Annotated in this window: 52 protein-coding genes (2 of these 52 only partly in view); 23 read left to right on the plus strand and 29 right to left on the minus strand. The window is 66.7% G+C overall.

Annotation, left to right across the window (positions count from 1 at the left end; all coding sequences use genetic code 11):
- The 10 genes from QX010_RS25140 to QX010_RS25185 form a co-directional block, all read right to left on the minus strand.
- Positions 1 to 169: the 5' portion of a nucleotidyltransferase family protein gene (locus QX010_RS25140; protein WP_315804232.1), read on the minus strand. Its footprint begins 146 nt before the window's first position; the window shows 169 of its 315 coding nt (coding positions 1-169); it begins with the start codon at positions 167 to 169; the stop codon falls past the left edge of the window.
- A gap of 50 nt (positions 170 to 219) precedes the next feature.
- Positions 220 to 996 (minus strand): RsiV family protein, encoded by a 777-nt coding sequence (locus QX010_RS25145; RefSeq protein WP_316182550.1) that lies wholly within the window; start codon positions 994 to 996, stop codon positions 220 to 222.
- A gap of 125 nt (positions 997 to 1,121) precedes the next feature.
- Positions 1,122 to 3,278, minus strand: coding sequence for a methylmalonyl-CoA mutase (scpA, locus tag QX010_RS25150; RefSeq protein WP_316182552.1), 2,157 nt, complete (start codon positions 3,276 to 3,278; stop codon positions 1,122 to 1,124).
- A 19-nt stretch (positions 3,279 to 3,297) separates the two neighbouring features.
- The gene (locus QX010_RS25155; RefSeq protein ID WP_316182554.1) at positions 3,298 to 3,762 is read right to left on the minus strand and encodes a GFA family protein; all 465 of its coding nucleotides are present in this window, start codon (positions 3,760 to 3,762) and stop codon (positions 3,298 to 3,300) included.
- A gap of 2 nt (positions 3,763 to 3,764) precedes the next feature.
- On the minus strand, positions 3,765 to 5,627 hold the full coding sequence (locus QX010_RS25160; protein ID WP_316182555.1) for a methylmalonyl-CoA mutase family protein: 1,863 nt from the start codon (positions 5,625 to 5,627) through the stop codon (positions 3,765 to 3,767).
- A 102-nt stretch (positions 5,628 to 5,729) separates the two neighbouring features.
- The gene (folK, locus tag QX010_RS25165) at positions 5,730 to 6,221 is read right to left on the minus strand and encodes a 2-amino-4-hydroxy-6-hydroxymethyldihydropteridine diphosphokinase (RefSeq protein WP_316182557.1); all 492 of its coding nucleotides are present in this window, start codon (positions 6,219 to 6,221) and stop codon (positions 5,730 to 5,732) included.
- 5 nt (positions 6,222 to 6,226) lie between these two features.
- The gene (gene folB / locus QX010_RS25170; protein ID WP_315804226.1) at positions 6,227 to 6,595 is read right to left on the minus strand and encodes a dihydroneopterin aldolase; all 369 of its coding nucleotides are present in this window, start codon (positions 6,593 to 6,595) and stop codon (positions 6,227 to 6,229) included.
- Positions 6,592 to 7,449 carry a dihydropteroate synthase gene (gene folP / locus QX010_RS25175; RefSeq protein ID WP_316182559.1) on the minus strand — a complete coding sequence of 286 codons (858 nt, stop codon included), beginning with the start codon at positions 7,447 to 7,449 and terminating at the stop codon, positions 6,592 to 6,594. The genes folB and folP overlap by 4 nt, the downstream gene beginning before the upstream one ends.
- A 75-nt stretch (positions 7,450 to 7,524) precedes the next feature.
- Positions 7,525 to 7,932, minus strand: coding sequence for a DUF4332 domain-containing protein (locus QX010_RS25180; protein WP_316182561.1), 408 nt, complete (start codon positions 7,930 to 7,932; stop codon positions 7,525 to 7,527).
- Positions 7,933 to 7,999: 67 nt separating this feature from the next.
- Positions 8,000 to 8,206, minus strand: coding sequence for a hypothetical protein (locus QX010_RS25185; RefSeq protein ID WP_316182563.1), 207 nt, complete (start codon positions 8,204 to 8,206; stop codon positions 8,000 to 8,002).
- Between the two features lie 333 nt (positions 8,207 to 8,539).
- Here QX010_RS25185 and QX010_RS25190 point away from each other — a divergent pair, with 333 nt between their 5' ends.
- Both QX010_RS25190 and QX010_RS25195 read left to right on the plus strand, forming a co-directional pair.
- Complete coding sequence (locus QX010_RS25190; protein WP_316182565.1) at positions 8,540 to 10,147, plus strand: helicase HerA-like domain-containing protein; 1,608 nt, start codon at positions 8,540 to 8,542, stop codon at positions 10,145 to 10,147.
- Positions 10,148 to 10,305: 158 nt separating this feature from the next.
- Complete coding sequence (locus tag QX010_RS25195; RefSeq protein WP_316182567.1) at positions 10,306 to 11,709, plus strand: M20/M25/M40 family metallo-hydrolase; 1,404 nt, start codon at positions 10,306 to 10,308, stop codon at positions 11,707 to 11,709.
- A 135-nt stretch (positions 11,710 to 11,844) separates the two neighbouring features.
- Here the strand turns inward: QX010_RS25195 and QX010_RS25200 are convergent, their stop codons facing one another.
- On the minus strand, positions 11,845 to 13,056 hold the full coding sequence (locus QX010_RS25200) for a GGDEF domain-containing protein (protein ID WP_316182569.1): 1,212 nt from the start codon (positions 13,054 to 13,056) through the stop codon (positions 11,845 to 11,847).
- A 145-nt stretch (positions 13,057 to 13,201) separates the two neighbouring features.
- A complete protein-coding gene (locus QX010_RS25205; RefSeq protein WP_316182570.1) occupies positions 13,202 to 14,296 on the minus strand; it encodes a trypsin-like peptidase domain-containing protein in 1,095 nt (364 codons plus the stop codon).
- Positions 14,297 to 14,518: 222 nt separating this feature from the next.
- On the opposite strand from QX010_RS25205, the gene groES reads away from it, so the two are divergent.
- The 5 genes from groES to QX010_RS25230 all read left to right on the plus strand — a co-directional run bounded on the left by groES (position 14,519) and on the right by QX010_RS25230 (position 18,327).
- Positions 14,519 to 14,833, plus strand: coding sequence for a co-chaperone GroES (groES, locus tag QX010_RS25210; RefSeq protein WP_316182572.1), 315 nt, complete (start codon positions 14,519 to 14,521; stop codon positions 14,831 to 14,833).
- A gap of 40 nt (positions 14,834 to 14,873) precedes the next feature.
- On the plus strand, positions 14,874 to 16,496 hold the full coding sequence (groL, locus tag QX010_RS25215; RefSeq protein ID WP_316182573.1) for a chaperonin GroEL: 1,623 nt from the start codon (positions 14,874 to 14,876) through the stop codon (positions 16,494 to 16,496).
- Between the two features lie 261 nt (positions 16,497 to 16,757).
- Positions 16,758 to 16,988, plus strand: a complete 231-nt coding sequence (locus QX010_RS25220; protein WP_315716108.1) for a hypothetical protein — start codon at positions 16,758 to 16,760, stop codon at positions 16,986 to 16,988.
- Between the two features lie 265 nt (positions 16,989 to 17,253).
- Positions 17,254 to 17,703, plus strand: a complete 450-nt coding sequence (locus tag QX010_RS25225) for an Hsp20 family protein (RefSeq protein ID WP_315804216.1) — start codon at positions 17,254 to 17,256, stop codon at positions 17,701 to 17,703.
- 90 nt (positions 17,704 to 17,793) lie between these two features.
- Complete coding sequence (locus QX010_RS25230; protein WP_316182574.1) at positions 17,794 to 18,327, plus strand: hypothetical protein; 534 nt, start codon at positions 17,794 to 17,796, stop codon at positions 18,325 to 18,327.
- 108 nt (positions 18,328 to 18,435) lie between these two features.
- Here the strand turns inward: QX010_RS25230 and QX010_RS25235 are convergent, their stop codons facing one another.
- Positions 18,436 to 19,215: a class II aldolase/adducin family protein gene (locus tag QX010_RS25235; protein WP_315804214.1), complete on the minus strand. Its 780-nt coding sequence runs from the start codon at positions 19,213 to 19,215 to the stop codon at positions 18,436 to 18,438.
- 105 nt (positions 19,216 to 19,320) lie between these two features.
- The gene (locus tag QX010_RS25240; protein ID WP_316182575.1) at positions 19,321 to 20,973 is read right to left on the minus strand and encodes a glycosyltransferase family 39 protein; all 1,653 of its coding nucleotides are present in this window, start codon (positions 20,971 to 20,973) and stop codon (positions 19,321 to 19,323) included.
- A gap of 441 nt (positions 20,974 to 21,414) precedes the next feature.
- On the opposite strand from QX010_RS25240, the gene QX010_RS25245 reads away from it, so the two are divergent.
- Complete coding sequence (locus QX010_RS25245; RefSeq protein ID WP_316182618.1) at positions 21,415 to 22,335, plus strand: hypothetical protein; 921 nt, start codon at positions 21,415 to 21,417, stop codon at positions 22,333 to 22,335.
- Positions 22,336 to 22,565: 230 nt separating this feature from the next.
- The gene (locus tag QX010_RS25250; protein ID WP_315716114.1) at positions 22,566 to 22,982 is read left to right on the plus strand and encodes a MucR family transcriptional regulator; all 417 of its coding nucleotides are present in this window, start codon (positions 22,566 to 22,568) and stop codon (positions 22,980 to 22,982) included.
- A gap of 9 nt (positions 22,983 to 22,991) precedes the next feature.
- On the opposite strand, the gene QX010_RS25255 is transcribed toward QX010_RS25250, so the two are convergent.
- Positions 22,992 to 23,417: a SufE family protein gene (locus tag QX010_RS25255; RefSeq protein WP_316182577.1), complete on the minus strand. Its 426-nt coding sequence runs from the start codon at positions 23,415 to 23,417 to the stop codon at positions 22,992 to 22,994.
- 74 nt (positions 23,418 to 23,491) lie between these two features.
- Positions 23,492 to 23,953: a DUF5330 domain-containing protein gene (locus QX010_RS25260; protein WP_315804211.1), complete on the minus strand. Its 462-nt coding sequence runs from the start codon at positions 23,951 to 23,953 to the stop codon at positions 23,492 to 23,494.
- A 452-nt stretch (positions 23,954 to 24,405) separates the two neighbouring features.
- On the opposite strand from QX010_RS25260, the gene QX010_RS25265 reads away from it, so the two are divergent.
- Genes QX010_RS25265 through QX010_RS25275 form a run of 3 tightly spaced genes read left to right on the plus strand, consistent with a single transcriptional unit; the run spans position 24,406 to position 27,255 of the window.
- On the plus strand, positions 24,406 to 26,169 hold the full coding sequence (locus QX010_RS25265; protein ID WP_315804210.1) for a PAS domain-containing sensor histidine kinase: 1,764 nt from the start codon (positions 24,406 to 24,408) through the stop codon (positions 26,167 to 26,169).
- Positions 26,162 to 26,854 carry a peptidoglycan-binding domain-containing protein gene (locus tag QX010_RS25270; RefSeq protein WP_316182579.1) on the plus strand — a complete coding sequence of 231 codons (693 nt, stop codon included), beginning with the start codon at positions 26,162 to 26,164 and terminating at the stop codon, positions 26,852 to 26,854. The genes QX010_RS25265 and QX010_RS25270 overlap by 8 nt, the downstream gene beginning before the upstream one ends.
- Positions 26,855 to 26,904: 50 nt before the next feature.
- On the plus strand, positions 26,905 to 27,255 hold the full coding sequence (locus QX010_RS25275) for a DUF1491 family protein (RefSeq protein WP_315804208.1): 351 nt from the start codon (positions 26,905 to 26,907) through the stop codon (positions 27,253 to 27,255).
- 31 nt (positions 27,256 to 27,286) lie between these two features.
- Here the strand turns inward: QX010_RS25275 and QX010_RS25280 are convergent, their stop codons facing one another.
- The gene (locus tag QX010_RS25280) at positions 27,287 to 28,240 is read right to left on the minus strand and encodes a DUF2336 domain-containing protein (protein ID WP_315804207.1); all 954 of its coding nucleotides are present in this window, start codon (positions 28,238 to 28,240) and stop codon (positions 27,287 to 27,289) included.
- A gap of 398 nt (positions 28,241 to 28,638) precedes the next feature.
- Between QX010_RS25280 and QX010_RS25285 the strand changes: the two genes are divergently transcribed.
- Both QX010_RS25285 and QX010_RS25290 read left to right on the plus strand, forming a co-directional pair.
- Positions 28,639 to 28,827, plus strand: a complete 189-nt coding sequence (locus QX010_RS25285; protein ID WP_315739858.1) for a hypothetical protein — start codon at positions 28,639 to 28,641, stop codon at positions 28,825 to 28,827.
- 19 nt (positions 28,828 to 28,846) lie between these two features.
- Positions 28,847 to 29,608 carry a hypothetical protein gene (locus tag QX010_RS25290; RefSeq protein WP_316182581.1) on the plus strand — a complete coding sequence of 254 codons (762 nt, stop codon included), beginning with the start codon at positions 28,847 to 28,849 and terminating at the stop codon, positions 29,606 to 29,608.
- Positions 29,609 to 29,635: 27 nt separating this feature from the next.
- Here the strand turns inward: QX010_RS25290 and QX010_RS25295 are convergent, their stop codons facing one another.
- The 5 genes from QX010_RS25295 to QX010_RS25315 all read right to left on the minus strand — a co-directional run bounded on the left by QX010_RS25295 (position 29,636) and on the right by QX010_RS25315 (position 35,314).
- The gene (locus QX010_RS25295) at positions 29,636 to 31,126 is read right to left on the minus strand and encodes an acetyl-CoA hydrolase/transferase family protein (protein ID WP_316182583.1); all 1,491 of its coding nucleotides are present in this window, start codon (positions 31,124 to 31,126) and stop codon (positions 29,636 to 29,638) included.
- Positions 31,127 to 31,234: 108 nt separating this feature from the next.
- Positions 31,235 to 31,738: a CYTH domain-containing protein gene (locus tag QX010_RS25300; RefSeq protein ID WP_316182585.1), complete on the minus strand. Its 504-nt coding sequence runs from the start codon at positions 31,736 to 31,738 to the stop codon at positions 31,235 to 31,237.
- 119 nt (positions 31,739 to 31,857) lie between these two features.
- Positions 31,858 to 32,442, minus strand: coding sequence for a DUF1254 domain-containing protein (locus QX010_RS25305; RefSeq protein WP_315804202.1), 585 nt, complete (start codon positions 32,440 to 32,442; stop codon positions 31,858 to 31,860).
- Positions 32,439 to 33,020, minus strand: coding sequence for a DUF1214 domain-containing protein (locus tag QX010_RS25310; RefSeq protein ID WP_316182587.1), 582 nt, complete (start codon positions 33,018 to 33,020; stop codon positions 32,439 to 32,441). The genes QX010_RS25305 and QX010_RS25310 overlap by 4 nt, the downstream gene beginning before the upstream one ends.
- A gap of 14 nt (positions 33,021 to 33,034) precedes the next feature.
- Positions 33,035 to 35,314, minus strand: a complete 2,280-nt coding sequence (locus QX010_RS25315; RefSeq protein WP_316182588.1) for a PBP1A family penicillin-binding protein — start codon at positions 35,312 to 35,314, stop codon at positions 33,035 to 33,037.
- Between the two features lie 342 nt (positions 35,315 to 35,656).
- On the opposite strand from QX010_RS25315, the gene QX010_RS25320 reads away from it, so the two are divergent.
- Complete coding sequence (locus QX010_RS25320; RefSeq protein WP_315739849.1) at positions 35,657 to 36,169, plus strand: YcgN family cysteine cluster protein; 513 nt, start codon at positions 35,657 to 35,659, stop codon at positions 36,167 to 36,169.
- Positions 36,170 to 36,337: 168 nt separating this feature from the next.
- Entirely contained in the window at positions 36,338 to 37,921 is a 1,584-nt protein-coding gene (locus tag QX010_RS25325; RefSeq protein WP_316182590.1) for an MDR family MFS transporter, read from the plus strand.
- A 181-nt stretch (positions 37,922 to 38,102) separates the two neighbouring features.
- On the opposite strand, the gene QX010_RS25330 is transcribed toward QX010_RS25325, so the two are convergent.
- The 4 genes from QX010_RS25330 to QX010_RS25345 form a co-directional block, all read right to left on the minus strand.
- Positions 38,103 to 39,836, minus strand: coding sequence for a cell envelope biogenesis protein TolA (locus QX010_RS25330; protein WP_316182591.1), 1,734 nt, complete (start codon positions 39,834 to 39,836; stop codon positions 38,103 to 38,105).
- A 12-nt stretch (positions 39,837 to 39,848) separates the two neighbouring features.
- Positions 39,849 to 41,966 (minus strand): OmpA family protein, encoded by a 2,118-nt coding sequence (locus QX010_RS25335; protein ID WP_316182593.1) that lies wholly within the window; start codon positions 41,964 to 41,966, stop codon positions 39,849 to 39,851.
- A 258-nt stretch (positions 41,967 to 42,224) separates the two neighbouring features.
- The gene (locus tag QX010_RS25340; protein ID WP_316182595.1) at positions 42,225 to 43,817 is read right to left on the minus strand and encodes an MBL fold metallo-hydrolase; all 1,593 of its coding nucleotides are present in this window, start codon (positions 43,815 to 43,817) and stop codon (positions 42,225 to 42,227) included.
- Between the two features lie 46 nt (positions 43,818 to 43,863).
- The gene (locus tag QX010_RS25345) at positions 43,864 to 45,396 is read right to left on the minus strand and encodes a thymidine phosphorylase family protein (protein WP_316182597.1); all 1,533 of its coding nucleotides are present in this window, start codon (positions 45,394 to 45,396) and stop codon (positions 43,864 to 43,866) included.
- Between the two features lie 390 nt (positions 45,397 to 45,786).
- Here QX010_RS25345 and QX010_RS25350 point away from each other — a divergent pair, with 390 nt between their 5' ends.
- Positions 45,787 to 45,951 (plus strand): Flp family type IVb pilin, encoded by a 165-nt coding sequence (locus QX010_RS25350; protein ID WP_315716136.1) that lies wholly within the window; start codon positions 45,787 to 45,789, stop codon positions 45,949 to 45,951.
- A gap of 192 nt (positions 45,952 to 46,143) precedes the next feature.
- Here QX010_RS25350 and QX010_RS25355 read toward each other — a convergent pair whose 3' ends face one another.
- The 3 genes from QX010_RS25355 to QX010_RS25365 form a co-directional block, all read right to left on the minus strand.
- Positions 46,144 to 47,640, minus strand: a complete 1,497-nt coding sequence (locus QX010_RS25355; RefSeq protein ID WP_315804193.1) for a porin — start codon at positions 47,638 to 47,640, stop codon at positions 46,144 to 46,146.
- A 405-nt stretch (positions 47,641 to 48,045) separates the two neighbouring features.
- A complete protein-coding gene (locus QX010_RS25360) occupies positions 48,046 to 49,047 on the minus strand; it encodes a LysR family transcriptional regulator (RefSeq protein WP_315804192.1) in 1,002 nt (333 codons plus the stop codon).
- 414 nt (positions 49,048 to 49,461) lie between these two features.
- Positions 49,462 to 50,436, minus strand: a complete 975-nt coding sequence (locus tag QX010_RS25365; RefSeq protein WP_315804191.1) for a Ku protein — start codon at positions 50,434 to 50,436, stop codon at positions 49,462 to 49,464.
- Positions 50,437 to 50,699: 263 nt separating this feature from the next.
- Here QX010_RS25365 and QX010_RS25370 point away from each other — a divergent pair, with 263 nt between their 5' ends.
- From QX010_RS25370 to ccmI, 6 genes are all read left to right on the plus strand, one after another.
- Positions 50,700 to 50,852, plus strand: coding sequence for a hypothetical protein (locus QX010_RS25370; protein ID WP_009027687.1), 153 nt, complete (start codon positions 50,700 to 50,702; stop codon positions 50,850 to 50,852).
- Between the two features lie 272 nt (positions 50,853 to 51,124).
- Positions 51,125 to 51,799, plus strand: a complete 675-nt coding sequence (locus QX010_RS25375; RefSeq protein ID WP_006614547.1) for a response regulator transcription factor — start codon at positions 51,125 to 51,127, stop codon at positions 51,797 to 51,799.
- 62 nt (positions 51,800 to 51,861) lie between these two features.
- Positions 51,862 to 53,238, plus strand: coding sequence for a sensor histidine kinase (locus QX010_RS25380; protein WP_316182603.1), 1,377 nt, complete (start codon positions 51,862 to 51,864; stop codon positions 53,236 to 53,238).
- Positions 53,239 to 53,348: 110 nt separating this feature from the next.
- Complete coding sequence (locus tag QX010_RS25385) at positions 53,349 to 54,815, plus strand: hypothetical protein (protein ID WP_315804189.1); 1,467 nt, start codon at positions 53,349 to 53,351, stop codon at positions 54,813 to 54,815.
- 106 nt (positions 54,816 to 54,921) lie between these two features.
- A complete protein-coding gene (locus QX010_RS25390; RefSeq protein ID WP_315804188.1) occupies positions 54,922 to 55,191 on the plus strand; it encodes a hypothetical protein in 270 nt (89 codons plus the stop codon).
- 138 nt (positions 55,192 to 55,329) lie between these two features.
- On the plus strand, positions 55,330 to 56,263 hold the 5' portion of the coding sequence (gene ccmI / locus QX010_RS25395; RefSeq protein WP_316182605.1) for a c-type cytochrome biogenesis protein CcmI. It continues 167 nt past the right edge of the window; only the first 934 of its 1,101 coding nucleotides appear in the window; its start codon is at positions 55,330 to 55,332; the stop codon falls past the right edge of the window.

Consider the following 56,263-nt stretch of genomic DNA (forward strand, 5'->3'; position numbering starts at 1 on the left):
GGGGCGTGGTTTCCACGAGAACGTCGAGGTCGCTGTCAGGACGGGAGTCGCCGCGCGCACGCGAACCGAACAGCGACAGTCGCGTGATGCCGGCCTTTCGCAGGGCCGGCGCAAGGGCCTGCAGCCGGCCGATGATCGTCATGAGGCGAATGTCAGCGACGTCGTTCATGAGAACAGTCTAGCATATCCAGCCATCGGCTGCACGGCCGCCGGTCGGCTTCACTGGTCTTCCGCATCCCCCTTCGGCCTGGCGCCGCCGAAGATCGCCTGGCCCTCCGGTGACAGATACGGCTTCAGCGTCTCCCACGGCACGAAGGCGACGTACTGGCCTTCGGCGTAGGGGCCGACCGCATAAGGCGGGTAGTGGAAGGTCAGGCCGGAGCTCTTTCCGGCCTCCGTGGAGGGAGCGAGCGTCACGGCGCCGATCTTCAGCAGCTTCGGCTCCAGCCCCTTGAACCATTCGGCGGTCGCCGTCTCCGTGGCGTCGCGCTTCTTTTTCTCGGCCTTCAGCGACGTGATCACCGCATTCAGCATCGCCTTCATCGTGGGGCCGTTGTCGGCGGTGTCGGTGAAGAACGGGCGGATGCTGATCGGCTTGGCCGCGGCCTTGTCCCAGAGGATGGTGTTGACGTCGCTGTTGGGATGCGCGGCGCGCGTGTCCATGTAGTCGTCCCGGAGGATGCTGACGTAGCGGTCGGCGACGACCGAGCGAATGGAATATCTGCGCTCGAACGACCACTTGCCGTCGCGGAATGTTTCCGGATCCTCCTTGCGCTCCTTGGCGGCGTCAGCGGCGTTCTTGTCGATCCACTTCTTGCCGTCGGCGAGGCAGTAGGCGGCGAGCGGCGCGTCCGCCCTGATCCGGGCATCGAGCGTCACGTTGGCCTCGACCGCCTTGGTGTTGATGCTGGCGTCCGGCTTGGGATCGGCGGCGAGGACCGGGGCGGCCAGGAACAGGCCAAGCAGCGCAGCGGCGCAAAGTGTCGAACGGGTCATGGCTATCAATATCCAGCGGATGAAGATGCGTATCGCCAGGGAATGCTGAGGTTCATCTGCAAAAACGTAGCGGCGCACGATCTGACGATCGTACGCCGGAGAGCTGCGCTCGCGGATTCGAAAAACTATTCCGCTGCCTGGCTGTGGCCGAGCCGCGCGTTGAGCTTGTGGATCAGTTCCTCCGCGGCGTCGGCGATCACGGTGCCCGGCGGGAAGATCGCTTCCGCGCCGGACTTGTACAGCGCGTCGTAATCCTGCGGCGGCACCACGCCGCCGACGATGATCATGATGTCCTCGCGGCCCTGCTTCTTGAGCGCGGCCTTGAGCTCCGGCACCGCGGTGAGATGCGCGGCGGCGAGCGACGACACGCCGAGAATGTGGACGTCGTTCTCGACGGCCTGCCGCGCCGCCTCGTCGGCGGTGGCGAACAGCGGCCCGATGTCGACGTCGAAGCCGATGTCGGCGAAAGCGGACGCGATCACCTTCTGGCCGCGGTCGTGGCCGTCCTGGCCGATCTTGGCGACGAGGATGCGCGGCCGGCGGCCTTCCGCCTCCTCGAACGCCTCGATCAGCGCCTGCAGCTTCTCGGCTTTGCCGGACATGGCGGCGATCTCCCGCTTGTAGACGCCGGTGATGGACTTGATCTCGGCGCGGTGGCGGCCGAACACCTTTTCCAGCGCGTCGGATATCTCGCCGACGGTCGCCTTGGCGCGCGCGGCGTCGATCGCGAGCGCCAGCAGGTTGCCGTTGCCGTCGCCGGCCGAGCGCGTCAGCGCCGCCAGCGCCGCGTCGACCTCGGCCTGCTTGCGCTCGGACTTCAGCCGCGACAGCTTGTCGATCTGCAGCCGGCGCACGGTGGAATTGTCGACCTTGAGAACGTCGAGCGGCGGCTCGTCGGTCGGCTTGTACTTGTTGACGCCGATGACGGACTGGCGGCCGGTGTCGATCCGCGCCTGGGTCTTGGCCGAGGCCTCCTCGATGCGCAGCTTCGGCACGCCGGCCTCGATCGCCTTGGCCATGCCGCCGAGCTCCTCGATCTCCTGGATGTGGCCCCAGGCCTTCGCGGCGAGATCGCGGGTGAGACGCTCGACGTAGTACGAGCCGCCCCAGGGATCGATGATCCGGGTGGTGCCGCTCTCCTGCTGCAGGAACAATTGCGTGTTGCGGGCGATGCGCGCGGAGAAGTCGGTGGGCAGCGCCAGCGCCTCGTCGAGCGCGTTGGTGTGCAGCGACTGGGTGTGGCCCTGCGTGGCGGCCATCGCTTCGACCGCGGTGCGCACCACGTTGTTGTAGACGTCCTGCGCGGTCAGCGACCAGCCCGAGGTCTGGCTGTGCGTGCGCAGCGACAGCGAGCGCGCGTCCTTCGGATTGAACGGCTTCAGGAGCTTGGCCCACAAAAGCCGCGCGGCGCGGAGCTTGGCGACCTCCATGAAGAAGTTCATGCCGATCGCCCAGAAAAACGACAGCCGCGGCGCGAAGCGGTCGACGTCGAGGCCGGCGGCGATGCCGGCGCGCAGATATTCGACGCCGTCGGCGAGCGTGTAGGCGAGCTCGAGGTCCTGCGTCGCGCCGGCCTCCTGCATGTGATAGCCGGAGATCGAGATCGAGTTGAACTTCGGCATCCGCTGCGAGGTGAAGGCGAAGATGTCGGAGATGATCCGCATCGAGGGCGAGGGCGGATAGATGTAGGTGTTGCGCACCATGAACTCTTTCAGAATGTCGTTCTGAATGGTGCCCGACAGCTTCTCCGGCGGCACGCCTTGTTCTTCGGCGGCGACGACGAACAGCGCGAGGATCGGCAGCACCGCGCCGTTCATGGTCATCGACACGCTCATCTGGTCGAGCGGAATGCCGGCGAACAAGGTGCGCATGTCGTAGATCGAGTCGATCGCGACGCCGGCCATGCCGACGTCGCCGCCGACGCGCGGATGATCGGAATCATAGCCGCGATGGGTGGCGAGATCGAACGCGACCGACAGGCCCTTCTGGCCGGCGGCGAGGTTGCGCCGGTAGAAGGCGTTGGAATCCTCCGCCGTGGAGAAGCCGGCATATTGCCGGACGGTCCAGGGTTGGTTGACATACATCGTGGGGTAGGGGCCGCGCAGATAGGGCGCGATGCCGGGCCAGGTGTCGAGGAAGTCGATGCCGGCGAGATCGGCCTCGCCATAGGCCGGTTTCACCGGGATGCCTTCCGGCGTCAGCCACGGCTCGGCGGCGCCCGCGGGCGCGGGGGAGGCGATGGGTTCGAACGCGATGGCGCTGAAATCAGGAATGCGGCTCATGGCCTCGTGTCCTCATCGCTTAATCATGATCCGGATGCTGATGGCTGACGATACCAGCCATCTTCTCCGGTCCGTAGTTCTGCTGCGTCGTCTGGCTCGGCAGGTTGGCGATCGCGACCACCCAGCCGAGCCGGGATTCCGAGCCATATTGCCGCGTCGGCACCACCCGGTCGGGCCGGTCAAAGGTCCCGGTCATGATCTCGATGCGCGGCCCGTCGATGCGGCGAAAGCTCAGGGGCGTGCCGCACTGGCTGCAGAAGTCGCGCATCGCGATCGAGGAGGAGTGGAACGCGGCCGGCTGGCCGCGGGTCCAGGCAAAGCTCTCATTGCTGATTTCGGCGAACGACGCGAACGGCGCGCCCGACGCCTTCTGGCACATCCGACAATGGCAGATGCTAACCTTGCTCGGCGCCGACATCAGCGCGTAGCGGATCGCGCCGCATTGGCAGCCGCCGGTGAGGACGGGTTTGCTCGCCTCGGTCATGCTCACTCCAGATGCGTATAGGCGTCTTCGAGCGTCTTCAGCGCGTCGCCGCCGGCGAACACGAAGCTGCCGATGCCGGCCTCGCGCAGCGCGGCTTCCTGCTCGCCGCCGCGGCCTGCCAGATAGATATGTCGTGCGCCCGCGGCCTGTAGGGCCTTGGCGACGGGAATCGCGGCCTCGGCATAGACCTTGTCGGACGAGCAGAGGCAGGCGATGGCGGCGCCGGAGGCGCGGTAGGCATCTGCGAGCGCGGCCGGATTCGCGCCACCCTGGCCGTCGATCGCGGCGATGCCGCCGGCCTCGAAGAAGCTGCGGGCGAAAGTGGCGCGTGCGGTGAAGTCGGCGGCGGTGCCGAGATTGGCGAGGAAGACCGAGGGGCGCTGTCCCCGGCTCTTCAGCAGGGCGTCCGAGCGATCACGCAGCCTCTCGAATCCATCTGCGAGACGGATGGGCGCGAGCGCCGGGAAGGTGAGCGCGGCCTTGGCTGTTGGTTGTGGCGCCAGCGGTGCGACGGCTTCGACCGCGACGGCGGCCTCGTTGAGATTTGGAAACTCGCTGGCGCCGGTCAGCACGTCGCGGCGCCTGGCGATGTTGGCGTTCCGCGCCGTCTTGACCGCGGCGACCTTGGACTGGATCAGCCCGGCCTGCAAAGCAGCCACGACGCCGCCGGCCTTCTCGATCTCCTGGAACAGGGCCCAGGCGGTGGTGGACAACTCGCTGGTCATCGCCTCGATCCCGCCGGCGCCGGCGGCCGGATCGGCGACGCGGGCGAGATTGCTTTCCTCCAGCAGCACCAGTTGCGTGTTGCGGGCGACACGGCGCGCGAACGCGTCGGGCAGTCCGAGCGCGGCCGTGTGCGGCAGCACCGTCACCGCGTTGGCGCCGCCGAGCCCGGCCGCGAACGTCGCGATGGTGGCGCGCAGCATGTTCACGTAAGGATCGCGCCGGGTGAGCATGCGCCACGCCGTCTCGCCCGAGATGAAGAGCGGCCTCGGTGCCAGCCCGCACGCCTCCTCGACGCGTGCCCACAGCCGGCGCAGGCTGCGGAATTTCGCCAGCGTGAGGAACTGATCGGTGTCGGCGGCGAGCCGGCCATAGATCATGCCGCGCGCGGTCTCGAGCGCGATGCCTTCGGCTTCGAGCGCCCGCAGATAGGCGACACCAGAGGCGAGCACGAAGGCGAGCTCCTGCGCCTCCGATCCGCCGGCGTCGTGCACGACGCGGCCGTCGGCGGCGAAGAACGGGCCTTTGAAGCCGGCCTCGTGCAGCTGCCTGACCAGCGCGCCCGAATTGCCGCCGAGCGTCGATGCGTCATGCGTGCTTGCGCCGCGAACAGCGGCGTCCCCGATCGGATCGAGGCCGAACCGGATGTCGCAGGCCGCGGCCGCAATGCCGCGCTGCTTGACGATATCGGCGACGAGCGAGGCGGGCGAGAGCGAGTCACCGAGCTGCAATTCGATTGCAATCGCAGCATCGAGATGCACGCCGTCGAGCGCGCGCGCCACCGCGTCGGCGTTGGCGGCGAGGCCAAAGCCATGCGCGGCATTCGAGCCGGCAAACACCAGCGACAAACCGGTCGCGCCGTTCTCGAGGTCGATCAGCGCCTGCGCATTGGCCTTGGCCGGATCGGGATGATCGATGCGCTGCATGATCTGCCATGGCGCCGATGGTGCACGGCCCGCGACCGGCGCGGCATGCTTGGCGCGCGGATAGATCGGCTGGATTTCGAGCCCGTCATAGGTCTTGCCGACCAGCTTCTCGAAGGCCGCACCCTTCAGCACGCCATCGACCAGCTTGCGCCAGTCCGCCTCGCCGGCCGGAGCGAAATCGGCCGCCAGTCGCAGATCGTCGGTCTCGGTCGTCATGTCGGCACGCGTCTCCCGGGGCGTCTGTTATCGCGATTGTTGTGGCGCAAAATGCCACGTCAGGGCGGCCAAGCCAAACGGTTGTTTGGCCGGAAATGTCAGCTATTCGGCTGACGGCAGCGGCCGTATTCCGTCGCGCGAAACGGCGAGCACGGCCTCGTCGACGCGGCGCCCGGCAATCCGTCGCGCCGGCACGATCTCGGACAACGGCACCAGCACGAAGCCGCGTTCGAACAGCCGGGGGTGCGGCAGCGTCAGATCCGGCGTGTCGATCGCGATGTCGTCATAGGCGATCAGATCCAGGTCGAGCGTCCGCGGACCCCAACGCGTCTCTTGCGCGCGATCGCGGCCGAACATGCGTTCGACCGCGTGCAGAGCGCTGAGCAGCCGCCGTGGGGGCATCGCGGTTGCGATCTCGATGCAGGCATTGATGAAGGGCGGCTGCTGCTCCTCGCCCCAAGGCGGCGTGGTGTAGTCGGACGACCGCGCAACGAGCGCAGCCGAGGCACGCGCGCAGATCTCCGGAATGGCGCGCCGGAACGTCGCCCTGACGTCGCCGACATTGCCGCCGAGAGCAACCAGCGCGCTTGCCATCGCCGTCACGGATGTCGCGAGCGCGTCAGCACCACGCCGACATCCTCGAAGATGGCGGCGATCGGCGCATGCGGCTTGTGCACGGTCACTTTGACGGCGCGGATGCGGGCGAAGGTCGACAGGATCGCATCGGCGACCGCGCCGGCCGCGCGTTCGAGCAGGCGGTAGTTGGTGTCCTTGAACGCCGCCGTCGCCGTCTCCACCACGTCGGAATAAGACACGGTGTCGGCGAGGCGGTCGCTGCGCGAGGAGTCCGACAGATCGGTGTAGAGTTCGAGGTCGATGACGAAGCGCTGGCCGACCTCGCTCTCATGCTCCATCACGCCATGACGCGCGTGGATGAGAACGCCCTTGATGAAGATCGTATCGGTCATCGCAGTGCCTCGATTGCCGCGGCCACGCGCACGGCCTGAACCGTCTCGGCGACGTCATGCGCCCGGATGATTGCAGCACCGCGCCGAGCCGCAATCAGATGCGCCGCGATCGAGCCGCCAAGCCGCTCCTGCGGCTCCGACGCCACCACGGTGCTGATGAAACGTTTTCGCGATGCGCCGACCAGCAGCGGCAGCCCGAAGCATGCGAATGCATCGAGCCGGGCCAGCGCCGTCATGCTCTGCTGCGGCGTCTTGCCGAAGCCGATACCGGGATCGAGCACGATGTTCCCAATGGGGATGCCGGCCTTGGCCGCGATGTCCAGCGAGCGCGTGAAGAAGCCCCGCATGTCTTCGATGATGTCGATCTCCGGATCGACTTCGGCGCGATTGTGCATCACCACGACCGGCGCGCCATGCGCGGCGACGACCGCTGCCATCGCGGGATCGCGCTGCAGGCCCCACACATCATTGGCGATTGCGGCACCATGGTCCAGCGCGTAACCTGCAACTTGAGATTTCATGCTGTCGATCGACACGGGCACGCCGAGTGCGACGATCGCAGGCAGGATCGGTCGCAGGCGCGCCAGTTCCTCCTCGGCCGTGACCGGCACCGCGCCCTTGTAGGGGCGGGTCGACTCGGCGCCGATGTCGATGATGTCGGCGCCGGCCGCGATCATGCGCTCGGCCTGCGCGATCGCCCGTTCCGGCGCATCGAAACGGCCGCCGTCCGAGAACGAATCCGGTGTGACGTTGAGAATGCCCATCACCGCCGGGAATGGACGCGAAAGCCACGTCCGCAGCAGCGGGTGGCTCGACGCGAGGTCCGGGGCGGAGTGCGGCGAAATGGCGCTCATGGGCGCCGCTTTGCGCGGTTGGCACCGTCAAGTCAAGGCGTCGCACTGCACAAGCGCGGTCAATCCAGAGGCCGATCAATAGCTGATCTTCGGCTCCAGCCGCCGCGCCTTTTCGATGAGCTGGCCGACCGACTTCTCCGACGGCAGGATGCGAACCAGCTTCCGCCGGGTGTTCACTTCCTTGATGTTCTGCGCCAGCCGGGCCGGATTGCGGTGCGCCAGCTCGCGCACGGTGGTCACGCCGGCTGCGCGGACGAGGCAGACCTTGGCCTTGCCCATGCCGGGAATGCGCATGTAATCGGCGGCGTTTGCCCAATCGAGCAGTTGCTGCTCGCTGATGCCGGTCTTGGCGGCCAGCGCCTTGCGCCCTTTCACGGTCCGGGCGGCTTCGAGAAATGCGTCGGTGGTCCGGATGCCCAAAGCTTTCAGCTTGGCGGCATAGAAGGTCGTCATGCCTTCGAGTTCGGTGATCGGATATGTCATGATACTCGGCGCGCGCGAAGGTGCTTCAGATGATCTGGCCCGGGCGGTCGGGCTTGGGGCAACCGGCTCAGGCCGGGTGTGCCTGTCGCGATCGTGCCAACTGATCGGCTTCGATTTGGTCGCGGCCGAACGCAAAAAGTTCACCGGCTGACGGCTGCTGCGCCTGCCGACGCCGTCCATTGCCGCTGAGGAGGTCCAGCTCGATGCCGATGATTTCAGCCACGACTTTACTGATGCCGGCCGTTCTGGCCAGCGGCTCAATCAACTCGTTCATGTGAACCCCGTCTCATCCGGTCCCCCACGACCGGACGTCCTCTCGCTGAATTCATCTTGATCGGACGATCCGTGAATTACAAGCGAGGAGCCGGCTTGGTGCGCGAATCGATTCGCGATCGACGATGAACTGTTGCAGCGATGCAAGACCGGATGTTGAATCTACGTACCAAACGTGCGCATCGCGCGGCACCAATGCTAAGAAAAGTGCGTGCCGTGCGAAGAGGTGAGGCACCCTGACGCTGGTTCCAGCTCGCGAAACTCAACTATGTTATCGTACGCGATGCTCCGCACCACGTGTGATGCGAAACATTCTCTCGAAAGATGGATCATCATGGCACCATCCGGAAAACCCCTGGCTGATACCGACGACAAGATCTTCGTGGGTGCCGGCGAGCAGCCGGCCTGGTTGACACTGGCGCTTGCCAATCGTCATGGACTGGTCACCGGCGCGACCGGCACCGGCAAGACGGTCTCGCTGCAGGTGATGGCCGAAGGTTTTGCCCGTGCCGGTGTTCCGGTCTTCGCCTCCGATATCAAAGGTGATCTCTCGGGCATTTCGCAAACCGGCGAAGCGAAGGACTTCATCCTCAAGCGCGCCACCGAGCTCGGCCTCACCTATCAACCCGATCAGTTCTCGACGGTATTTTGGGATGTGTTCGGCGAGCAGGGGCATCCGGTGCGCGCCACCGTCACCGAGATGGGACCGCTGCTGCTGGCGCGGATGCTCGACCTGAACGATGTCCAGGAAGGTGTGCTTAACGTCGCGTTCCGCGTGGCCGACGAGAACGGCCTCGCCCTGATCGACATGAAGGATCTGCGCGCGCTGCTCGACGCCATCATTCCGGAAGCCAAGAAGGGCGCGGATGCGGACGCCGACCCGCTGGCGCCGATCCGGAAGGCGGCGCAGTCGTTCGGCAATGTCACGCGCGCGACCGTCGGCACGATCCAGCGGCAGTTGCTCGTGCTCGAGAACCAGGGCGGCACGAAGTTCTTCGGCGAACCGGCGTTGACGCTCACCGACTTCATGAAGACCGACCGCGACGGCCGCGGCATGATCAACATCCTCGTCGCCGACAGGCTGCTGGAGAGCCCGCGACTCTACGCGACGTTCCTGCTCTGGATGCTGTCCGAGCTGTTCGAGGAACTGCCGGAGGTCGGCGACGTCGCCAAGCCGAAGCTGGTCTTCTTTTTCGACGAGGCGCATCTGTTGTTCAATGATGCGCCGAAGGCGCTGATGGACAAGATCGAGCAGGTGGTGCGGCTGATCCGGTCGAAGGGTGTCGGCGTCTACTTCGTCACGCAGAATCCGCTCGATGTTCCGGACCGGGTGCTCGGGCAATTGGGCAATCGCGTGCAGCACGCGCTGCGCGCCTTCACGCCGCGCGACCAGAAGGCGGTGGCCGCCGCCGCCGACACTTTCCGTCCCAACCCCAAGCTCGATACCGCGAAGGTGATCACGGAACTCGGCAAGGGCGAGGCGCTGGTGTCGTTCCTGGAGGGCAACGGCACACCGGCGATGGTGGAGCGCGTCCTGATCCGGCCGCCCTCGGCGCGGATCGGACCCGTGACGCCGGAGGAACGCAAGGCGGTCATCGCCGCGAGCCCGGTCAAGGGCAAATACGACACCGCGATCGACGCCGAGTCCGCCTACGAGCTGCTGCAGAAGCGGATCGCGGGAAACGCCGTGACGACGGCAGCCTCCTCCGGCGGCGTGCTCGGCAAGATCGGCGACATCGCCGCGACGATCTTCGGCACCAACGTCAAGCGCGGCCAGCTCTCGACCACGCAGGTGATCGCGCGCAACGTCGCCCGCTCGGTCTCCGACAAGGTGGTGGGCGGGATCGCGGCCGATCTCGGCAAGCAGGTCGGTGGCTCCTTGGGCAGTTCGATCGGCCGATCCCTCGTGCGTGGCGCGCTCGGTGGACTGCTGCGGCGTTGAGATGATGTCGTGTTTCCGGTCGGCGTGATGGCCTTGCCATGTCATCGGCCGACTTGGGACGCAGGCGGCATTCACTGCCTTTGCATGAGGCTGGCCCGGACCGCGCAACGGAGCTACAAGCGGGCCAATAGCCGTTACATGCGAAGGATCCGGTGGCCATGGCCAATGCGCAGCTTCAATCCGTTCTCGATCACATCGATGCCGACTTCGACAACAGCCTGGAACGGCTGTTTGCGCTGATCCGCATCAAGTCGATCTCGGCCGATCCGGCCTTTGCTGACGATTGCAGGGTGGCGGCCGATCACCTCGCCAAGGATCTTGCGACGCTCGGCTTTGCGACCGAGGTGCGCCCGACCGCCGGCCATCCGGCCGTGGTCGGCAAGAGCAACGGTCATGGCGCCGCCAAGCCGCATGTCCTGTTCTATGGTCATTACGACGTGCAGCCGGTCGATCCGCTCGACCTGTGGCACCGGCCGCCGTTCGAGCCTGTGGTCGCCGATCACGCCGACGGCCGCAAGATCATCGTCGCGCGCGGCGCCGAGGACGACAAGGGCCAACTGATGACCTTCGTCGAGGCCTGTCGCGCCTGGAAGAAGGTGACGGGGGCGCTGCCGCTCGACATCACCATGCTGATCGAAGGCGAGGAGGAGGTCGGCTCCAAGAACTTCGTGCCGTTCCTCGAGGCCAACAAGGACGAGTTCAAGGCCGATTTCGCGCTGGTCTGCGACACCGGCATGTGGGACCCGAACACGCCGGCGATCACCACCTCGTTGCGCGGCCTGCTCTATGAGGAGATCAAGATCAAGGCCGCCAATCGCGACCTGCATTCCGGCGTGTTCGGCGGCGGCGCGCGCAATCCGATCCGCGTGCTGACCGAAGTGCTTGGCGGCCTGTTCGACGCCGACGGCCGCATCACCATTCCCGGCTTCTATGATGGCGTGAAGGACGTTCCGCCTGAGGTGCTGGAGCAGTGGAAGAAGCTGAACCTGACGCCCGAGAGCTTTCTCAAGCCGATCGGCCTGTCGATTCCCGCCGGCGAGAAGGATCGTCTGCTGATCGAGCAGATCTCGTCGCGACCGACCTGCGACATCAACGGCATCTGGGGCGGCTATATCGGCGAGGGCTCCAAGACCGTGATCCCGTCGCTGGCGCATGCGAAGGTCTCGTTCCGCCTCGTCGAGGGCCAGGACCCGCTGAAGATCCGCAAGGCGTTCCGCGACTACGTCTCGGCGCGCATTCCCGGCGACTGCTCGGTCGAGTTCGGCGATCATTCGGCGGGCGCTGCGATCGCGCTCGACTGGACCATGAAGCCGCTGGCGGCTGCCAAGCAGGCGCTGACCGAGGAGTGGGGCAAGGAGACCATCCTGATGGGATCGGGCGCCTCGATCCCGATCGTCACCGATTTCAAGAGGACGCTCGGTCTCGATTCACTGCTGGTCGGCTTCGGCCTCGACGACGACAACATTCATTCGCCGAATGAGAAGTACGACCTGAAGAGCTACCACAAGGGCATCCGCTCCTGGGCCCGCATCCTCGCCGCGCTCGCGGAGATGCCACGGTAGGGCGACAGGGGCTCGCTGTCCGTCGCCCGCATGAGCGAAGCGCCATGCGGGGTCAACGCAGCAGGGTGTGAGAACCCGGATGTCGCTTCGCTCATCCGGGCCACGATGGCGCTGGTCCTTGTCCTGAGGCTGAGCTCACGCAGCGCTGGCGACCGAGCTCGCGGTCGGGTCGCTGCCGGCGATCTTGCGCAGCGCTGCGAGATTGGCCTCGGCGGAGGCCAGCCGCCAGCAGGACTTGCCGCTCGACTTCGCTTCATACAATGCGGCGTCCGCCGCGAACAGCAGGGCTTCCGGATCGGTGCCGTGCTCGGGCGCGACGGCAATGCCGATGCTGATGCCGATCTGGACATGCGCGCCGCCCGGCATGGCCATCGGCGCGGTCATCACCTCGATGATGCGCTCGCCGAGCGCCAGCGCGTGGTCGATCGCCGGATCACCGGCGAGCACGACGAATTCGTCGCCGCCGATCCGGGCGATGACGTCGTCGGGAGCGGCGGTCTGCCGCAGCGTCCGGCCGACGATCTTCAGCAGCTCATCGCCTGCGGCATGACCGAAGGTGTCGTTGACCGGCTTGAAGCCATCGAGGTCGAGATACAGGACGGCAAAGCTGCGATCGCCGCCGGCGTTGAGCCTGCTCTGCAGCGCATCGATCAGGCCGGCGCGATTGGACAGACCCGTGAGCGGATCGAGCCGCGCCCGCTCGTCGCTCTCGCGTTTGGCCTGCATCACCGCCACCAGCATCCTGTTGAGCCGGAACGCCGCGCCGGTCATGGCGAGGAAGTAGACCGGCATCTGCAGATACATCGCGAACAACAGCGGCTCATGCGACGTCGCGACGCCGGGGATCACGGGGCCGATGCTGAACAGGATCATCGTGCCGACGAGGCGCGGCGCGCTGAAATTGCGAAAGCAGATGCCGCCGACCATGGCGGCCGATGAGATGCAGGTCAGTGACGCGGCCACCCAGTCGCCGGACGCGAGGCTGATGCCGACGCCGAAGCCGACGCTGGCGCTCCAGGCGACCGACAACAGGATGTGGATGTCGGTCGGCGTCGCCAGCCGCTCGCGCGCGCGGCGGTAGGCGATCATCATCACGACCAGACGCGACAGGCAGACCGCGACCTCGAGCACGAACCAGGTGATGAACAGCGGGCTCGGCGTGCGCAGCGCAAGCGCAGCAGCAACGGCGACGGTGTTGATGGCGCCGCCGGCGAACACCGACCAGCAGCCGTAGAGCTCGCCGGTCAATGCGCCGCGGATATCTGATGACACCGGATATCCCGGGTCGGCCAGCCAGCGCGTCACGCGCCAGCGTGGCAAACTGAACGACAAACCATCACCCCGCATTTCAATACCTCCGCGGGGTTGCACTAACCGCGAGGGCACTTAACACGCGTTTATGGAGGTATCGGCGTCTCGCTGCATGCTTGATGCACGGTAAAAATTTACTCCACGTGGTATGCGCAGCTAACAGCGAACTGAAGTTGAATTCTCAGCCCGAGGTCCGCGCACGCGCGCGTTCTTCGGCGACCGGCGCGACCTCCACTGTCGCATTGCCGAGCGCGCGGTCGCGCTCGAACACGAGACGGACGCGCTGTCCGACCGGCGTGAGGCCGATTAGGTTGCGCACCTGCGTGGCGCTGCGCACCGGCATGTCGTTCGCCTTCACGATGATGTCGCCCTTGCGCAGCCCCGCGCGTTCGGCCGGCGAGCCCACGGTGACGTCGGCGACGCGCGCGCCTTGAATGCGGCCATCGGCCGGCGCGTCGAGGTCGAGCAGGGTCACGCCGATGCGGCCGCGATCGACGCGGCCGTTCGCGACGAGCTGCTCCATCACCCGTCGCGCCATGTTGATCGGCACCGCGAAGCCGATGCCGACATTGCCTCCGCCGGGCGAGATGATCGCGGTGTTGATACCGACCAGCTCGCCGCGCAGATTGATCAGCGCGCCGCCGGAATTGCCGGGATTGATCGCCGCGTCGGTCTGGATGAAATCCTCGTAGCCCTGCTTGCCCAGGCCCGTGCGTCCGAGCGCGCTGACGAGGCCCGAGGTGACCGTCTGGCCGAGGCCGAACGGGTTGCCGACCGCGATCACGAAGTCGCCGACCTCGAGCGCGTCGCTGTCGCCGAGTGCGATGGCCCTGAGCTCGATCGGGTCCCTGATCTGCAGCAGCGCGATGTCGGTGGCGGGATCGCGCCCGACCAGGCGGGCGGCGAATTTGCGGCCGTCCTTGGTGCGGATCTGCGCTGTCGTGACGTGTTCGACGACGTGGTTGGCCGTCATCACGTAGCCGCGCTGCGCATCGACGATGACGCCGGAGCCGGTCGCGCTGATCTGCTTCTCGACCTGCTTCGGCACGTCGAAGAACTCGCGGAACAGCGGGTCCTGGTAGAGCGGGTTGTCCTGGCGGACCTTGCCCTCGACCGAGATGTTGACGACGGCCGGCGTCACCTCCTTGACCAGCGGCGCGAGCGTCGGCACCCGGCCGAGCTTGAGATCGGGAGTTTGGGCCAAGGCAGGCCCGGTCATCAGGCAAAGCAGGATGGCAGGCGCCAGGACGGCCCGGAGAGAAGGCGGAAGCTGCATCGTGATCCCCAACAAGCGCGATCAGGATTTTTTGGCGACGACAGAGCTGGGAAGGCGGCCGGCCCGGTTCAAGAGCCGGGCTGGCAATCGTTCCCCGAGAGTGCCAAAAAATTTGCGTGACCCTCTTGAACGAAAAGTTCGGCTTTCCTAGGTCGTTGCTCGCCCGGGGGCCTGATGGGACCCGAGGCTTATGACATCGCTGATCTGTAAAGGAGGATGTGCATGCATTTCCGTCCATTGCACGACCGCGTGCTCGTGCGCCGCATCGATGCCGAGGAGAAGACCAAGGGCGGCATCATCATTCCCGACACCGCGAAGGAGAAGCCGCAGGAGGGCGAGATCGTTGCCGCGGGTCCGGGGGCGCGGAACGAGCAGGGGCAGCAGGTCGCCCTCGGCGTCAAGCCGGGAGACCGCGTGTTGTTCGCGAAGTGGTCGGGCACCGAGGTCAAGATCGACGGCAAGGATCTCCTGATCATGAAGGAGAGCGACCTGCTCGGCATCATCGACGCGCCCGCCGCGGCGAAGAAGGCCGCCTGATCCCCAACTGACAGTCATCGAAGGAAAGGAGACGACGAACATGGCTGCCAAGGACGTGAAGTTTTCCACCGACGCGCGCGACCGCATGCTGCGCGGCGTCGACATCCTCGCCAATGCCGTGAAGGTCACGCTCGGCCCCAAGGGCCGCAATGTCGTGATCGAGAAATCGTTCGGCGCGCCGCGCATCACCAAGGACGGCGTCACGGTCGCCAAGGAGATCGAGCTGGAGGACAAGTTCGAGAACATGGGCGCGCAGATGGTGCGCGAGGTGGCCTCGAAGACCGCCGACCTCGCCGGCGACGGCACCACCACCGCAACCGTGCTCGCGCAGGCCATCGTCAGGGAAGGGACGAAGTCTGTCGCGGCGGGCATGAACCCGATGGACCTCAAGCGCGGCATCGACCTGGCCGTCGACGCCGTTGTCGCGGACCTCAAGTCACACGCCAAGAAGATCACCAGCAATGACGAGATCGCCCAGGTCGGCACCATCTCGGCCAATGGCGACAACGAGATCGGCCGCTTCCTCGCCGAGGCCATGCAGAAGGTCGGCAACGAGGGCGTGATCACGGTCGAGGAGGCGAAGAGCCTCGACACCGAGCTGGAGGTGGTCGAGGGCATGCAGTTCGACCGCGGCTACGTCTCGCCGTATTTCGTCACCAACTCCGAGAAGATGCGGGTCGAGCTCGAGGATCCCTACATCCTGATCCACGAGAAGAAGCTGTCGGGCCTGCAGGCCATGCTGCCGCTGCTCGAAGCCGTGGTGCAGTCCGGCAAGCCGCTGCTGATCGTCGCCGAGGATGTCGAAGGCGAGGCGCTGGCGACCTTGGTCGTCAACAAGCTGCGCGGCGGCCTGAAGATCGCCGCCGTCAAGGCGCCGGGCTTCGGCGATCGCCGCAAGGCCATGCTGGAGGATATCGCGATCCTCACCGGCGGCACGACGATCTCGGAGGATCTCGGCATCAAGCTGGAGAACGTGACCTTGTCGATGCTCGGCCGCGCCAAGAAGGTCGTGATCGACAAGGAGAACACCACGATCGTCGACGGCGCCGGCGCCAGGAAGGACATCGAGGCGCGGGCACAGCAGATCAAGCTGCAGATCGAGGAGACCACCTCCGACTACGACCGCGAGAAGCTGCAGGAGCGGCTGGCGAAGCTCGCCGGCGGCGTCGCAGTGATCCGGGTCGGCGGCGCCACCGAGGTCGAGGTCAAGGAGCGCAAGGACCGCGTCGACGATGCGCTGCACGCCACCCGCGCCGCGGTGGAGGAGGGCATCCTGCCCGGCGGCGGCGTCGCGCTGTTGCGCGCCACCAAGGTACTCGACGGCGTCAAGACTGCCAATGCCGACCAGAAGGCCGGCGTCGACATCGTCCGGCGCGCCATCCAGGTGCCGGTGCGGCAGATCGTGCAGAACGCCGGCGAGGACGGCTCGCTGGTGGTCGGCAAGCTTCTGGAGAAGGATGCCTATGGCTGGGGCTTCAACGCCGCGACCGGCGAGTACCAGGATCTGGTGCAGGCCGGCGTGATCGACCCCGCCAAGGTGGTCCGTACGGCGCTGCAGGATGCAGCCTCGGTCGCCTCGCTGCTGATCACCACCGAGGCGCTGGTGGCTGACAAGCCGAAGAAGGCGGACCCCGTCGCGGCCACGCCGTCGATGGACTTCTGATCCGATGCAGCCGGGGCTGGCCGCAGCCAGCCCCGGCTGCCTGAAGAAAATATCGACAAACAACTGATCGCTGCCCTGTGAGGTCGTGGATCGGCCACAACGCGCAGCTATCAATCAGGCCAACGACTGCAATCCGTCCACAGCCCGCCACAATTGCGTTCGGTGAGCCGGCTGAGGACGGACCGACGGTCGACGGGAGGTGTGGTTGAGCGCTGTCGCGCCGCCCGGTCTCATCAGCAGCGCGAGCTCGCAGGCCCGATCATGCCAGCCTGGCAATACGATCATCCGCCGCCCAACCCGACCTCCGTCATGAGCATGGGCGATCCCCGTCGCTTGACGCGGTTTCTGATCGAGAGCGAACAGCGCGTGGTGGCGCACTGCCAGGCCGTGTTGTCGCGTGGCGACATCGATCAGCGCGAGCGCGACCGGCTGGTCAGCGTGCTCCGGGAGGCGACGATGCGGCTGCAGCGGCTGTCTGCCGTGGCCGCCTGACGGGTGTTGCGCCGCGAAAAGGCTGCGACAAAAAATTCGATCTTCCCCTCTTGAAATGGATATCGGTTGTTCTAATTCGTCTGCTGCCGCTTCGGCGGCGCCGGGTGCCATCAGGGCCCGGTCGAAATCTGGGCGCTGACCGGTTGTCTGGTACTCAGTAGTCTCTTGTACCAAGTCTCTTGGTACTCAGACATCTCCGGGACTTTGAAGTCCGCATCGGTTCGGCGCTCCTTCGTATCCATCTTGCTCTCAGGAGGACTTGGCTATGAGGACCTACGACTTCTCTCCGCTGTGGCGTTCGACCATCGGTTTCGACCGTCTGTTCGATCTGCTCGACGAGACCCAGCGCGCGGTCGAGGACAACTATCCCCCGTACAACATCGAGCGGCTCGGCGACGACCGCTACCAGATTTCGCTGGCGCTGGCGGGGTTCGCGCCGGACGAGCTGTCGATCACCGCCGAGCACAACGTGCTCACGGTGGAAGGACGCAAGGGCGACAAGGAGACCCGCGAATATCTCTATCAAGGCATCTCGTCGCGGCCGTTCAAGCGGCAGTTCAATCTCGCCGACTACGTGCAGGTGACCAACGCGGCGTTCGACAACGGCCTGCTGCGGATCGAGCTCGTGCGCGAGATCCCCGAGGCGATGAAGCCGCGCCGCATCGCCATCGGTACAGTGCCGGTCGAGAAGATCGCGCAGCAGAAGGCGGCCTGACGCCTTGTTCGAGTTGCGGCGCGGGCGGCGTGTCGCCCGCGCCCTTGCAGCATCTGTCTCTTGTGAAAGGAGTGGAAGAGGAGAGACGCCATGAGCGAGCACCGTTTTTCGATCACCGCGGGCAGAGCCGGATTCCATCCGGTCTCGCACTACGAGTCGCCGGCCGACCTGCTGAACGATCGCAAGCTGTCACTGGCCGAGAAGCGGCTGATCCTGTCGTCCTGGGCGTCAGACATGTATGCCGTCGAGTCGCAGCCGGGCCTGCGCAAGATTCCGGGCATCTCCAGGCCGCTGCATCTGGCCGATGTGCTCGGCGCGCTGCGTCAGCTCGACCGCGAGGATCAGCCGCCGCGCCCGCGCGGCGGGGCGGCCATGCGCATCGTTCCGCGCGTCGATGTCGAGGCCGATGGCGCTGCGATGGACAGCACCGCTAGCGGCAGGATGCGGCCCGCCGCCCGCCTGCGGTTCTCGCGCGAGGCCAATGTGCGGCGCTATCGCAAGCTGCTTGCCACCCGCCTTGCCGAGCACGAGCGGCGCTTCGTCGAGCGCAGGCTGGCCGAGGAGCTGCAACAAGTGCACGGCCCGGCCGAGCGGCATGGCTCGGCTCGGGCCGGGTGCTGCTGACGAGGGACATCGCCGGACGAATGAAAACGCCGCCCGGAATTGGGCGGCGTTTGACTCCGAAAAGCGTAGAGGGTGATGAACCCAGGCTAGCCGATCATCGGCGAAAAATCAATTCCGGTAGCCCGGGTTGACGCGATCGAGCCGGCGCAGCAGCGGCGGCCACACCAACTGATTGGAGCGCAGCTCGACGCGATCCTCATTGTCGAACAGCTTCGCGTTCTTGTCGATGACCTCGTCGCGCACCGGATAGGCCGAGGGACCGAGCGTGCGGGTGCGCACCTGGATCGAGCAGGCGCGCTCCAGATGATACATGCGCTCGAAGGCGGAGGCGACGGAGCGGCCGACCGTCAGCGTGCCGTGATTGCGCAGCAGCATGTGGTTCTTGCTGCCGAGGTCGTGCTGCAGCCGCGGCCGCTCGTCATGGTCCAGCGCCACGCCTTCATAGTCGTGATAGGCGAGGTCGTGGGTCACGTATTGCGCGATCTGGTTCAGCGGCAGCAGGCCGTCGGCGCAGCTCGACACGGCGACGCCGTCCAGCGTGTGCAGATGGATGACGCAGCCGGCATCCTCGCGCACCTCGTGGATCGCGGAATGGATGGTGAACCCGGCGGGATTGATGCTGTACTCGCTCTCGGACAACTGATTGCCGTAGAGGTCGACCTTGATCAGGCTGGAGGCGGTGATCTCTTCGAACAGCAGGCCGTAGGGGTTGATCAGGAAGTGATGCTCGGGGCCGGGCACGCGGGCGGAGATGTGAGTGTCCACCAGGTCGTCCCAGCCGAACAGCGCCACCAGCCGGTAGGCGGCGGCGAGATTGACCCGCTGTGACCATTCGGCCTCGGTCATGTTCGACGGCACTTCCTTGAGGCGCGCTTCGGCTGGCGACATGGCATTCTCCGATTTCCAAGAGTTGATCGGAGCCTAGGCGGCACGCCGCCGCGCGACAAGACGCGGGGCCGGGGAGCAGTCATGCCGTTCGGCTGAGCAGGCCGCTCAGGGCGCCGGGATCGACAGCAGGCTGGAGATGCTGCGGCCGCGGATGTCGTAGACCCGGGCAAACACGACGTCATCGCGCTTGATCTCGACCATGACCGGGGCCGTCAGTCCCTTGCAGTAGAACTCGCCGAGCGTCATGGCGAAGTCGGCCGCATGGCTGTCCCAGCCGATGGTGAAATCGGGGCCGAGCGCGACCTGGGCGGGGCGCTGCGGGCCGCAGACCGCGACCTTCCATTTGTGCCCGATCGGCGGCACCTCCTGGCGCTCGTCGAGCTGTTCCTTCAGCCCGTCGGAGGCCTGCTTCAGCGCCAGCCCCCAATAGTCGAGCATGAAGCGGGTGTCGGCCTCGCGCACGGTGCCGGCGATGAAGTTGAAGTGGGTGTACTGATAGGGATGCAGCCGGATCATCTCCGCCAGCGGCAGCAGCAGGCCGAAGCAGAACGCGGCGATCGCCACCGGCTGCCAGCTCCTTCGCTCGTCGGCGTTGAGCCACGACAGAAGCCAGGAGAAGGCGATGCCGCCGAGCAGCGCCATCGGCGGGATCACGAACACGAAATGGCGGATGCCGTTGTAGAGCGCCGGGCGTTTGACGATCGCGATCAGGATCGGCAGCGTCGCCGCTAGGGTCAGCATCAACAGGATGCTCTTCTGGCGCGCCGGCATGTCGGGCCGCGACAGCGACATGATCGAGGCGACGACGCCGGCGACGAACAGCGCGATCATCAGTTCGGGCAGTTGCAGCGCGAACAGCGTCGGCAGATACGACCAGGGCATGTCGGGCACCGAGACCAGCGCCCCGTCGAACATCTCCTTCCACGGCTTCTCGAAGAAATGCGAGAAGTAGGTCAGGGCCCGGAACGGGTTGGCCGGTTCGATGATCGACCACGGCCAGATCAACCCCATGATCAGGTAGCCCAGGATCAGGCCGGGGATCAGCACGTAGAGCACGTGGGCGAAGCGGCGGATCGCCTCGCGGGGCCCTTGCGTGCGGTACTCCTCCATGAACAGCGGCATGAAGCCGACCATGGCGTAGACCACGGCCATGCCGCCGAGGATCCGCGAGCCGATCGAGAAGCCGGCGCCGAGGCCGATGATCAGGATGGTGCGTGGCGAGGGGTAGGGATACTCCTCGGCAAGGCGCACGAGGCCCATCAGCAGCACCACCATGGCGACCGCGAAGGGCGCGTCCTTCGGGTTCATGAACATGTGGCCGTAGAAGATCGGGCAGAGCGCCAGCAGCAGCAGCGCGGCGAGGCCGGCCACGGGGCCGCCGATGCGGCGCGCCAGGCGCCAGGTCACGCCGAGGCCGATCAGCCCGACGATGGCCCCGACCAGCCGGCGCGTCTCGAACAATTCCAGCGGCATGATCTTGTGCAGCAGGGCTGCAACCATGTCGAAGCCGCCACCGTACATATAGAGGTTGGCGAACGACAGCGCCGCCTGGTCCCTGAAACCGGAGCCGTACATGCGCAGCAACAGATCGGCATATTCGGCATGGGTGTAATCGTCCCAGCCGAGGCCGTAATCCCGGAACGTCAGTCCGGCCACCACCGCGACTGCGGCGAGCACGAACACGGCGAGATCGTCATACGTCCGCTCGAGGGACCGCCGCGTCGGCGTCTCGAGGACCGAAGTGGTTATCGTTGTCATGGCTGAGTGTGACCCGGCGTCCCCTGGCGACCCCGCTTCCGCGTTTCAGGCTTGTGTTCCCCGCCTGCGTATAGCGCGTCCCGTGTTCGGAGGTGTCGAAAATATGGGAGGCACGCCTTGTCGCAGCGCAGCGGGGACCCGAATTTCGGCTGCTGAGCGCCATATTGGCACAGCCAAATGAACGCCCGCTGAACCAGAAGGACCGGGAGAACCCGAGAGGAACCTCCAGGAATTCCGAGGGTTGGCTGAACCGTATTGTGGCGGGATCGTGGCGGGCGGCGCAGGTCGGATACGAACTTCGGCGGTCTTGGACGAACTTCCGCTGCAAATCGTCGCGGATTTGGACTAGAAACCGGATTCAAGGACGCGCGCAACCGCAGCTATCTAATGTGATTTCGGTCGGGACACCGCCCGGAACCGGCGCATTAGGGGATGAGTTCGATGATGAGTGCAATGTTGGCCGCCGGGGCCCTCGCCATCTTGGCCGGGCTCGGGGCGATCGCCTGGGGAATTCCGGTCAAGGAGTTCAGCGTCGGTAATACGCTGATCCTGTCGGGGACCCTTGGCGTGTGCAGCGGGCTGATCCTGTTCGGACTTGCGGCCGTCCTCAACGAGCTGAAGGTGATTTCGAGCCGGCTGAGGTCGCGTTCGGGCGCCGAGTCCGATGCCAGGCCCCTGCAGCTCCCACCTGCCGCCGGGACGACCGACTTCGAGACCGCCCCGGTGCCGCCGACAGAAGATGTCTGGCGCGAAGGCGGTTCGCCGCGTCCGCGTCCCCGCATGCCGGACCTGTCGGCCCCCTTGTCCTCGGGGCTGTCGTCGTCCTCACCGCTGTCCTCGTCTCCCTTGTCAAGCTCGCTGCGCGCCTCCGAGTCCTTGCGGGATCCCGCCGAGTCGCCGTCCGAACCCGCCGAGCGGCCCAAGCGCAATCTGCTGTTTGCGTCGTCGCGCCGGGAGCGGGAACGCGCGGAGAAGCGCGGCGCCGAGCCGCTGCCGACGGATTTCCGGTCACCGCCCCTCAGCGCCCCGCCGCCCGTGCCGCTGGACGAACCTGCCGCGACCGAGCCGGGCGCGTCGGACGGCTGGTCGCGACCGGAGCGGACGCCGGAGCCTCTGCGCCCGCCGTTCCCGCGGCGCCTGGCGCGGGCCGCCCCGGCCTTCGTCGATCCCGAGCCAACCCCGCCGCCGCCTGAGCCGAAGGATCTGGACGCGCCGGCCGTCAGCATCGTCAAGTCGGGCGTGGTGGATGGGATGGCCTATTCGCTCTATTCCGACGGCTCGATCGAGGCGCAGATGCCCGAAGGGATGATGCGCTTTGCGTCGATCGACGAGCTGCGCGCCCATCTCGAAGGCCGGACCTGAGGCAGCGGGATCACACGGTCAGGTTGAACCCGGCTGGCATACGGTACACACTTACTTGGCGGGTGACAGACTTCTCAAGAAGAAGTCCTCACTATCTTGTCATTTTGCCAGTCATTTGCCCATATTGCTTGCAGAATCGCGAGACAACGCTGCCACTCGGCGCGAGTGATACTTGCGATCGAGGGATACTTGCGATCGACGGTCACAGGGCGGAGCGGGATGAGGGGTCAATGACCGAAGCGGTCGGCAAGAGCTTTATCGATCTGACGGCCGACATCGTGTCGGCCTATCTCAGCAACAACCCGACCCCGGCGGCGGAGATTCCCTCTCTGATCAGCCAGGTGCATGCGGCGCTGACGCGGGTCGCAGCGGGACGAAGCGAGCCCGCGCCGGAGCCGGCGCGGCCCGCGGTCCCAGTGAAGAAATCGATCCATCCGGACTATCTGGTCTGCCTCGAGGACGGCAAGCGCTTCAAGTCGCTGCGGCGGCATCTGCGCACGCAGTACAACATGACGCCGGAACAATACCGCGACAAATGGAACCTGCCGCCGGACTATCCGATGGTGGCGCCGAACTACGCGGTCACCCGCTCGCAGCTTGCCAAGAAGATGGGCCTGGGCCAGCAGCGGCCCGAGCGGGAAAAGTAGCCGAGCCGATCAGGACGCCGCGGCGAGCGCCTCGCGGGCGTCGGCGCGGATGCGCTCGACCATCGAGCGCAGGCCGTTGGAGCGCTGCGGCGTCAGATGCTCGCGGAACCCGAGCTCGTCGAACACCGCGGGCGCATCGACGGTCATGATCTCCTGCGGCGTCCGCCCCGAATACAGCGTCAGCAGAATTGCGATCAGGCCGCGAACGATATGGGCGTCGCTGTCGCCGAGATAGTTCAGGACCGGCACGGCGCTGCTGTGATCGACGTGCTTGGACAGCCAGACCTGGCTGGCGCAGCCCTGCACCTTGTTCGCGGCGGAGTGCTCGTCCTCCGGCATCGGGGCCAGGGTGCGGCCGAGCTCGATCACGTAGCGGTAGCGGTCGTCCCAGTCGTCGAGCAGGGCGAAATTGTCGCGGATGTCGTCGATCGTCATGATGCTCTTCGGTCCCGATGTCGGCTTTCATATAGGCGTTCGGGACGACGAAAGCGACAGTCGGTTCCGCCGGTTCAGGGCGTCGGCGGCAGATGCCATTCGACGGCGAGATCGTCGGTCGAGAGCGTATCGGCCGGCGCGTCGCCCGGCGGAATCTCCTCGAGCACGGGGGCGTCGATCGAGCCGGTGTGATCGTTGCCGCGCTTGTCGAGACTGGCCGGCTTCACCGGGCCGATGAACTTGTCGGCGCCGGCGGGCTTCTCCGCGCCTTCGGCCTTGTCGGTGATGATCTGGTAGATCTTGCGCGCGCCTTCCTGGGCGCGGTGGCCGATCACGGTCGCGGCCTGGCCGCCGACCTCGCAGGCCTGCGGCTGGCGCTTGCAGAACTGGCTCATGTCGGAGACGGCCGCGGTCGCGGCCTGCACGGCTTCGTGCGCATTGATCTGCGGCAGCTTGTCGGCGTCCGGGCTCTTCTCGCGCGGCAGCAGCACCAGCACGAGTCCGAGCCAGAATGCCATCCGAAGCAGAAAGAACATCACGCAACCCCGACCGTGCTGCTGATCTCGCGTGCTCAAATCGCGCAACGGGATCGCAGCTGATTGTTCTATGTCGCGACTGCTTGCATTGGGCTTAATTGGTTGAGATTTCGCGAAGCCGGGCGCTGGATTTATTTCGGAGTCAATTTTTCATTGGCGCCGGGCGCCCGCGCCGTGCAACCGGCTGTAGATCGCGCCGCTTTCGCAACCGCAGGCCCGGCCGGAAACGATGCATTCACCATCCCGGCCGAATGGCGGGCTCACCGCAGTCTGGACCTTAGCGTTCGCTTAATGCGAGTCTGACACGGTGACTTCCGACGACAGGGGGCGTCCCGGCGCGTTCTCTTTGTGAGAACCACCGATTAGGCCGAGGCGCGAGAGCCGTGAGTGTGTTGAGTATCATCCGCGATTGTCTCGATGCGTTATTGCATCCATCGGCTCGAACTGATGCGATGACGCGCGCGCGTCATCGCGCCTTCATCGCGCCGCGCCTGCTGGGCAGCCTCGCCGCCTTCGCCGTGTTTCCCGCCTATCTCGCGCTACGCGGTGCGCCGAGCGCGCTCGAGGTCGGCGCGCTGTCCTGGCTGATCGCGCCCATTCTGCTGTCCTGGTATCTGTCACGCACCGGCCGCTACGAGAGCGCCTGCGCGCTGTCGTCGATGGCGCTGTCGGCGCTGATCATGGCGGTGTCGATCGAGACCGGGGGCATCGAATCCTTTGCCGCGGTGTGGCTGATCGTCGTACCCCTGGAAGCCTCGTTCTCGGCCTCGCGCCGCGTCGTCGTGTTCTCCGCGGGGCTCGCACTGTGCTGCGCGCTGCTGCTCATCCTCATCGGTCATTTCGGGTGGCTGCCGAAGCCCGAGATCAACCCCGCCCTGCGCACCGGGCTGCTCGCGTTCGGCGTCGCCTCGGCCACGCTCTATGCGGCCGTGCTCGCCTTTGCCGCCGACACGCTCGCGCGCACCAGCGTGACGCTGCTGTCGATGGAGGAGGAGCGTTATCGCCTGCTCGCACGTAATATGAGCGACGTGATCTCCCGTCACCGTCGCAACGGCGCGGTCATGTTCATCTCGCCGGCGGCCGAGACGCTGCTCGGCGCGCCGGTCGCGCAGTTGCACGGCCACGGCCTGTTCGAACGGGTCCATGTCGCCGACCGGCCGGCCTACCTCACGGCGCTGTCGGAAGCGGCGGGCGGCAGCGAAGCCTCGAGCGTCGAGTTCCGCCTGCGCCGCGATGCGCCGGGCGAGGGCCGCGGCTTTCATCATCCGGTCGATTTCATCTGGGTCGAGATGCGTTGCCGCCCGCTCGACCGCATCGGCGTGATGCCGGGCGGGTCGGAGCAGGAGGTGGTCGCGGTCATGCGCGACGTCACCGACCGCAAGCTGCAGGAGCAGGCGCTCGAATTGGCGCGCAGCGCCGCCGAGCGCGCCGACGCCGCGAAGACGCGATTCCTCGCCACCATGAGCCACGAGCTGCGCACGCCCTTGAACGCCATCATCGGCTTCTCCGAGATGCTGATGCAGGAGCAGGTGCTGGTGCTGAATGCGGCGCGGCGACGCGAATACGCGCAACTGATCAACGATTCCGGCCAGCATCTGCTGTCGGTCGTGAACGGCATCCTCGACATGTCGAAGATGGAGTCCGGCAATTTCGAGCTGACGCCGGAGCCGTTTGCGCCGCGCGCTGCGCTGATCAATTGCTGCAACCTGCTGGCGCTGCGGGCGCGCGAGAACGGTGTCGATCTGTCGGCCGACGTGCCGCAGGACCTGCCCATGGTCACCGGTGATCCGCGCGCCTTCAAGCAGATCGTGCTCAACCTCGTCTCCAATGCCATCAAGTTCACCGAGCGCGGCGGCCGTGTCACGGTCTCGGCCGGCGTCGACGGCGCGCGCCTGCTGCTGCGAATCACCGACACCGGCGTCGGCATCGCCGCCGATGATCTCAAGCGCATCGGCGATCCGTTCTTTCAGGCCGGCAAGACCTACCAGCGGCGCCACGAGGGAACCGGGCTCGGGCTGTCGATCGTCAAGAGCCTCGTGAACTTGCACGGCGGCGAAATGTCGATAGAAAGCAAGATCGACGAGGGGACCACGGTCACGATCGCGCTGCCGATCAACTTCGTGGCCGAGGCGGCCGCCGGCGCCACCGTCACGCCGCTGTCACCCTCGCGCTCCGCCCAGCCAGGGCAGGTCATGCAGGTGAAGAAGAGTGCCTAGACGAGCTGCAGAGGATGATCCGGCGCCGCCGCGCCGTCGCAAGCGCGCCGCTGCGGCTGCGGCCGTCGTCGACGTGGCGGAGGAGCGCGGCTGGCTGCTGCGGGCCATGCTCTACAGCCCGAAGGATCTGTTTGCGGGCCTGCTGGCCTGTGCGGCTGGCAGCGCCATCATCGTCAATGCCGTGTTCCTGCAATCGGGACCGCATCCGGCGCCGATGTTCGGATCGATCGTCACCATTCCGCCCAATCTGACGAGCTCCAATCCGCTGCCGCGGCCCCGGCCGATGGACATCTCGCCGCTCGATCCGAAGGTGATCGAGACGCGGCCCGCTGAAACCAGGGCGGCGGAGCAGAGGGCGGTCGAGCAGCGCGCGACCGAGGCGCGTCCGGATCAGAAATATGCCGATCCCCTGGCCGATCTCGTCCGCTCGGTCAGCGGCGGGCAGGGCAACGTGCCGCGTCCGCAGCCGACGCAGCAGGGCGGCAATGTTCGCCGTGTGGCTGCGGTCCAGCGTGCGCTGACCGAATATGGCTATGGCCAGTTGAAGCCGACCGGGATGGTCGGCTCCGACACCCAGGCCGCGATCCAGAAGTTCGAGCGTGAGCGCAAGCTGCCGGTGACCGGCCAGGTGTCGGACCGCCTGGTGCGCGAGCTTGCGATTGTCATCGGTCACCCGATCGAATAGAGCAGGGGCGGCTGCGACGTGCAGCGCGCTTGCTCCTGCATCGAACCATCATGCGATTGAAGACCAGCATCTGGGTGAGCGCCTATCTGCGGCGCTGCCAGTCGGCCGGCGCGTTCAGCGCGATCCGCCACCGCGGCGCCGAGGAGGCCGGTGCGGTGTTCGTCAAGGTCGCGCTGATGGACGGCACGGCGCAGCTCTATGTCCCCGCGCCGCAGACCGTCTATGACGACAGCCGGCCGATCGACCGCTTCTTCGTACCGGTATCGCCGCAGCCGATCGCGGAAGCGCAGGTCGAGGAGCGTCTCGTCAAGGAGCTGCGCTTCGATCCCGACGCCTGGATCATCGAGACCGAGGACAGGCAGGGTCGTCATTTCCTCGATCTCGTGCGCGAGCGTCCCTGATCATCCTCCGATCCGCGACGGTGATTGCGCGTCAGCGCTTGAAGCCGTCGGTGCCCGTGCGCACGATCGGCCGCGTCGCTGTGCCGGGCCGCGCTCCGCCTGCGCGGACAGACTGGCGCTCGTCGTCGTACAGCATCGTGCGATGTTTGGCCCTGATCGCCGCCATGCCCGAGCCGCGCCAGGCCGCCAGCATGATCAGCGCCGCGCGCTCGCTGAGGCGCTCGTAGAAGCGTGACAGCCGAAACACGGTCTGGACGGACTGGCCCATCTCCGGCTTGAGGAACAGCAGCACGCGCTCGAACACCGGCGCTGGCATGCCGAGCGCCTTTGCGGCACAGGCCAGCGGCTCGCCATGGGGATCGTTGACCACCTCGAGGGTCATGCGTGAGGGCAGGATCAGGCTCTCGCCGAGCTCGATCGTGAACGTCTCGACGTCGGCGTTGAAGGCGGCCATCTCCAGCGCCTCGATCGCATGCACCGCGCGGTGCAACGGCGTCGGCGCGGCGGGCCTCAGCGGCGTGGTGGCGAGGTTCTGCAGGATGGCGATGCGCTCGTGCGAGGCGGCGCGCATGAACATCTCGCTCAGCTCGGCGGCATCCTTCGGCTGCATCGACAATCCCGACGATGCGTCGTCGCGCGGCGGCATCGGAGACGACGAGCGGAGCGATGCGGGAATGGGGCCGGCGAGCGGCGGCGCCGGCTCGCTCTGCGCCGGGCGCAAGCCCAGCTTGTTCAGGATCTCGATCGGCGTCGCCGGATAGATCGCCAGCCGCGCACGCACCGCCGCACGGGTCGCATCATCGACGTCGTCGACCAGACGGGAAGCCAATTCGACGAACTGCCGCTCCTCGTCAGCGGAATGCGCGCTCGCCTGGACATAGAGGTCGGTCAGCACGCGCAGCAGAGTGGGCTTGATGTCGACGCCCTCGCGGCGCGAGAGCGTGAGCAACCCGTCGAAGCCGGGGAACAGCGATGATCTTGTCATGTCGGGGTACGCAACTTCGGCAATCGTTGCGCCGATTAGAGCGGAGTTGTTTTAATGCGGCGTTAAGGAAAACAATCGGTGAAGATGGGTCGAAATGACCCGGTGAGACAAAGGCGCAACGCCGGCTTGCCTTCTCTCCCACCGGTGCACGCGATCCGTGTCGGGCGGCCCGCGCATTAATATCCTCTTAACCACGTCCTGATCTTAATCGATCCGTTCGATGATCTCGCCTTGGCCGCGTCTCGCGCCCAGCCTGATCTTCGCCGCGCCGAATGCCAAAGTGCAGCGTCATGCGCCGGCATTCGTGATCGTCAGTTCTGCGTGCCCTCTTGCCTGCGAAGTTCGGGCGACGGGGAGTTTTCAGGGGGTAAGAACTTCGGGCACGAAAGAGAGTGGACATGGCGACCATCATTGAATTCCCGGCGGACGTTGCGCGTCGCGCGCGGCCTGCCGTGACCGGCGCGCCGCAGGAGGGCATGGGAACGATCCTGATTCTTCCCGTCGTTCGGATCGAGCGCGAGACCACGACCGACGATCGCGGGCCCCGCGAGGGCACAGCGCCAAGCCGCCGCCGCCGTCGCCGCTGACAGGTCGGGGGACATGGGAATGCCGGCCATCGTCAATCCGGTCCGGCGCGCGCTGCCGGTCCTCGCGCTCGTCCTCCTCGGCGGCCTGCTCGGCGCCTGCAGCGGCGGCGATTTTGGCCGCACCCGCGCCGACATGCGCAATGACGACATGCACAAATGGATCGGCGCGGAAGCCACCGCCAGCGTCGGTGTCATGCCATCGCAGTTCCAGCTCACCGACAATGAGCGCCAGCTGCGCGATCTCGCTTATCCACTGATCGAGCCGCCGCATTCGCGCCCCGCCTGGAAGAGCGTATTCGGCGACTATCAGCCGTCGGCCTCGCCCTGGCGGCAGAAGGTCGTGTTCGACCGGACCGCCTATGGCCGCGCCCTGATCGACGAGCCGCATCGCTCGCACGCCTCGCGCTACACCCAACTGATCGACGACGTGCGCGACGACATCACCCGGTTCGAGCCGTTCTTCGCCTCGGCCATCCGCGTCATCGATCTCGACCGCAAGCGCGATGCCAGCATGAAATACATGACCGAGCTCTCGCCGCGCGAGAAGGCCGACGCGGTCGCGCGCATGCAGGAGAACTCGCTGATCGTACAGTGGGTGCAGATCAGCCTGGAGCAGCGCGTCTCGTCCTATCGCTGGGCGCTGGAGCGCCTGGTGCTGCAGGCGCCCGACGGCATGGCCGCCGAGGCCGATCGCCTGATCCATGAACTGGCAGCCCAGACCGCCAATCCGCCGGTCGCGGCGCGGCCCCTGATCGAACGGCCGCTGACGACGCGGGGCTAGCCCGCACGCGGTCGCACGCCGCTTCGCTCAGTCCGGCCTGAGCAGGCGGAAGGCCTCCTCGAGCAGATGCGGCGTGTGCTTGCCGGTCGAATCGCGGCAGGCGCGTTCGAAATAGTCGGCGAGCGCCGGCCGGAATTTCGGATGCGCCGCCTGGTCGATGATGGTGCGGGCGCGCTGTTTCGGCGACAGGCCGCGCAGATCGGCGAGGCCTCGCTCGGTCACGAGGACCTGCACGTCGTGCTCGGTGTGGTCGACATGGGTGACCATCGGCACGATGCAGGAGATCGTGCCGTTCTTGGCGGTCGAGGGCGTCATGAAGATCGACAGATAGGCGTTGCGGGCGAAGTCGCCGGAGCCGCCGATGCCGTTCATGATGCTGCTGCCGCGCACATGGGTCGAATTGACGTTGCCGTAAATGTCCGCCTCGATCATGCCGTTCATGGCGATGACGCCGAGCCGGCGGATCACCTCGGGATGGTTGGAGATCTCCTGCGGCCGCAGCACGATGCGGTCGCGCAGGAACTCGATTTCGCGGTTGAATTCGACCGCAGCTTCCGAGCTCAGCGACAATGCCGTCGCGGAGGCGAGATCCATCCGCCCGGAGCGGATCAGGTTCAGCATGCCGTCCTGCAGCACCTCGGTATAGGCGGTCAGATGCGGGAAGGGGCCGTCATCGAGCCCGGCCATCACGGCGTTCGCGACATTGCCGACGCCGGATTGCAGCGGCAGCAGGTTGCGCGGCAGGCGGCCCTGCTTCACCTCGTGTTCGAAGAACTCCAGGATGTGGCCGGCAATCGCACCCGAGTTATCGTCGGGCGCGGCGAAGCTGGTGTTGCGGTCGGGCGCATGGGTCTCGACGACCGCGATGACCTTGTCCGGATTGCAGCGATAGGTGGTCTCGCCGATGCGGTCGCCGGGCGCCACGATCGGGATCGGCTTGCGATGCGGTGGCAGGCGGGTGCCGTAGTAGACGTCGTGCATGCCGAGCAGCGCCGGATTCATCCACGAATTGACCTCGATGATGACGCGGTCAGCCAGATCGAGCCAAGTCTTGTTGTTGCCGATCGAGGTCGAGGGGATCAGCCGCCCGTCGGGCAGGATGCCGGCGCATTCGATCACGGCGACGTCGAGATGGCCGAGAAAACCGAACCACACGAACTGTGCGACATGGCTGAGATGCAGATCGATATAGTCGATGCTGCCGGCGTTGATGCGCTGTCGTGTCGCCGGATCGGACTGATAGGGCAGGCGCAGGTCGATGCCATCAGCCCGGGCGAGCGCGCCGTCGAGCTCGGGCGCGGTGCTCGCCCCGGTCCACACGCCGACGCGGAACGGCTCGCCGCGCGCATGCGCGGCCTCGATCCGGCGCGCCAGCGCGAGCGGCACCGCTTTCGGATAGCCCGACCCGGTGAAACCGCTCATGCCGACGTGGTTGCCGGGCTCGACCAGCGCGGCAGCCTCGTCGGCCGACATGATCTTAGCGCGCAGCGCCTGTGACATCACCTGCGATGAACTCATCGTGCAAACTCCATGCGCGATCGTTCAGACCGCCAAGTCCGCGCTGTTTAAGGTGTGCCCTCGACGGGTGATTTGACAGGGGTCAAGCCGCAACGGACCGTGCGTGCATCACAGCTCTGCAAGGCGCGCGCGCCGCAGTTCCCGGACTTTCGCCGCCCGCGAGCGCTCCGTCAGCATGTTGGCCTTGCTGTAGCGCGGATCGCCGGTGACCTCGTCGCCGACCCAGTCAGGAAGGGTCACGACGGTCGTTTCGGTCGGCAGCTCGATCTCGGCGATGACGACGCCGTCGAGCGGGTCGTGGTAGACGTCGATCTCCCAGACGCCGGCTTCGGCCGGCACGTAGTGACGCGTCTTTTCGAGGATGCGTCCCGCGCAATGCGCGAACAGCACCGCGGCGTGGTCCGCGGGAATATCGTACTCGAATTCATCCCGGGCCAGACCGCGGCGGCCGCTCTTCACGCACAGCGTCGTCCGGTTGCCATAGCAGCGAACGCGGACCTTGAGGCCGTCCTGACGTGCGACGAGGCCGTCGCGAAGGCGTTCACTGTGCGTCGCCTGATCCCGCCAAGCATCGGACTTGACGAGAAACTTCCGTTCGATTTCGAGAGGCATGACCTGATGTTGAGCGAAGCGCCGCCGTCCTGATACGTCATAGCAGCGGCGCGCGACGACGACTATGCCACCAAGGATGAAGAGAGCGTTGTCGAATTCATTCCGGACGTCGGATTGACTTATCGTTTGCCGCGCGGCTTCTCGGCCTTGGCCGGTGCCTCGGTCTGGACGCCGCAGCTCGCCGCTGCAAGGGAGGCCTGCGCCTGCGGCATGAGACCCGGCTCGGCGGCCAGGGCCTTCAGCACGATCAAACCGGTCGTCGTCGGCGAATCGATGATCAGCCGGTCGGCGGCCGTGATCTCCTCGTCCTCGGGCAGGTCTTCGTGCTGCGCCTCGGTCATCAGGTTGAGCTCGATCACGCGCTTGCCGGCGGAGCGGTCGTTGATGGCGTAGTAGGCGATCTCGTTGCGCGTGTAGAACGACACCGACGTATAGGCCTGGCTCACCGGGACCGTGAGCTTCAGCGGGCCGTCGGACAGATCGTAGCGGCAGATCGCCATCGCGAACGCCGGATCCATGAACGGCATCGGTGAATTGCCGGGATCGGCCAATGGCAATTGCGTCACGGCGTTCAGCTTGGTCATCGGCGTCAGCCGGGAGTAGGCGTCCTGGGTCGAGATCCGCGGCAGCGCCAGCACGCTGACGAGATGGACCACGCCGCCGAGCAGCACTCCGACCACGATGGTGAACAGCAGCCGGATCATGATGGGCAGCCTACTGTCGTGATCGAGGGCATCGGCGCGTCGCGCTGCGTGCGGGTCGCGACGCCGACCGGCGTGTCGTAGAGCCGCAGCATCAGCGCGTAGCGCTCGATGCCGCCGGTCGGCAGCCAGTTGCCGGAGCGCGAGCGCGCGGCGACGCGGATCTCGAACGAGCCATCGGCACCTCGCACCAGCTCCTGGCTGGTGAAGCCGTAGCGCTGCAGCGTATTGGCGACGAGGTGGCCCTTGCGGTCGTACAGCGTGAGCGTCCAGAAGCGGGCGGGTGGCGTGACGCCGCTGACCAGGATGTCGCAGCGCCCGTCGAGCGGCTTCCCCTTGTCGTCTCTTGTGGCGGTGAAGGCCACGCCGTCGCCGGTGCCGATCGGCAATTCGCCATTGCGGGTGATGGTCGCGCGCGCATAGGGGTCGACATCGGCCGTGCCGGTTTTCGGACGCGCCGTCCAGGCGCCGATCGTCAGCGTACCAAACTCGGTGCCGCGGGTCGTCGTCATCCAGGTCGCGCCGATGCCGACGCCGGTGGCGATCAGGAGCGTAACCAAGGTGATGAAGAGCAGCCGCACGGGGATCGCTGACGTCAGTTCTTGCGCAGGGCAGGGGTGGCGACGCCGTCGGCCGTCGCCGCGGCGTAGTTCTCGGGGAAGGCCAGCGCGCTCGATGAGACCGGCTTGGCGGGCTTGCGCGGATCCGCTGGCGCGCTCTTTTCGGCGACGCGCGCGGCATCGTCGAGCATCTTCTCGACCTGAACCAGCACCTCGGCGCCGCGGCGGGTCAGGATCGGCGGCGGGCCGGGCTTGATCTCCAGGGTCTTCGGCTGGCCAGCCTGTGCCATCGCGGCGGACGCCGACTGCGGCAGCTTCTCGCCCATGCCAACGCCGGGCAGCTCCTTGACCTCGACGCCCTGATGCGCGGCGAGCATGATGTCGTGCCACGTCTGCGCCGGCAGCGAGCCACCGGTCATGCGGTTGGTCGGCGAGTAGTCGTCATTGCCGTACCACACCGCGCAGGTGAAGTTGCCGGTGTAGCCGACGAACCAGGCATCGCGATAGGCGTTGGTGGTGCCGGTCTTGCCGGCGGTCGGTATGCCGTCGAGCGCGGCGCGGCGCGCGGTGCCCTCGCTCACGACGTGGCTCATCATGCCGGCCATGTCGGCGGCGACCGAGGCCGGAATCGCCTGCTTCGGCTTCGGCCCGTCGCGGTCCCAGCGCCAGACCAGGTCGCCGGCGCCGGTGCGGACCTCGAGCACCGAATGCGGCGTCACCGCCTTGCCCTTGTTCGGGAAGGTCGCATAGGCGACCGCATGCTCCAGCACCGTGACCTCGTCGGAGCCGATCGGCATCGACGGCGTGTCGGGCAGCGGCGCCTTGATGCCGAAGCGCCGCGCGACCTCGACGATCTTGGCGCGGCCGGCCTTCGGACCCTCCTTGCCGCCGAGCGCGATCGACAGCTTGACCGGGACGACGTTGATCGAGCGGGTGATCGCCTGCGTCAGCGTCACCGAGCCCGAATAGGAATGGCCATAATTCTGCGGGCACCAGTTGCCGATGCAGACGGGGCCGTCGACCACGATCGAGGTCGGCTTGAAGCCGTTCAGCAGCGCCGTGGTGTAGACATAGGGCTTGAACGAGGATCCCGGCTGCCGGTAGGCGTCGACGGCGCGGTTGAACTGACTGGCACCATAGTCGCGGCCGCCGACCATGGCGCGGATGCCGCCGTCGAGGTCGGAGACGACAGTCGCCGCCTGGGTCGCGTGATAGTCGCGGCCGAACTGGCGCAACTGGTTCTCGATCGCCTCGTCGGCGGCATGCTGCACGGTCATGTCGATCGAGGTCCGCACCACGAAGACGCGCTCGGTGTAGGATTTCGGGAACGTGTCGACCAGCTTGCGCATCTCGTCGAACGCGTAGTCGAGGAAGTAGTTCGGCGAACTCTCGTCGCGGCGGTCAACCGCGAACGCCGGATTGCGGCGGGCGCCGAACACCTGGCCCTCGGTCATGAAGCCGGCATCGACGAGGTTGTCGAGCACGACGTTGGCGCGGGCGCGGGCGGCGGGCAGGTTGATGTGGGGGGCGAACTTGGTCGGCGCCTTGAACAGGCCGGCCAGCATCGCGGCTTCGGCGAGGTTGATGTCGCGCACCGACTTGTTGAAATAGAAGTGTGCCGCGCCGTCGACGCCGAAGGTGCCGCCGCCCATATAGGCGCGGTCGAGATAGAGCTTGAGGATCTCGTTCTTGGTCAGCCGGGTTTCCAGCCAGATCGCCAGGAACGCCTCGTTGACCTTGCGCTCGATGGTGCGCTCGTTGGACAGGAACAGGTTCTTGGCGAGCTGCTGGCTGATCGAGGAGCCGCCCTGGCGGACGCCGCCAGCCTGGGCGTTGGTGACGAGGGCACGCGCGGTGCCGGCGATGTCGATGCCGAAATGATCGTAGAAGCGGCGGTCCTCGGTGGCGAGCGTCGCCTTGATCAGGTTGTCCGGAAAATCTTCCAGCGGGATCGAGTCGTTGTGCTTGATGCCGCGGCTGCCGATCGGGTTGCCATAGCGGTCGAGGAAGGTGACGGCGAGGTCGGACTTCTTCAGCCAGTCCTCGTCGGCGGTTTCCCGGAAGGCGGGAATCGCCAGCGCCAGCATCAACACCAGACCGCCGAGGCCGATCGTGGCGGCCTCCGACAATGGCTCGACGAACACCCAGCGCTTCCAGCCGCCGACATAGAAGCGGTCCATGAACGCGGAATAGCGCTCGTAGAGCTCACGGGTGCCGCGCAGGGAGGAGAACAGCGCCGAATCGAAGCGGGCGTCGAGATCCAGGCGGAAATTGTTGATCCGCTTCTTCCAATCGTCTGGAATGATCTGCCGCACGGGAACCCTGGTCGTTTCGAAAGCGTGTCAGCTGGCTTCGAAAGCACTCAGCAAGTGGGCTGGGGGCCATCGAAGGGTCTTGCGCGATTGTTGCGGCAAACCCATGGCACTGCACAGTCAGCCGCCCGAACCCGAGCACCTGACCCCAAGCCGCGTGCCGGCGCCGCCGCCGGAGTGACTCAATCATCTATCTAGCCGAGCGGGGGTCACAAACCAATGGTTCCGCTCACAATTTGATGCACAAAGCTAACGTGCCGCTGTGGCCGGCAAAGCCCCTTGCGCGGCTCGGGGTCGGGCACCTAGATGGCGGCCAAGTCCCACGCCCTCTCTGAGAATCGCCCGATGACCGCACCGCTCAAACGTCCCTCGGGCCAGGAGGGAATGTTCTGGAAAACCAAGATCTTGGAAGAGATGTCCGAGGCGGAATGGGAAAGCCTCTGCGATGGCTGCGGGCGCTGCTGCCTGGAGAAGCTGGAAGACGAGGATACCGGCGACATCTACTTCACCCACATTTCCTGCAAACTCTTGGATGCCGGGCTATGTGCCTGCAAGGACTACCCGAATCGTTCTGAACAGGTGTCGGATTGCGTTCGCCTGACACCTGAGAACGTCCGCACCCTGACCTGGCTGCCGCCGAGCTGCGGCTATCGCCTCGTGGCGGAGGGGCGCGATCTCTACTGGTGGCATCCTTTGATCTCGGGCGATCCTCAGACGGTCCATGAAGCCGGCGTCTCGGTGCGCGGCCGGGTCGAGGGCACCGAGGATGACGTTCCGGACGACCAGCTCGAGGACCACATCGTGCAGTGGCCGGTGCTGCTGCCGAAGCGGGCCAAGCTGAAGCGTCGGCCGAAATAGCGCGATCACCTCGCAGGCGCAGCAAGTCACGATGATGCGACCGTGCCCGTGCTGTCGGAATGCACCCATGCACCCGACCCGCTGCCGCACGGGAAGATTATGCCTTAAGTAGTTCGCCAATCAGCGAATCCGCGCGGCGTTGTCGCGCCCGGGCACAGCATTCATCCCATGAACAAGTTTGATCGGCAGACGCATTACCCTGCCGCGTCCCAATCCCTGCCTGAAGAGATCGCCGCCGAGCTGCCGGCCATTCCGCCGCAGGTGCAGGCGATCGAGGATGCGCCGCCGCTCGCGGCCCCGGTGCCGCTGACCCCGGCCGAGGTGCGCACCATCCTGATGAGCCTGCTGCTGACGATGTTCCTGGCCGCGCTCGACCAGACCATCGTGGCGACGGCGCTGCCGACCATCGGCCGCGAGTTCCAGGACGTGACCAACCTGTCCTGGGTGATCACGGCCTACCTGCTGGCATCGACCGCGGTGGCGCCGGTGTTCGGCACGCTGTGCGACATCTACGGCCGCCGCTCCATGATCATCACCGCGCTCAGCCTGTTCGTGGTCGGCTCCGTCGTCTGTGCGCTGGCGCCGAACATGCCGGTGCTGATCCTTGCCCGTGGCCTGCAGGGGCTCGGCGGCGGCGGCATCATGCCGGTGGTCCAGACCGTGATCTCCGACGTCGTCAGCCCGCGCGAGCGCGGCCAGTATCAGGCCTATTTCAGCGGCGTCTGGTTGTTGGCCGGTCTGCTCGGGCCGGTGATCGGCGGCTTCTTCGCCGACCATCTGCACTGGTCAATGATCTTCTGGATCAACGTCCCGCTCGCGATCGCCGCGCTCGCATTGCTGCTGCCCAAGATGGGCCGGCTGCCGGTCTATCACCGCTTGCGCAAGGTCGACTGGGCCGGTGGCCTGCTGCTGATGGCCTCGGCCGTCGTGTTCATGCTGGTGCTGACCTGGGGCGGCCACAAGCTGGCCTGGCTGTCGCCCACGCTGCTGGCGATGATCGGCAGCGCGGTCGCGCTGGGTCTCGCCTTCGTCTGGCACGCCAAGCGGGCCGATGAGCCATTCCTGCCGCTGTCGCTGATGGGCGGCACGGTCGTGCCCTACGGCATGCTGGCGAGCGGCTGCGCACTCGGCGCGCTGATCGGGCTCACGGTCCATCTGCCGCTGTACTACGAGCTGGTCTATCATCTGACGCCGAGCCAGGCCGGCCTCGGCCTGATCCCGATCGCGGCGATCTCGACCTTCGGTGCCGCGATTGCCGGCCGTACCATGGCCCGGGTCAAGCACTACAAGCGCGTCGCCATCGTGGGCACGATCATCGGCACCATCGCCGCCGCGGTCATGACGGTGACGACGCCGTCGCTATGGGTGCTGATGGTGCTGCTGTCGATCTACGGCATCGGGCTTGGCACTGCGTTCCCGATTTCGGTGGTGTCGCTGCAGAACGCGGTGGACCGCTCCCAGATCGGCACCATCACCGGCGCGATGAACTTCTTCCGCTCGATGATGTCCTCGTTCACGGTCGCGGCCTTCAGCGCCATCCTGCTGATGGCGCTGGGCGCCGACATCTCGCTGGCAGAGGGCGCTCATGGCGCCGTCAGCGGCATTGCGGAAGCCGACATGATCCATGCCTTCCGCTTCGTCTATGCCGCGGCCACCGCGATGCTCGCCTGCGCCTCCGTCTGCATGATGCTGATGGAGGAGCGGCCGCTGGCCGGCCCGTCGCGGAATGAGGCCGTGGAGCTGGCGGAATAGGGCCGTAGGGTGGGCAAAGGCGCCCGGCAGGACAGCCCTGCGAAGCACGCTGTCGCGCGCCGTGCCCACCATCGTCCAGCACGGCCGCGGCGAGACGGTGAGCACGGCGCCACCACGAGCGCGCGTGAGGCGAGGGCGCGACAGCGCCTTTGCCTACCCTACGGTTCGCCCGTCGGCGCAGCTACTCGCGCGGCTGAACGATTTCGATGTTGTCCTGCCCGCGCGAGCCATCGTCGAGCGATGACTTCACCAGACCGGCCTCGACGCGTTTCGCGAATTCGGTCGTGCCGCCGCTCGCCAGCTCCCTGGCCTGGCTGATCCATTGTTCGCGCTCGATCCGTCCTGCGAACGCCAGATACGAGCCGACCCATTTGGCGTGCTCGGCGGTCCAGGCCGCGATCTGCGCGAAATGCCAGATGCCGAGGCCATGCAGCCGCGCCTCGTTCTGCTTGCCGATGCCCTTGATCAGCTTGAGATCGTCGGCCTGGCCGCCGCGCGGCGCGACGAGCCCGAGCGGGCGGGCGCCGCCATGGGCGTCTTCGTTCTCGACGGGCGGCATCAGCGCCGGCAGGTGGGCCAGGAGGTAGCTCGCCTCGTCCTCGCTCAGCGGCGTGTCGGCGTGTTCGTCGATGGTGATCGCGCCGGACTTCACCGCGCTGGAATGCGCGGTGTCGAGGCCGGCCGCGAGCAGCTTGGCCTGCGCGATCCAATGCTCGCGCTCGATGCGGCCGGGGAAGGCCATGTGATGGCCGACCCAGTCGGCATGCGCCGGCGACCACGCCGCGATCTGGCTGAAATGATGCACGCCGATGTCGTTCAGGATGCGCTCGTTCTTGGGTCCGATGCCCTTGATGAGCTTGAGATCGTCCGCGGCGCCCTCGGGGGCGGGCAGGGCCGGCGGTCTGTCGTCGGCCGCGGCCGGGCTCTCCGGGGCCGCTGATGCGGCCACCTCGGCTGCGAGCCGTTCCGCCTCGGCGTCCGCGGCGAGGCGATCGGCTTCCGCCCGTGCGGCCGCTTCGGCGGCCAGGCGATCGGCCTCGGCCTTGGCGGTCGCTTCGGCCGCGAGACGCTGAGCTTCCGCCGCGGCCTTCGCAACGGCCTCCGCCGAAAGACGGTCCGCTTCGGCTTTCGCCGCTGCTTCGGCGGCCAAGCGTTCAGCTTCGGCCTTCGCAGCCGCTTCTGCCGCAACACGATCGGCCTCTGCTTTCGCGGCGGCTTCCGCAGCGAGGCGGTCGGCTTCGGCTTTCGCGGCGGCCTCCGCAGCAAGGCGATCGGACTCGGCCTTCGCCACCGCCTCGGCAGCGAGACGTTCGGCTTCGGCCTTCGCTGCGGCTTCAGCCGCCAGACGATCAGCCTCGGCCCTTGCCGCGGCTTCCGCGGCGAGCCGCTCAGCCTCGGCCTTTGCGGCCGTCTCGGCGGCCAGCCGCTCGGCCTCCGCCCTTGCAGCGGCTTCGGCCGCAACACGTTCGGCTTCGGCCTTTGCGGCAGCTTCAGTGGCGAGGCGGTCGGCCTCGACGCTGGCTGCAGCTTGCGAAGCCGGGGAAGGGCTGTCCGCCCAAGGACGAGCCGCCGCGGTTGCGCCGGCGAACGCGACGCTGTTTCCAGGACCGCCCGGCGACATCGCACTGGTGTCACCCAGCCCGACATATTCCTTGAGCTGTCCGCCGATCAGGCAGCCGAGCACATAGGCGCCGACCATCAGCAGGCCGACCTCGAGCCACAGGCCGGCACGTCCGGGCAGCACGCTCAGCAGCGCCATCAGGATCCCGATGACAAGGGCGAGCGTCGCCGGCAGCAGCCAGCTTCTCAGCCAGTCCGGCCGCGGCTCGTCCGACCAGGTGCGCCAGCCGACAAAGCCGCCGATGCCGGCGGCGAGGATGATCCAGAACGGAAATGTCGCAAGGTCGTACATCATGATGTCAGCGCCTCACTTGACGACGAATTCGATGCGGCGGTTCTGCGCGCGGCCTTCGGCCGTGTCGTTGGAGGCGACCGGCTTGTTCTGGCCGTAGCCCTCCGAGGTCATGCGCGAGGTGTCGATGCCGGCGTCGCCGATATAGCCGACCACCGCCGCCGCCCGGCGCTTGGAGAGGTCCATGTTGTCAGCTTCGTCCCCGACATTGTCGGTGTGGCCCTCGATCGCGATCTCGGCGTCCTTGCAGCGCTGCGCAACCTCGATCAGGTGGTCGAGCAGCGCCAGCGAGGCGCGGCTCAGCTCGGCGCTGCCGGTGCTGAAGCGGATGCGGCCCTTGGCGAGCAGCCCGTTGAACGCCGGCTGGCACTCCGCGACCGCCAGTGGCGGGCCTTCCGGCTTGAGGCCGATCTTGACGTCGTCGAGCTTGAAGCCGCTGCCGACCGCGTCGGCCAGCTCCTTGCGGACCTGCTCGGCCGACTTGTCGTAGATGGCGAGCCCGTCGACCGTGATCGCCGCGTCCTTCGCCGTCAGCGCGCCGGACCACAGCCGCGCCAGCGCCGGGAACGTCGCCTTCAGCGACTGCACGTAATCCTTTGGCGCACCGTCGCCGATCTTCAGGCCGTCCTCGACCGTCTCGGTGATGAAGGTCGTCGTGGCGGCGTCGACGAGATCGCGGCGGGCGGCGTCATCAGGCACATAGCCGCTCAGCAGGACACGGCCGTCCTGCTTCTGCAGTCCGAACGCGTAGGGCGAGACCGGGCCGTCGCGGACGTCGATGGATGCGAGCGCGAACGGCGCGGGCAGGGCGCCGGCCAGTTGCTCGCGCACGGTCGCGCCGGTGACATTGGCGAGTCCCACGCCCCTGAGCGAGACCTGAGTGTCGTTGATCTCGGCCCGCCCCTGCGCAAGCCTGGCGAGCTGCTGCAGCAGGCTCGCGCTCGCTTTGGCAACGTCGCCATCGGGGGCGCCGCGGGCGATGCCGATCTGGCTCTTGATCGGCTTGCCGTCGAACTGTCCGCTGGCAGAGGCCAGCATCGCCTCGCGGGCGGTCGCGCTCGGCGCGAGACCTGTGAGGCTCAGGCCGGTGCCGTCGAACTCCGCCGACCAGCGATAGGGCTTGATCTCCGGCGGCAGAATGTCGGCCTTCGCCAAGGTCAGCCCGGCCGGCAGCTTGCCGACGCCGGCCATCGTTTCGTCGTAGGCGGCGGTCGAGGGTGCTTCGCCCGAGATCGCGTAGGTGGCGTCGGAGATGACGACCCGGCCCGTGCTCAGCCTGGCGAGCTCCGCAAGCGCATAGGAGGCGTAGGCACCGAAATCGCCGTCAGGCGCGCCGCGCGCGATCTGCATCTGATGCATCACCGACGTGCCGGGCCAGGCCTTGGTCGCGGCGGCCTCGAGCGCGCGCCTGATGTCGTCGTTCGGGACGACGCCGGACATCACCAGCGTGTTGCCCTCGCGGACCGCGCTCCAGATGAAGGGCTTTGCCTCCGGCGGCAGGATCGCCATTTTGTCGAGCACGGCGCCGCCCGGCAGCTGCCGCGTCGCGGCGACGGCGGCCTCGTAGACGTCCGATGAGGCGGCGGCGCCTGCGATCGAATAGGCCTTGTCCGCGAGCGCGAACGTGCCGCCATTGAGCTTGGCGGCCTGGACCGCTCCGTGGCTTGCGATGGCCGCGAAGTCGGCCGGAGCCCCCAGTGCATAGGAGAGGCGATCGACCACCTCACCGCCGGACGAACGGACGGCATTGAGCACGGCATTGCGAACGGCGGGCGTCGGCACCGCGCCTTCGAGCACGAGCTGGCCGCCGTTTCGCGTGGCGCGGAAAGCATAGGGCTTCGGTGTCGGCAGCTTGTCGTAGGTACCGTCGACGAGCCGGACGCCATTGACCGTGGCGGCGTCTGCCAGTTTCGTCGACTGGTCGGGACTGAACTCCGGCCCTGCGATGCGAACGTCGCGGCCCGCGACCGAGACCTTGAGCGCTGCGGCCGTATCGGGGACGGCGGCGGCAATGGCGGCGCGGACTCGCGGCGCAATGTCGTCCTCGACATCAGCCGTCTTGAAGCTCATGGCGGCGAGCCACAGCACGGCAACAGCGATCAGTCCCGCCCACCATTTCGATGGTTGATGCATGTGAGAGCCCCTCGTTTCCCCACCTGCGCCCGGTTCACCCGGATCGTTCCGTTGTTATGAACCACGTGCCGAGCCTATCAGAACAGCTCCCGGAGACCAGCCGTCGGCACGTTGTGTGTTTCAATATGCACAAGCTGGGGGAGCGTCGCCGTCTGCGAGCTTCGCACCGCACCTGATCGTCCTCAAGGTGCGATCAAAGTGTGACCGTTCGACGACGAACATCGCAGGCGCGCAGCCTTCGCGGCGGCGCCGCTCGCATCACTCTTCCAGCGCCCGGCGCAGGCGGCGGATGATGACGCCGCGGGCGCGGTCGTCGGCGGCCTGCTCGATCCGCTCGTGGATGTCGAGCAGCAGGCCGGACATGTCGTTGTGCCAGTCCAGCCGGGTGACCGCCTCCGGCGCCAGCCGCCGCCGGCGTGCGACGTCGAGCGGCGTCGGCACCGCGGTCGTCAGCTCGTAGACGTCGTCGAGCAGGGGGGAGAACACTTTCGCGGTCGGCACGATGCGCTCGGCGACGCGTGCTGCCAGCGCCGTGATCGCGGCCTCCTCGCCATGGGACAGGAACAGGCCGCGCGCGATCGGACGGCGGGCCGCGATCCAGCGGGCGATCTCGGTGCCGTCGGCGTGGCCGGAATAGTCGTCCATCATGCGGATGCGCGCCGCGACCTTGATCTCCTCGCCCTGGATGCGCACCGCCTTGACGCCGTCCTGCAGGAAGCGCCCCAGCGTGCCGTTGGCCTGGTAGCCGACCAGCAGCACGGTGGCGCGGTTGTTCCACAGCCAGCGCTTGAGATGGTGGCGGATGCGACCGGCATCGCACATGCCGCTGGCGGCGATGATGATGTGGAAGCCGGTCAGCTTGGCGATCGCCTTGCTTTCATCGACGGTCTCGGTGAAGCGCAGATGCGACGACGACAGCAGACGGCCGACATCGCTGCCGCCGTCGAGGCTCTCGGTATGCGCGCGGAACACCTCGGTGGCGTGGATCGCAAGCGGCGAATCCAGGAAGACCGGTGCGGCCGGAATCTCGCCGCGCTCCATCAGGCCGACCAGATCGACGATCAGCTCCTGCGTCCGCTCGACCGCGAAGGCCGGGATCAACAGCGCGCCCTTGGCCGCCGCCGCGTCGCGCACCTCGCCGGCCAGACGGCCGCGGCGCAGCTCCGGCGTGGTCGGCTCGCGAATGCGGTCGCCATAGGTGGCCTCGGAGATCACGTAGTCGAAACCTTCGGGCGCTTTCGGGTCCGGCTGCAGCAGCTTGGCGTCGGGCCCGACATCGCCGGAGGCGAGCAGCCGCAGCGCCGCGCCGTCGGCGCCTTGTCCTGCGAATTCGATCTCGATCGAGGCCGAGCCCAGCAGATGCCCGGCATTCCAGTAGCGGGCGCGAACGCCCGGCACGATGTCGGTCCAGGTCTCATAGGCGACCGGCTGAAAGTATTGCATCGCCGCGATGGCGTCGGCCTGGGTATAGATCGGGCTGACCTCGCCGCGGCCGCGCGCGATGTTGCGGCGGTTCAGCGCCAGCACCTCCTGCTCCTGGATGTTGCCGGCATCGGGCAGCATCCATGAGCACAGATCGATGGTGCCGCGGGTGGCGAAGATCTTGCCGTCGAAGCCCAGGCGCACGAGCTTCGGCAGCAGGCCGCTATGGTCGATATGCGCATGCGTCAGCAGCACGGCGTCGATGTCGGCGGGACGGAACGGGAAGTCGCCGTAGTTGAGCTCCTTCAGCGTCTTCTGTCCCTGGAACAGGCCGCAATCGATCAGAAACTGGCTTTTGCCGCTCCGCACCAGACAGCAGGACCCGGTCACGGTATGCGCGGCCCCGCAGAAGCGAACGGTCACACTCATGCGGCGGTCTCCCGAGGACGATGGATCGATGCTCGATGACGGTTCATCACGAACGACCATTCGCGCCGTCGGCGAAGCCATAGCCGTGGTTGACGGCGGCTGCGGCTGCGGCCAGATCATGCTCCGACGGATCGCAGGTGAACACGCGATAAAGTGGCTCACCCTGGTCGACGCGATCGCCGATCTTCTTGAACAGCATGATCCCGGAGCCCTTGTTCACCGGCGCGCCGGCGGTACGCGCCAGGCGATTGAGCCGCAGGCAGTCGATCGCGGAGACGATGCCGTCGTGCTCGGCCTTGACGTCGAAGGCGAGATCGCCGAGCTCGCTGCGGCATTCCGGTGGCCCCTGGGCATCGATGATCTTCAGCATCTGCCTGAGCGCCGCGCCGCTGTCGAGCAGCTCGCGCGCCCTGTTGTAGCCGGCGCCGCCGCGCAGCTTCGGATCATATTCGAGCAGATGCGCGGCGAGCCGCAGCGACTTCTCGCGCAGGTCCACAGGCGCCGACGGCTCGTTGCCCAGCACCGCCATCACGTCACGCGCCTCCAGCACGGGGCCGATGCCGTTGCCGATCGGCTGGCGGCCGTCGGTCGTGATCACCTCGACCTTGAGCCCGAACCGGTCGCCGACGAATTCGAACAGCTTGCGCAGCCGCATCGCCTCCGCGCCGCTGGTGAGCTTGGCGGTCGGCCCGACCGGCAGGTCGAGCAGCAGATGCGTCGAGCCGGCGGCCAGCTTCTTCGACAGGATCGAGGCGACCATCTGCTCACGGGTGTCGAGGCTGAGCGGGCGCTCGACCGAGATCAGGACGTCGTCGGCCGGCGACAGATTGACGTGGCCGCCCCAGATCATGCAGCCATTGCAGGCCGCAACGATCGACTTCATCTCGTCGGCGCCCACATTCACCCGCGCCAGCACCTCCATCGTATCGGCGGTGCCGGCCGGCGAGGTGATCGCGCGCGACGAGGTTTTTGGAATGGTCAGGCCGTGGGCGGCGACGATCGGCACCACCACCATCGAGGTGCGGTTGCCGGGGATGCCGCCGATGCAGTGCTTGTCGACCACGACCGGCTCGGGCCATTTCAACTGCGTGCCGGCATTGGCCATCGCGCGGGTCAGCGCCAGCAGCTCGCCGGAGCTCATGAAGCTGGCTGAGCCGATCAGGAAGGCGGCGATCTCCATGTCCGAGTAGCGGTAGTGGGCGAGGTCGTCGATCACGGCCGCGATCGCCTGGTCGCTCAGGGTCTCGCCGCGGATCTTGGCGCGCACCGCTTCCAGGCTCTCGGGCGGGGTCGCCGGCGACACCGTCGCCAGCGTGCCGGCGGCTTCCGCGAAGCGCCGCATCGCCGGCTCCGACAGGCCGATCTCGTCGGGGCCGACCAGCGCATCGTCGTCGGTGATCAGAAGGGTCGCCAGCAGCGTCCGCGAGTTGCAGCGCAGCTCGACGCGGCTGAAGCCGCGGAAGACCTCGGGCCGCAACGCCTTCGAGCGTCGGGAGATCACGACCACGTTCTCGCGGCCGGTGTCGAGCGCGACGCTGCGGATCTTGAGCTGGGGACGGGCGGAATCTGTTGTGCTCATGGCGGCCAGGATACCCCTTAAGCCCGTCCGCGCCATGGCCGTTGACGCAGATCATGCGGCCGGCGTCTCCCCGGGCCGACCGAATTTTTTCTCAATATGTCCGGGCAAGGGCCGAGCTCGGCGATGGCCGGGCCGGCCTGCCGAAGGCGTGGCAAGCAGAAAATAAAGCTCAATCAATCCAGATGTTTGCGGATCAGTCGGCGGCGCGGCTGCGTGCCGGATCAGAGAGCAAGGGCGGGGCCGGGGGCCGGCGCGGCGGGCCCGCCAGGTACCTGATCGGGTTAACTGATTGTTCAAGCGGATGACCGAGGGTTTTCGCTGGGGCGTCCGTCCCGGCCTGCGCGCGCCGTTCCGGCGCGATCCCATGATCGAGCCCGACCGGAGAGGTAGATGCGGCAGTTGATTGCGAGCTTCCTGAAGAATCAGGCTGGCGCGACCTCGATCGAATACGCCATCATTGCCGGTGGATTGAGCATCGTGATCCTGGCGGCCGTGAATGGCCTGGGCTCGGGGCTGAGCAGCAAGTTCACCGCGATCAACACCTCGATCAAGTAGCCGGCCGGTCACGCCGCCGGCGCGATCAGGTCAGCGCGCACCGTCCGACAAATCACAGGCGTCGTGACCCGCACGACGCCTGCCGCATTTCGCCCCATCCCTCGCGACGCGCCGCTCGTCTCCACGAACGAAGCTTCCGGCGGGGGCATCGCCGGAAGCTCGTCGAGCGGTCAGAGGTTCAACGGCCCAGCTTCAAAAGTTGCGCTGGGCGCGCAGCAGCATGCTCACCGTGTCCTGGTCCTTGAGCTGGTAGGTCGCGGCCGGCTTGGCCGTGCTCGTGACGGCCGGAGCAATGGCCGTGCCCGAGAATTTCTGATCGAGGTGGCTGTAGGTCACGTCGGCCGAGAAGGTCAGGCCCTTGACCGGCGTCCATCGGGTGATGAGGCCGATCTGACCGAGATTGAAGTCGGGATTGCAGGTCGAGCCCGCCGTGAGCATGCCAGTGGCGGCAATGCCGGCGCAGACGAGAGCCGAGCCCGTCTGACCATACTTCACCTGGGCATAGGCGCCATACAGCGCCGTATTCCAGCGCGGATCCCAATTGTGGGTGAAGGCGCCGCGCATGCCCCAGGTCTGCACGGTCGACAGGCCCGTGCCGGTGCCGAACACCGCGTCGCCGACGCCGGCGAAGCCGATGCTCTGATAGGCGCCGGCCACGCCCGTGCTGCCGTACATCGAATAGGTCGTGTTGGCGAGGCTCTGGAAGTTGTAGCGGCTCGCGCCGTCGGTGTAGACCGCCTGCAGGTTGACGACGTCGCCCGGACCGGTGGGGATGTTCTTGATGGACAGCGCCAGTTGCGCGGCCCAGCCCCATTTGTCGGAGGGGTGACCCGAGGTCTCGGCCGCACCGTAATAGGCGGCATGATTGTCATGCGCGGCGAACGATGCCTGGAAGAGGCCCCAGGCCTGGTCGACGCGAACCATGCCGATGATGTCGGGCGCGACAGTGCCGCCGAAGGCGCTCGAGCCGTAATTGCCACCGAGCACGCCAGCCGCGGTGATGCCGGAGGTGTTCCAGATGTTGGTGGTGAAGAACTGCGTCTGGTCTTCCAGCGAGATCGCGGCGGTGATGCCCTGGCCGAAATCGGCGGTGTAGGTGAACTGGTTGACGCCGTTGTTGGAGCCGCTGCCGCCGACCAGGCCGTCGAAATTGTTGCCGGGATAATTGGTCCAGGGCGCGTCGAAGGTCGACACCGCCTTGCCCATCGTGAAGCCGGCGAACTGGATGAAGGCGTAGTAGACGCCGACGATGCCGCCCGAGATGGCGTCGCCGGTGTAGGACGTCGCGCCGGCGCCGGTGCCGCCGTAGGAGCCCGAGGTCCAGTTCAGCACGGTTTCGAAGTAGGTGCGCACCACGCCATATTCGGTCGCGGTGCGTGTATCGATGTTCAGATCCTGGCGCGAGCGAGTCTGGTAGCGATTGCTCAGGCGGTTGTCGGCGCCGGCCTGCCCCGAATAGGCGCCACCATAGTTGCTGTTGGTCCACAGCGCGGTCTCGGCACGCAGATAGCCGCCGAGCTTGATGCAGGTGTCGGTGCCGGGAATGTAGTAGAAGCCCGTGCCGTAGAGCGAGCACACCTTCACATATTCGACGGCCTTGGCCTTCAGCGGAAGATCCGCGGCCTGAGCCGCAGCGGCGGACAGTATCACTGCTCCCGTTCCGAGAAGCAGGCCCCTCAACGTCTTCATTTCCGTTTCTCCGGTTGACGGCGATGCACACGGCCCCCCGCGTGTCGCCTCTGGCTTCGCCAGATTGCCGCTCTCACACCTCTGATTCCGACGACGGCTCGATCGGCGCGACCGGCGGAATGGTTGAATGAAGTGTGCATGAGCCAATTTCGATTTGATGAATGTGCTCTGCCTTGTTCGAAGCCCACTCGATCGTCGTTAACACGCTGCTCGCACGCACCAGCATCGACGCAGTGACGCCGCGGTTTTGGCCTCGCGGTGTCGATTTGTTAATGGTGATAATCGTGAATAGGCTAGATGGGAATCCCGAACAATCCCGGGCGCTCAGCGCAAACTGCGCACGTCATTGTGCTTCCGCGGCGCCGTCGGTGACGCGCGAAGATTCTCAGGGCCACACGTGAGATATCAACGGCGGTTCGGCTCGACGTGCATCGACGCTCGGTGTGACGTCGCTGCTACCAACCCGCGTGCATCGTAATCCGCCGCGCGCGACATTGCGTCCAGCGTGACGCCGCTGCGCCAGCGCTTGACGAAGTCGAGAAAGACCTGCAGCGGCATCGGCGGTTGCCGGCGGCTCGGATGGTACAGGAACAGTCCGGGCGTCGCGTAGCGCCAGCCGGGCAGCAGCCGCATCAGCCGTCCTTCGGCCAGATGCGACTCGATCATCGGCTCGACCAGATAAGCAACGCCGATGCCGTCGAGCGCGGCATTCAGCGCGAGATCGAAGTCGTTGACGATAAGAGAGCCGTCCACGGCAATCTCGGTGCGCTCGCCGCCCTTTTCGAAGATCCAGGGCTGCAGCGTATCGTCGGCAGGGACCCGATGCCGGATGCAGTTATGGGCCTGGAGATCCTCGGGAACGGCCGGCGCGGGATGCGCCGCGAGATAGCCGGGGGCGGCAACCGCAACGAAGCTGCACTCGTCGAACACGCGGATGACCTTCATGTCGCGCTCCACCCGGTGTCCGGATCTGATGCCGGCATCAAAGCGATTGCGCACGATGTCACTGTTGGTGTCGTCGACAGCCAGTTCGATATGGATGTCCGGGTATTCGGCCAGGAACGACCTGATCAGGGGCCCGAGCCCTCTCACGGCGAACACACGCGATACGGTCAGGCGCAGGGTGCCCATCGGCTTGTCGCGGAACGCGTTGATGCTCTCGATGGCCTGGTCGACCCGTTCGAGAATCGGCTGGATCTCCGCCAGCAGGCGCTCGCCGGCCTCGGTGAGGGCCACGCTGCGCGTCGTCCGGTTGAACAGCCTGACGTCCAGCCGCTCCTCGAGGCTCTTGATGGTCTGGCTGATGGTCGGCAAGGAGCAGCCGAGATGAGCGGCCGCCTTGGTGAAGCTCAACGAATCCGCGACGGCTGCGAAAGCGGAGAGCTCGGACAGCTGAACCCGTGCCATCGCTAGGCGTACTGCGCCCGGCGTTGGTCCGCATCGTGCTGAAACATCCACATCCCCTTGATACGCCGCGTCGTGCGGCTGGGACGACTTCGCCAGCGTCGTCCCGACCGATCAGGCACATCGATCTTCCGTCAGGAAGCTGAGGCCCGGATCACCATCCCGCGGGGCAGAGCTAGGCGCGACGTGATCATTCCGCAAGCATCCAAGTGATGTCGAAACGATCACGAATCCGCGCCTGATCGCCGGATCGCCATCGCCGGATCGACTTACCTGACCAACGCAGATATTTCCTGCGCCAATCGGAATGCGGTGGCGCCACACGCGGTGGCGAACCCGCGGCAACACTCGGAACTCGCCGCCGAGCGATCGTGATGCACAGGATCGGTACGCCGTGCGAAGGTTCGGAGGTCGCTCTCAACTCGCCTTGCGCGAGCGTGCGGTGGTCCGCGCGGTCTTGTCCGACTTCTTCGGCTCCTCGGCTTTCTTCGGCTCGTCCTTGGCCTTCTTGCCGCTGATCGGCAGCAGCATCTCGCGCTGGCCTTCGACGCGCTTCTTCGGCTTCTTGGCCTTGGCCTTCGGCGCGGGGGCGGCCGCGGCGGGCGCCTTGTCACCCTCGCCGGCAAGGCTGCGCTTCAGGGCGTCCATCAGGTTGATGACGTTGCCGCTCGACTTCGGCGCGGTCTTGGCGGCGATCGTCACGCCGCTGCGCTTCTTGTTGATGAGCTCGATCAGCGCGGCCTCGTAGTGATCCTCGAAGGTCTCCGGCTGGAAGTCGGCCGATTTCTTCTCGACGATGTGCTTGGCGAGATCCAGCATGTCGCCGGTGATCTTCACATCCTGGATGTCGTCGAAATACTCGTCCTCGCTGCGCACCTCGTAGGGGTAGCGCAGCAGCGTTCCCATCAGGCCCTTGCCGAGCGGCTCCAGCGCGATGATGTGCTCGCGGTTGGTCAGCACGACACGGCCGATCGCGACCTTGTCCATGCTGCGGATGGTCTCGCGAATGACCGCGAAGGCATCATGGCCGACCTTGCCGTCGGGCACGAGGTAATAGGGGCGGATCAGATAGCGGCTGTCGATGTCGGTGCGCGGCACGAACTCGTCGATCTCGATCGTGTGCGTCGATTCCAGCGCGATGTCGTCGAGCTCGTCCTTGGTGACCTCGATGTAGGTGTCGGTGTCGACCTTGTAGCCCTTGACGATGTCGTCGCTGGCGACCTCCTCGCCGGTCTCGGCATCGACCCTGCTGTATTTGATGCGGTGGCCGGTCTTGCGGTTGATCTGGTTGAAGGAGACCTTCTCGGACTCGGACGTCGCCGGATAGAGCGCGACCGGACAGGTCACGAGCGACAGGCGCAGAAAACCCTTCCAATTGGCGCGCGGGGCCATTCCTCAACTCCACTCAACTGCAAACTGACGGGCGTGCTCCCCCGGGACCGGGCTGCTGCGGACATAGTTGTCGGTAGCTGCCGCGAGGATAACACCGCAGGCCCCGGATTCAACAAGCGTAGCTGCAGATTCTGAGAGCGGCGTTAACTGGTCGCAGCCGTGTCCGTCCCGGAACATCATCTGGCGGTCGACGTTGCCAACGGGAGCAACTGAGGGAGCGCGATACCGCGCTCGATATCGAACAGCAGCGAGCTGAGGGCGCCATGGCAACAAGACGAGGGTCGCAGATCGTCGAAACTCCAACCGAAGCGCGGCAGGGCGAGCCCGGCCCGTCGGTCCTGGCGATGCTGGCCATCTCCACGGGGCTGGCACTGCTGGTCCTGGGCCTCGTGTGGTTCGTGTTCTTCCACACCTGAGAGGCACATCGCGAGGTCGGCCGGCTGCGTGACGCCGCGGCCGACGCCCTTCGCCTGGTCACGAAATCCAGCCCGGCCATTCCCATGGCCGGGCTTTTCATCGTGGTGTCCCGGAGCTTATATCCGCCCCAATTCTGTCGGCCGCCTGCCGGCGGTCCCGATCGAGATGACCAAAAAGTAACCTGGTCGCTCGGGTTCCGTTCATGCACGGTTCACGGCCTTCCGGTTCATCTTGAGGGCGGAAATCGTGCAGTTCAGCTTTGGAGGCAAGCGTGCGTCTGCTCGTTGTCGAGGACGATCCGGATCTCAACCGTCAGCTCACCACGGCCCTGAGCGACGCCGGCTACGTCGTGGACCGTGCGTTCGATGGGGAGGAAGGGCACTATCTGGGCGACAGCGAGCCCTATGACGCTGTCGTGCTGGATATCGGCCTGCCCAAGATGGACGGCATCTCGGTGCTGGAGGCGTGGCGGCGCAATGGCCGGGCGATGCCGGTCCTGATTCTCACCGCGCGCGACCGCTGGAGCGACAAGGTCCAGGGCTTCGACGCCGGCGCCGACGACTACGTTGCCAAGCCCTTCCACCTCGAAGAGGTGCTGGCGCGCATCCGCGCGTTGCTGCGCCGCTCGGCCGGCCACGCCCAGAGCGAGCTGACCTGCGGGCCGGTCACCCTGGACACCCGCACCGGCAAGGTCAGCGTGTCGGGCAACCCCGTCAAGATGACCTCACATGAATACCGCCTGCTGTCCTATCTGATGCATCATTCCGGCCGCGTCGTCTCGCGCAGCGAGCTGGTCGAGCATCTCTACGACCAGGACTTCGACCGCGACTCGAACACCATCGAGGTGTTCGTCGGCCGCATCAGGAAGAAGCTCGACTGCGACGTCATCCAGACCGTGCGCGGCCTCGGCTATCTGCTGACCCCGCCGCCGGCCGCAGGCGCCTGATCCGTTTCCGGAGCCAGCCATTCGCGGTGGCCGGGCGCCGGCCGTTTCGCTAGTTTGCGGTCATGCGCCAGAGCTCACTTGCCACCCGGTTGTTCCTGTCCGCGACCGCGTGGCTCGTGGTCATTCTCGCCATCACCGGCATCGTGCTGTCCTCGGTGTATCGCAACGCGACCGAGCGCGCCTTCGATCGCCGGCTCAATCTCTATCTGCGCACCCTGATCGCCGAGGTCGCCACCCCCGACGATCCGCCGGACCGCCAATTCCAGTCATTGGGCGAGCCATTGTTCGAGCTGCCGCTGTCCGGCTGGTACTGGCAGATCACCCGTACCGACGCCGAGAAGCCGGAGGTACGGGCCTCGCGCTCGCTGTGGGACAAGAAGCTGCCCAAGCTGGAGGAGCAGGGGATCGAGCTGACGGCGGCCGGGATCCGGATCGGCTATGTCGAGGGGCCGGAGAACCAGGACCTGCGCATGGTCGAGCGCCCGGTGGATCTCGGCTCCGACGGCAAGTTCCTGGTCGGCGTCGCAGGCGATGCCTCGGAGATCTTCGACGAGACCCGCAGTTTCGACTACTACCTCGGCGGCACCTTCACCGCGCTCGGGATCGTGCTGCTGCTCACGACCATCTTCCAGGTCCGCTATGGCCTCGCGCCGCTGAAACGCATCTCCGAATCGATCGCCGACATCCGGTCCGGGCGCGCCGAGCGGCTGGAAGGGGAGTTCCCGGTGGAGATCGCGCCGCTGGCCCGCGAGACCAATGCCCTGATCGATGCCAATCGCGAGATCGTCGAGCGGGCGCGCACGCATGTCGGCAATCTCGCCCATGCCATCAAGACGCCGCTCTCGGTCATCGTGAATGAAGCGGCGACCCATGCGGCGGACCCGTTCGCGGCCAAGGTGATGGAGCAGGCGGACGTCATGCGCGACCAGGTCGCCCACCACCTCGAGCGGGCGCGGATCGCCGCGCGCGTCACCATCGTGTCCACCGTGACGGAGGTGGCGCCGGCCATCGAGGCGCTGCGCCGCACCATGGAAAAGATCTACCGCGACCGCGGCATCGTGGTCGCGGCGACCGCCGATCCCGCGGCGAGGTTTCGCGGCGAGCGCCAGGATCTGGAGGAGATGGTCGGCAATTTGGTCGACAATGCCTGCAAATGGGCGACCTCGCGAGTCTCGGTCGAGCTCACCGTGGAGCCGCCGGCCCAGTCCGGGGCCTCGCCGATGCTGCGGATCGTGGTCGATGACGATGGCCGTGGCCTCTCGGCCGCCGAGCGTGCCCAGGTGCTGCGGCGCGGCCAGCGGCTGGACGAATCCAAGCCGGGGTCGGGGCTCGGGCTGTCGATCGTCACCGATCTGGCCGCGCTCTATGGCGGCCGCCTGACCCTGGGCGATGCCCCGACCGGGGGACTGCGGGCGGAGCTGAGATTGCCCGGCGTTTGACGGGGCGGCGAATTTCGCCATCCTAAAGGTGTTCTTAATACCGCGGACCGTATGGTCCGGGCAGGGGTGCGCGATGTGCGCTCTCGCCGTGGAAATTTGCACGCCGGCGCATGGGTCAGACAGCTCACGAGCGGTTAAGGGAATATCTCGGGCAGCTGCCGCCGAACGCGCAGTCGCTCCTGATGCGCGAATTCGAGCGCGCCATCGAGCGTGGCCAGGACGTCGCCGTGGCGACCCTGGTGCTCGAGCAGTTGCGCAAGGTGGTGCGGCCCGTCGCGCCGCCGGCTCCCGCTCCAACATTGGATCCCGTGCGTCCCCAACCCGCCATCGAGGTCGCTCGTCCGCCGGCCCGCGAGGAGCGCCGCCAGAGTGGCGATGGCCCGCGTCGGCTGTTCCGGCCGCTCGACCCGTTCCTCACCGATTCCACTGGTCCTCTCCGTCCCGGCCAGATCCGCCGTGCCTCGCTGTTGCCGGTCTGGCAGTGGCTCGGCCGCGAAGGCGCGCCGGAGCGCTACGCCGAATTCGAGGCCGCGATGTCGGTCGCCGGCGACAGTTCGCGCGAGGTCGAGATGGCCGCACGCAAGCTGCAGCGCGCCGCCGCCGAGGCGCTGATGAACCTCGTCGGCCCCAACGCGACCGGCGACCGCCAGCGCGCGCTCGCCCGCATCGGCGCACCCAGCGTGATCGAGGATCTGCTGCCGATCGGGCTGGTGCTGCAGAATCGCGAGGCGCTCGACGGCCTCAACGGCCGGCTGCCCGGCATCATCCGCGTGCTCGGCGATTCGCAGATTGCCTCCGTCACCGAAGCCATCAACGTGCCGTCACTGCAGACGCCCTCGATGCTGCCGTTCGCACTGTCGCTGGTGATGCAGCGGCTCGCCGCGCCCTGGCAGATCATCCGGCTCGCCACCAAGATCGCGGCATCGGACGATGAGATCCGCGTGGCGGCGACCCCGTTCGGCGTCGCCGTCACCATCGCGCTCAACGATCTCGCCGGCCTCGCCTCGGTGCTGCGCGCCGACATCCGGCGCGGTCATTTCTCCAATCTCGGCGATACGCTGAAGACGCTGCATGACGGCGTTCGCGGCCTGCGCACCGAGCTCGACCTGCGCTCGGAATCGAATTGGGGCAAGCAGCTCACCGCGATCCGCGCCGACATCTCCAATGCCCTGCAATCGGAGATCGACAGCGTGCCGGGCCGCGTCCGCCGCATCCTGCGCCAGCGCGCCGACAAGGACATTCCGGCCGGCGCCGGCGTCGACGGCGGCGAGGTCGAGGAGGTGGCGGCGCTGATCGAGTTCGTCGCGGTCTGCCGCAACTATGCCAGCGAGCTCGCGATCAACGAGGTGACGCTGCGGACCTATTCCGATCTGCAGCAATATGTCGAGAAGGCCACCGAAGCGTTGGTGCAGTCGCTGCGCTCGGGCGACGCGCGGGCGCGCGCCTATCGGCAGTCGCAGGTGTCGGCGGCGATCCGCTTCTGTCACGTCCTGTTCGGCAACGACTACGCCCAATTGATGAGCAGGGCGGCCGAGAACGCGATGAACGGCGAGCGAAAATCCTCGCGCGCCGGTTGAGATTTTCTGCTAGTCTGTCCACGTTTTGATTTTTGCAATTTCAGGTTGACCCCGCCCCGGGGCCACGCATAGGTTCCCGCAGGTTCCATCCGTTTTCATCAAGACCATGATTTCCGTCATCAACTTCGTCGAGGTCGAGAACCGCGTCGTGCGCGCGACCTATCGCAACCTCATGATCAAGGCCAAGGTCGTGCTCGTCGACAAGACGAGCGGGGCGCCACTCCCCGATCCCGTCACCACCATCGCCTCTCCGGTCCCGGTCGGGTCGCTGCGGATCAGGCTCACCGACCATGTCCGGCCGGGGACCTATTTCCTGGTGGCCCTGAACGGGCACGGCAGCTATCTCGCCAAGAGCGCCGAGTTCGAGGTCCCCTAATTACGTAATTGTCCTGAGTTTTTCGGCTCGGACGGCTGGGCTACCACGGCGGCAAATGTGAATTGCCGCCGGGAACGGTGCTGGTTAAAAGCGGCGCGAGGCGCGCCTGCCGGTAGGCGCTGACTGGAACCCTGTCCGATGACTCTCTGGTTCGTGTTCGCCGTGATGACGGCCGCGGCGATCTTCGCCGTCCTGCTGCCGCTCGGGTGGGGCGCGCGGGCCGCGTCGGACGGGCGCGAGGTCGCCGTCTACAAGGACCAGCTGGCGGAGATCGAGCGCGACGTCGAGACCGGGCTGATCGGCAAGGTCGAGGCGGAAGCCGCGCGGGTCGAGATCAGCCGCCGCCTGCTGGCCGCCGCGGACCAGGAGGGCGAGGCCGCGGGGAAGCCGAGCCTCGGTCTGCGCCGCGCGTCGGCGGTGCTGGCGCTGATCGGCGTGCCGATCGTGGCGCTCGCGGTCTACCTCCCGCTCGGCTCGCCGCAACTGCCGGATTTCCCGCTCACCGCCCGCGCGGCGCCCAACGGGACGCAGCCGCTGGAAACGCTGGTGGCGCAGGTCGAGCAGCACCTGCAGAAGAACCCGACCGACGGCCGCGGCTGGACCGTGCTCGCCCCGGTGCTGGCGCGGCTCGGCCGCACCGATGACGCGATTCGGGCCTATCGCAACATGATCACCTATGCCGGCGACGGCGCGGCCAAGCGCGCCGATCTCGGCGAGATGATCACGGCGGCCGCCGGCGGTGTCGTCACCGCCGAGGCCAAGGCGGAGTTCGAGCGCGCCCATGCGCTCGAGGCCGACGAGCCGAAGTCGAACTACTATCTCGGCCTCTCTGCCGAGCAGGACGGCCGCAAGGACGAGGCGAGCGCGATCTGGCGGGCGATGCTGGGCAAGGCGCCCGCGGATGCGCCATGGCGGCCGCTGGTGACGGCGGCGCTGGCCCGCGTCGGCGGCGGCGAGGTGCCGGCGCTGCCGAGCGAGACGATCGCCGCGGCCAAGGACATGAGCGCAGGCGATCGCGAGACGATGATCCGCGGCATGGTCGACCGGCTGGCGGCGCGGCTGAAGCAGAATG

It is taken from the genome of Bradyrhizobium sp. SZCCHNRI1009, from assembly GCF_032487575.1.
Classification (GTDB): domain Bacteria; phylum Pseudomonadota; class Alphaproteobacteria; order Rhizobiales; family Xanthobacteraceae; genus Bradyrhizobium.

Bases quoted from the DNA above. Each gene is read 5' to 3' on its own strand.
- QX010_RS25365 (WP_315804191.1), bottom strand. From the start codon at position 50,436: ATGGCCCCGCGCGCCAATTGGAAGGGTTTTCTGCGCCTGTCGCTCGTG.
- QX010_RS25355 (WP_315804193.1), bottom strand. From the start codon at position 47,640: ATGAAGACGTTGAGGGGCCTGCTTCTCGGAACGGGAGCAGTGATACTG.
- groES (WP_316182572.1), top strand. From the start codon at position 14,519: ATGCATTTCCGTCCATTGCACGACCGCGTGCTCGTGCGCCGCATCGAT.
- QX010_RS25145 (WP_316182550.1), bottom strand. From the start codon at position 996: ATGACCCGTTCGACACTTTGCGCCGCTGCGCTGCTTGGCCTGTTCCTG.
- QX010_RS25265 (WP_315804210.1), top strand. From the start codon at position 24,406: ATGACGCGCGCGCGTCATCGCGCCTTCATCGCGCCGCGCCTGCTGGGC.
- QX010_RS25230 (WP_316182574.1), top strand. From the start codon at position 17,794: ATGAGCGAGCACCGTTTTTCGATCACCGCGGGCAGAGCCGGATTCCAT.
- QX010_RS25185 (WP_316182563.1), bottom strand. From the start codon at position 8,206: ATGAACGAGTTGATTGAGCCGCTGGCCAGAACGGCCGGCATCAGTAAA.
- QX010_RS25345 (WP_316182597.1), bottom strand. From the start codon at position 45,396: ATGAGCACAACAGATTCCGCCCGTCCCCAGCTCAAGATCCGCAGCGTC.
- QX010_RS25255 (WP_316182577.1), bottom strand. From the start codon at position 23,417: ATGACGATCGACGACATCCGCGACAATTTCGCCCTGCTCGACGACTGG.
- QX010_RS25275 (WP_315804208.1), top strand. From the start codon at position 26,905: ATGCGATTGAAGACCAGCATCTGGGTGAGCGCCTATCTGCGGCGCTGC.
- QX010_RS25225 (WP_315804216.1), top strand. From the start codon at position 17,254: ATGAGGACCTACGACTTCTCTCCGCTGTGGCGTTCGACCATCGGTTTC.
- QX010_RS25235 (WP_315804214.1), bottom strand. From the start codon at position 19,215: ATGTCGCCAGCCGAAGCGCGCCTCAAGGAAGTGCCGTCGAACATGACC.
- QX010_RS25390 (WP_315804188.1), top strand. From the start codon at position 54,922: ATGATTTCCGTCATCAACTTCGTCGAGGTCGAGAACCGCGTCGTGCGC.
- QX010_RS25180 (WP_316182561.1), bottom strand. From the start codon at position 7,932: ATGACATATCCGATCACCGAACTCGAAGGCATGACGACCTTCTATGCC.
- QX010_RS25280 (WP_315804207.1), bottom strand. From the start codon at position 28,240: ATGACAAGATCATCGCTGTTCCCCGGCTTCGACGGGTTGCTCACGCTC.
- QX010_RS25205 (WP_316182570.1), bottom strand. From the start codon at position 14,296: ATGCAGCTTCCGCCTTCTCTCCGGGCCGTCCTGGCGCCTGCCATCCTG.
- QX010_RS25160 (WP_316182555.1), bottom strand. From the start codon at position 5,627: ATGACGACCGAGACCGACGATCTGCGACTGGCGGCCGATTTCGCTCCG.
- QX010_RS25290 (WP_316182581.1), top strand. From the start codon at position 28,847: ATGCCGGCCATCGTCAATCCGGTCCGGCGCGCGCTGCCGGTCCTCGCG.
- scpA (WP_316182552.1), bottom strand. From the start codon at position 3,278: ATGAGCCGCATTCCTGATTTCAGCGCCATCGCGTTCGAACCCATCGCC.
- folP (WP_316182559.1), bottom strand. From the start codon at position 7,449: ATGAGCGCCATTTCGCCGCACTCCGCCCCGGACCTCGCGTCGAGCCAC.
- QX010_RS25305 (WP_315804202.1), bottom strand. From the start codon at position 32,442: ATGATCCGGCTGCTGTTCACCATCGTGGTCGGAGTGCTGCTCGGCGGC.
- groL (WP_316182573.1), top strand. From the start codon at position 14,874: ATGGCTGCCAAGGACGTGAAGTTTTCCACCGACGCGCGCGACCGCATG.
- QX010_RS25335 (WP_316182593.1), bottom strand. From the start codon at position 41,966: ATGCATCAACCATCGAAATGGTGGGCGGGACTGATCGCTGTTGCCGTG.
- QX010_RS25250 (WP_315716114.1), top strand. From the start codon at position 22,566: ATGACCGAAGCGGTCGGCAAGAGCTTTATCGATCTGACGGCCGACATC.
- QX010_RS25350 (WP_315716136.1), top strand. From the start codon at position 45,787: ATGCGGCAGTTGATTGCGAGCTTCCTGAAGAATCAGGCTGGCGCGACC.
- QX010_RS25340 (WP_316182595.1), bottom strand. From the start codon at position 43,817: ATGAGTGTGACCGTTCGCTTCTGCGGGGCCGCGCATACCGTGACCGGG.
- QX010_RS25370 (WP_009027687.1), top strand. From the start codon at position 50,700: ATGGCAACAAGACGAGGGTCGCAGATCGTCGAAACTCCAACCGAAGCG.
- QX010_RS25385 (WP_315804189.1), top strand. From the start codon at position 53,349: ATGGGTCAGACAGCTCACGAGCGGTTAAGGGAATATCTCGGGCAGCTG.
- QX010_RS25380 (WP_316182603.1), top strand. From the start codon at position 51,862: ATGCGCCAGAGCTCACTTGCCACCCGGTTGTTCCTGTCCGCGACCGCG.
- QX010_RS25220 (WP_315716108.1), top strand. From the start codon at position 16,758: ATGCCAGCCTGGCAATACGATCATCCGCCGCCCAACCCGACCTCCGTC.
- QX010_RS25325 (WP_316182590.1), top strand. From the start codon at position 36,338: ATGAACAAGTTTGATCGGCAGACGCATTACCCTGCCGCGTCCCAATCC.
- QX010_RS25200 (WP_316182569.1), bottom strand. From the start codon at position 13,056: ATGCGGGGTGATGGTTTGTCGTTCAGTTTGCCACGCTGGCGCGTGACG.
- folK (WP_316182557.1), bottom strand. From the start codon at position 6,221: ATGGCAAGCGCGCTGGTTGCTCTCGGCGGCAATGTCGGCGACGTCAGG.
- QX010_RS25195 (WP_316182567.1), top strand. From the start codon at position 10,306: ATGGCCAATGCGCAGCTTCAATCCGTTCTCGATCACATCGATGCCGAC.
- QX010_RS25260 (WP_315804211.1), bottom strand. From the start codon at position 23,953: ATGTTCTTTCTGCTTCGGATGGCATTCTGGCTCGGACTCGTGCTGGTG.
- QX010_RS25360 (WP_315804192.1), bottom strand. From the start codon at position 49,047: ATGGCACGGGTTCAGCTGTCCGAGCTCTCCGCTTTCGCAGCCGTCGCG.
- QX010_RS25295 (WP_316182583.1), bottom strand. From the start codon at position 31,126: ATGAGTTCATCGCAGGTGATGTCACAGGCGCTGCGCGCTAAGATCATG.
- folB (WP_315804226.1), bottom strand. From the start codon at position 6,595: ATGACCGATACGATCTTCATCAAGGGCGTTCTCATCCACGCGCGTCAT.
- QX010_RS25300 (WP_316182585.1), bottom strand. From the start codon at position 31,738: ATGCCTCTCGAAATCGAACGGAAGTTTCTCGTCAAGTCCGATGCTTGG.
- QX010_RS25245 (WP_316182618.1), top strand. From the start codon at position 21,415: ATGATGAGTGCAATGTTGGCCGCCGGGGCCCTCGCCATCTTGGCCGGG.
- QX010_RS25240 (WP_316182575.1), bottom strand. From the start codon at position 20,973: ATGACAACGATAACCACTTCGGTCCTCGAGACGCCGACGCGGCGGTCC.
- QX010_RS25155 (WP_316182554.1), bottom strand. From the start codon at position 3,762: ATGACCGAGGCGAGCAAACCCGTCCTCACCGGCGGCTGCCAATGCGGC.
- QX010_RS25320 (WP_315739849.1), top strand. From the start codon at position 35,657: ATGACCGCACCGCTCAAACGTCCCTCGGGCCAGGAGGGAATGTTCTGG.
- QX010_RS25285 (WP_315739858.1), top strand. From the start codon at position 28,639: ATGGCGACCATCATTGAATTCCCGGCGGACGTTGCGCGTCGCGCGCGG.
- QX010_RS25190 (WP_316182565.1), top strand. From the start codon at position 8,540: ATGGCACCATCCGGAAAACCCCTGGCTGATACCGACGACAAGATCTTC.
- QX010_RS25330 (WP_316182591.1), bottom strand. From the start codon at position 39,836: ATGATGTACGACCTTGCGACATTTCCGTTCTGGATCATCCTCGCCGCC.